Below are 57,671 nucleotides of genomic sequence, written 5' to 3'. Positions count from 1 at the left end.
AATAAATTAAAGTAGAAATTTCTTTCATAGGCATTCTTTAAAAACTAATTTTAGTTAGAACGCCCCTCCCATATTAATATTGTGTTAACAAAAGTTAAACTTTTGTAAGTATCAAATTCTTCTTTTCAATGAGTTTTCGCATGTTAATTAAAGCGTATCTCATTCTTCCCAAAGCCGTATTTATACTCACATCCGTCTGCTCTGCTATTTCTTTGAAACTGAGTCCCATATAATGACGCATATAAATTACTTGTTGCTGATCATCAGGTAATTCATTAATCAGTTCTTTTACCTCAAATAAAATCTGATCATTTACCAACTGATCCTCAATGGTTGCTTCGGAAAACTTCTGTGAGTTGAAAATATCAACTTCTGTACTGTCGTTAGACACCGTTCCTTTCAGCTTTTCTTTTCTGAAATGATCGATAATCAGGTTGTGCGAAATTCGCAACACCCAGGAAACGAACTTCCCGTTTTCTATATATTTCCCTCTTTTCAGTGAACGAATTACTTTTATAAACGTTTCCTGAAAAATATCTTCAGCCAATTCCTGATTTTTCACAATAAGCAGAATATATGAAAATACCCTGTTCTTGTGACGACGTATTAAAATTTCCAGTGAATTTTGATCGCCCTGAATAAATTGTTGAACAAGCTCATTGTCGTTCAAAGTGTTTGTCATGAACATTACCTTCTATTTAATTGTAAACAAAAAGTAAAGTTTTTCTATAGGCGATTCTTTTTAATGATGTGAAACAATTTATTTAATTTTGTCCGTTTCAAAAATGCTACTTTTAAACGAAAAATACAAGTTTTTTTACAAAATAATAGTTTCTGAACATAAATATGTCAAATAGTAAGACTCAAAAATATATTGAAATCCAGCACGCAAGAGTACATAATTTAAAAAATGTCAGTCTGAAGATTCCGCTTAAGAAATTCATTGTGGTTACCGGTGTTTCCGGCTCAGGCAAGTCTTCCTTGGCTTTTGATACTCTTTTTGCGGAAGGACAGCGAAGATATGTCGAAAGCCTCTCTTCATACGCCAGGCAATTTCTTGGAAGGATTAATAAACCTGAAGTCGATTTTATAAAAGGAATCCCCCCTGCAATTGCAATCGAACAAAAGGTTAATACCCGAAATCCACGTTCAACGGTTGGAACCTCAACCGAGATTTACGACTATTTGAAACTCCTTTTTGCCAGAGTCGGAAAAACGATTTCGCCGGTTTCAGGCAAGGAAGTATCACGCCAAAATGTAACCGACGTTGTCGATTTTGTCCTTTCATTTCCTTCTGATACACGGCTCGTAATTGCCTCTCCCTTAAAACCCAAAAACGGCAGGACAATTGAAGAAGAGGCAGAACTTTTAATGCAGCAGGGATTTTCAAGACTTGAAATAAACGATGAAATAAAGCGGATAGACGAGATCTTAAAATCAGGTACGGAATCGTTTTGTAAGGGGAACTGCAACATTGTTATCGACCGAATCGTGGTAAAAAACGATGACGACACCCAAAGTAGAATAGCCGATTCAGTACAAACCGCTTTTTATGAAGGGCATGGTGAATGTATCGTAAAAATTTTCTTAAATGGGAAAACGGTTTCACAATCATTTTCCAACCTGTTTGAAGCTGATGGGATTGAATTTGAAGAACCAACGGTACACATGTTTAGTTTTAACAACCCAGTGGGTGCCTGCCCAACATGTGAGGGTTACGGAAAGGTTATTGGAATAGACGAAGATTTGGTTATTCCCAACAAGTCGCTTTCAGTATACCAGGATGCCATAGCCTGCTGGAAGGGAGAAAAGATGAGCGAATGGAAACAACAACTAATTTACAGTGCCGAAAAATTTGATTTCCCGATACATAAACCATTTTACGAACTAAGCGAAGCACAAAAATTTTTACTCTGGACCGGAAACAGCCATTTTGAAGGACTAAACCAGTTCTTCAAATACCTTGAGGAAAAAAGCTACAAAATTCAGTATCGAGTGATGCTTTCCCGCTATCGGGGAAAGACAACCTGCCCGGAATGTAAAGGAAGTCGTTTAAAAAAAGAAGCAGGTTACGTTAAGGTGGGTAAAAAGTCACTACAGGAATTGGTGCTTTTACCAGTTTCAGAGTTAAAAATATTTTTCAATCAACTAAAATTAAATAAACACGAAACAGAAATAGCAAAACGAATCCTGATTGAAATAAACAACAGGCTTGAATTTTTATGTGATGTAGGTCTTGGTTATCTCACATTAAACCGCTTGTCATCCACACTTTCAGGAGGAGAATCGCAACGTATCAATCTTGCTACGTCATTGGGGAGTAGCCTGGTCGGTTCGTTGTATATTCTGGACGAACCAAGCATCGGACTTCACCCACGCGATACCGACCGTTTAATAAAAGTTTTACGCCGTTTGCAAAAAATAGGAAATACCGTTTTTGTGGTTGAGCACGATGAAGAGATTATCCGCGCGGCTGATGAAATTATTGATATTGGCCCATTTGCCGGACAACACGGAGGTGAAGTTGTTTTCCAGGGAAATCATTCCGAATTGCAGTCAAAACCGGAGAGTTTAACCACTAAATATTTAACAGGGAAAGAAAAAATAGAAATTCCGAAACAACGCAGAAAATGGACCAACTCCATAGAAGTTATCGGTGCCCGGGAAAATAACCTGAAAAATGTACGTGTAAAATTTCCTTTAAATACCTTGTCGGTTGTAACAGGAGTCAGTGGTTCGGGAAAATCGTCACTGGTTTCCAAAATACTATTTCCTGCGCTTACAAAAATTATGGGAGGATATGGTGAGCGAACCGGTCATCACGATGCAATCCTCGGCGACTACAAGATGTTGGATGCTATTGAATTTATCGACCAAAATCCCATTGGAAAATCATCTCGCTCGAATCCGGTTACCTATTTAAAAGCCTACGATGAGATCAGAAAATTATTTGCAACACAACAAGCGGCTAAGATACAGGGATTAAAACCTTCTCACTTTTCGTTTAATGTTGATGGCGGACGCTGTGATGAATGCCAGGGGGAAGGAACAATCAAAGTTGAAATGCAGTTTCTGGCCGATGTTTTTCTTTTGTGTGAAAGTTGTGGAGGCAAACGTTTTAAAGAAGATATCCTGGATGTTCAATACAAAAACAACAACATTGACGATATTCTAAATATGACTGTAAACCAATCAATCGAACTTTTCTCAAAAGGAAAATCATCGACAGAGAAAAAAATTGCAAAACGTTTGCAACCCTTGCAGGATGTTGGATTGGGTTACATAAAACTTGGCCAGTCGTCAAGTACGCTTTCAGGGGGCGAGAGTCAACGTGTAAAACTAGCCTCTTTTTTGGCTAAAGAAAAAGATTCACCCACGCTTTTTATTTTTGATGAACCTACCACAGGGTTGCACTTCCATGATATCAGGAAATTACTTGATTCTTTTAATGCACTCATTTCACGCGGACACTCAATAATTATCATCGAGCATAATTTAGAAATAATTAAGTCGGCTGACTGGATAATAGATTTGGGCCCTGAAGGAGGCGATAAAGGCGGAAACCTAATTTTTGAAGGGACACCTGAACAATTGATAAAAAAGGAAGAGTCATATACCGGAAATGCATTGGCAGAAAAACTTGAATAAAAAAGAATGCCATTCCTTTTTTGAGGAATGGCATTAAGCTACTAACTTATTTTATTTAAACCATCGAGTTTTCAACCACAATTGGTTTGATAACTGACTTCTGAGCAATATTATCTGCGATGGGACATCTGACAGCCACATCATTTAAAAATGCTTCCTTTTCTTCCTTTGTCATGTCGGCATCAATATGAACAAAACTTCTGATTTCTGTAAAACCAGCTCTGCCTTCTGTTGTTTTTCCCAAAAGAAAATCTTTATCAATATCCCCTTCTACTTCCACTTCAATTCCACGAAGGTTGATTCTGCGTTGGGTTGCTATAATTCTTCCTATCGCACAAATACATGCGGGCAAACTCGATAAGAATATTTCCAATGGGTTGGGTCCTTCATCGTTGCCACCCGCCATTTTGGGCTGATCGATTACAAATGGGTGTGAACAATTAACCTGGGTGCTAAAACCTGCCCCCATAGAAGCACTTACTTTTATTTTTGAAATAGCCATATTTTGTTATTTTAAATGTTATAAATTATCTCATAATATTAATAAAACAAGGAATTACAAATCATGACTTTTCCACAATAAAGAACATAATTTCATAATAATTTAATTTAAAAAATTAAATTATGATCTATTTTTTATGGAAACTATTCTGAAGACATGTGTTATAAAAATCACTAGGGGAACGAATAATAAAACCGTAGTGAATAAAACCCAAACATAAAAATTCCGCATATCGTTAAAAACCCACGACCAATTTCCGGCAAGGATACGGGAAAACACGCCCCACAAAAGACTCATCAAAACAAAAACCGCGGAAATAGTCTTGTGCTTTTTATCTGACTTTGTTTTTGATTCTGCTGGAAGAACCAGGTAAACAAACAAAACAAAAGTTATAATAATCAACCACGACACAAGACTTCCCGATGGAAAATCTAAGTTTTGTGATAAATTTATTCCAAGTAGTTCCGGCTGAAAAAACAAAACATACAAACAGCTTCCCAAAACGGTAAGCAATAAAACAACCCTAAGCAACTTCATATTTTGTAACTTCCTGAATATTTAGCCTTCTCCATTCTCGTGACAAAAGAAAAAATACGACAATTGCCGACAAGGTATCTGCCAGGGGATACGACAACCAAACTCCATTAATTTCCCAAAAACCGGGTAAAATGAATAAAAAAGGAATCAATAAAATAACCTGACGAAATAAAGTTGCAAACATCGAAATCTTTGCTTTACCAATTGCCTGAAAAAAATGTGAAGCCACTACCTGAAAACCGACAAGCGGAAAAGCCAGGGTAACAAATCGTAATCCTTTTGTGGCAATAGTATATAATATCTGACTATCGTTATTAAAAAGCTTTACAATTATTCCGGGAACCGACTGAACAAGCAAAAAAGCAAAAACAGCTACAACTGTTGCAGAAACAACTGAAATACGAAGAGCTTGTTTTACGCGATCGATAGATTTTGCACCATAGTTAAATCCAATTATTGGTTGCGAAGCCATGTTAACAGCAACCATTGCCATAACGACCAAGGAAATTACCGAATTAATGATTCCCATGGCACCAACAGCTAGATCTCCTCCAAATAAAATCAGTTTCTTGTTTAAAAGTCCCTGAACGACGCTATTTGCAATTTGCATTGCAAAAGGTGCCATCCCAATTGCAACGATTTCCCCGGCAATTTTCTTGTTAATCTTAATATTTCTCCAGTGAAGTCTCACGAGCGAACGCTTTCCCCTGAAATGAAGTAGAACCCACATCATAAGTGCAAACATTGAAATATTTGTTGCATGTGCAGCACCTTTTACTCCCATATCAAACCAAAAAATAAAAACAGGATCGAGAATGATATTTAAACCCGCACTTAAAATCATAGAAATCATTGCAATACGGGCGTTCCCTTCTGAACGGATAATATTATTCAGTGAAAAACCAATAACCATAAAGGGAATTCCAACAATAATGATATCCAGATAATCATTTGCATACTGAAAAGTTTCTTTTGTAGAACCAAACGATTCGAGGATAGGAACCTTCAACACATAAATAAGAATCATAATAATTACTGAAACAATTATCATCAGCGCAAAGCCGGTACCTAAAGTTTTTTCTGCAGTGTCAAAATCTTTTTTCCCTAGATTTATAGAAACAAAAACCCCCGAGCCAATACCAATCAACATCCCAAACGCCATCATAATAAGCATGACAGGAAAAATAACTGAAATACCAGATAATGCTTCAGCACTAACTCCCTGTCCTATAAAAATACGGTCGACTATATTATAAAGAGCATTAACAAATACCCCAACAAAAGCTGGAATGAAATATTTCAGCATTAACCGGCCAATATTTGCGCTACTTAATTCTTCTATATTTTTCATGAGCCGCAAAGTTAAATATTTCGAAGCAACATTTAGTTTACGAAGTTGTTTTACGCTTTTATATGTGTAATTTTGAGAACTGTAAAACAAAGAAACAATGAATCAGGAAAAGTTAAATAAAAACATTCAGACCGAACTTTTTTCGACAAACCAGGCGACGGTTATTACAGCCATTCAAAAAATTAGTGTTCAGGGAAATAAATTGTATATTCCTGTATTACTTGACCTGCTGCTTTCCAACAGGGAAGAGGAAATCGAAAAAGAGATTACAAAACTCCTGGGAAATGTGAAGGCAAAAACAACTGTACCTATTTTTATTGAGGCACTGGAGAATGAAAAATATATTCCAATAAAAAAAACGATCCTTACAGCCTGTTGGCAAAATGGCCTCGACTATCACGATTATTTGCCGGTTTTTGTAAATATTGTCATCAATGATAACTGGGAGAACGCTTTTGAAGCTTTTACCGTTGTTGATAATCTGGAATATCTTCCGAGTGAGGAAATAATTAAAAAGACAAAGCGAATAATTGCAAGTGCACTAAAAACAGCTGACACACAAAAAGCATATTTCCTAAATGAAATTCTGGCTAAAATTGCTTAAGTTTCGCTTTCTTTAGGGTGTGAAACAAATTGTATTAAGATTTATATGCTCCTCCGTTTTAGTAGCAATATTAAGCCATATTTCGTTGGGGCAAGATCCGGAGTTTTCACAATTTTTTGCCAATCCGTTACATGTTAACCCAGCGTTTGCAGGAACCACTGAACTTCCGCGTGCAGTAGTTAGTTACCGGAACCAATGGCCACAAAAAGGAGCCACCTATACAACTTATTCCATTTCCTACGATCAAATTTCAACAAAATTCAATTCAGGTATCGGGTTTCAGCTGTTTCACGACAGAGAACTAAACAACGTCGTGAATACGAGTTCTGCATCATTTTCATATTCTTATCATTTAAAAATTAATCAGTGGAGTTTTGTAACTATGGGATTGCAGGCGGGATTGGTTTTAAAACGGTTTAATGTCGAGAACCTCATTTTCTCATCAAATATCGATCAATTAAGCGGTGAAATAACGGGAGCTGTTCCGGTCTATTCAGACGAAAAAAAGATTTACCCTGATTTTGCTATGGGCGCAGTTGGACAACACAATAAAATTTTCTGGGGAGCCAGCGCATTTCATATCAACCAGCCGAATGAATCGATTCTGGAAGGAGATCAAAAAGGAAAAATCCCAATAAAATACACGGTTCACGCAGGAATGAGAACAAAAAAGCATCATAACGGCTTGCTTTCACGCGAATTTACCTTCTCTCCTAACCTTATGTACCAACAACAGGGAACATTCAAACAGGTTAACCTTGGAATTTACCTGATTGAAAAATCCTTTCTTTTGGGAGGATGGGTAAGAAACAATTTTGACAAACGTCCGGATTCTATAATAGCATTGGCGGGTTTTGCAAGAGACAAATTTCAATTTGGATATAGTTTTGACTACACTCTTTCAAAACTTTCTGACTACAGTTTTGGCTCACATGAAATATCACTCACTTTCTTTTTGGGAAGACTGGATGGAATACCTGTCAAAAACAAACTTTTGATTCCAATGATTTGATAAAAATAAAAAAAGGAAAAGTCCGGATAAATACCGGACTTTTCCTTTAATCAAACGTAGTCAAACTCTTCTTTCACCTGCAAGCCCTTCACTTAAATGACGCTTCTTTTTCTTTCATTTTTGCCATTTGCCACGGAACTACAAACTGATGATTTCCTGGTTTGTTGTAACTCCCTTCAATTGAAGAAAATTGCGGATTATAGCGAAATATTGGCTTGCCTTCAAATCCAATAGTATGTTCTTTTTTTGCATCCATAACATTTCTTAATACGTAAACCGTTACAAATTTGTTATGCTTCCTTTTATTCTTTTTTGAAAAAATAGTGGTTTTTAACAATTTATAAGTAATTCACCATTAAAAAGAAACAATGAAGAAAGACAGGATTAAACCCTGAAGTGAAATTTTAAAACAACAAAGTCACGGTGCCCCGTTGTTTATGATTTTCACCCTTAAAATCTTTATATTGAATAACCCAGGAATAAATTCCGGCAGGAGCAAAATTTCCGTTTTTCATTTTGCCGTCCCAACCCAAATTTTGACTATTTGACTCAAAGATATTTTCTCCCCACCGATTAAAAATCAAAAGTTGATAGGCTTCGTCTGTTATTCCTTCCGAATGAATTCTGAATTCTCTGTCTTCTTCCAAAGTTGCATTTGGAGAAAAAGCATTTGGCGGATATACTTTATCGAAAGCTACAGAAACTTGATGAACAGTTGTATCAACACACCCCAAATCATTCGTAGCCGTTAATTTCACATCGTAAAATCCCATTGCATCGTAACGATGCTCCGGACTCTCCTCAACAGAATTTACTGACAGGTCGTCAAAATCCCACTCGTACATGCTTGCCCCATTGCTTTGATTTTCAAACTGAATAACCGGATAACTAATAAGTGCAGAATTTGGCACAGCATTAAATTTAGCAATAGGCTCTGGAAAAACATTTACTTTTTCAGGCAAAATAAAAGTATCAATACATCCTGTTAATCCAGATCGTGCAATTGAATGAATCTGAAATTCACTTTCTGATTGCTTAAACACATGAGCAACCGCTTCGCCGGAACTGTGCTCTCCATCACCAAAATCCCAGGAATAATCCAATTCATCAACCCGGTCAAATACTTCTGCAGAAAAATTAACGTCCAAAGGCGGACATCCTTCTTTCGTGTCCATTTCTGCATAAAAAACAGGTTTTCGTTTAAATGTCTTTCGCGTCGAGTCGGTTGAACAATTGTATTCAGAAATCACCTGCAAGCCAATATCAACTGTCGGTGCCGAGCTTCTCCTAAATTCCAGGGGACCTCTTGAATTTCCCGGATGATGAATAATTTCATCGGTGTAAAAATCAGATAAATCCCATAAAAAGGTTGCGTTATCAGAAGCTGAACCCTGGTAATTTACCACGGCAAATTCGCTGTAACACTCTTCATCTGAAAAATTAAAATCAATGGTTGGAATCGGATGAACCTTTACCAAATTCTGAACCAACCCGGCATTTTCACATCCTTCTGAGGAGACAATCTTTAGCGAAATATCAAAATCATAGTCAGTAATTCCATCATTCTGAAAAATATGTACAGGTTTTTCGCTGGCCGAATTCGATCCGTCGCCAAATTCCCAGTAAAACCGTTCAACGGGTTCAGTTGCCAAATAATCAAACCGGACAGATAAAGGTGTACATCCCTCGTTTGTTTCCGGCCAAAAATCCAATACAGGTTTAACTGTTACAGGTATTTCCAAGGAATCAATACATCCCTGTTCATCAATTGTAAGTCCAACCGAACGATTAAAAGTACCGTACCCAAGCGGAACTTCAACTGTATTTTCATTAATACCTGAAAAAAAAAGAGTATCGTTTGAATACCAGTCAAAAACGGCATCTTCAAATGTTACACCACTAAATTCGAGTTGCACATTGTATCCCGCACATGTTGTTTCATCCAGTTGAAATTGTGCCGAGGGCTGGTTATGAAATTCAATATTTAAAGTATCGGTAAACTCACACCCGAACGCATCCACAATTTCCATTTCAAAACGATAAGCTCCAAACTTATCGACCTGAATGGTTGGCAAAAGAGTCGATTCATCCGCAATCTGCACATCCGCCTGCAAAGCCTTTAAAACCGTAGTTGCGGTACCACTTTCAAACGATAAATTTAATCTCTGCTGTTTTGAACCACAAACCAGGGTATCAACTGTTTTATAATTCAATTCTGGTCGTTTACTAAACTCCACTTTTGTTTCTGCATCAAGCTTACATCCGAATTCGTTGGTTAGAATAACTGAGTAATCTCCTTCATCTTCCACAGAAATGGTTGGAGTTATTTCACCGTTTTGCCATAAATAAGACCGGTGTTCTCCTGGATTTAAGGAAATTAAACTTCCTTCGCAAATGATATTTACCGGATCCAATTTTGAAACGGGAGCAGGATTAACCTGAATTTTAAATTCGGCGTCGGAAACACAGCCGTTTAATTCTCCGGTTACTTTGTAAGTTATATCTTGTGTTGGTGAAACTATAGGATTATAAGCATTCGCATTACTGATGTTTTGATTTGGTAACCAGGTATATTTATAACTATTGGAACCAGGCAATTCGATATCATTCAAACGGACATTCTCTCCCAAACAAACCTCGTAATCTTTTTTGTCGGAAAAAGCAATCTTTTCAATTTCTACTATCGAAGTCGCAGACAATTGCAAATCCGGATCACCAAGCAGTCCTCCAAATTCTACAATATATCCCTGAGGACGATAATATTGAGAATTTACTCCATCACCATTTAAACGCAAGTCATTCCACGATTTTATTCTTTTTGATGGATTCTGATTCATATGCCCGTAATCTTCGCCAACTCCGTCATTGGTGTCTCCATGGGCATTATTAGGTTCGTTCTCAGACCAATAAGAAAAAAGGCCGTTAACCGAGTAACCATTTTGATATGTTCCTTGCCAGAACTGAGTTCCCTCTTCAGGCCCCGTCACCCACCTCCATACTCCTTCCACTTCTTCATCGGTTGCGCCAATCCATCCGATACCATCAATTTTTGTCCATATAAAATCATTTTCCACGGAAGAAGTAATGGTAGCAAGATACCCCCGCAAACCGTTGTAAGTGGTTTTTGCAGCAGCATCACGAGCTTCGGTCCATGTTATATCCTGCTTTTTGACAAACCTGTAAAAATGTTTTGTGGCAGGTAGATAGTCTGCATCTTTTAATGTAACAGAAATATATCTGTCACCTAAACTCGGGACTGATGCAATATTCTTATAATAGACTTCACTTACAGCCTGTTCATACTCTTGGGCAGTGCCAATGCCTGTGATTTCAAGGTAGCCGTAGTAGGAATCCCAGTTGATGTTAAAACTTTTATTCCCCCTGTAGACCAAAATGTCTTCATTGCGCTTGTAATTGGAAACTGAAATCCGAATCCCCTCATTTGCCTGATCAAAACCATCTCCTTCAATTCGAACTAAAGGAGCGGCTTTTACTGAATCGGAACAAAAATTTGTACGGTTATTTTCCGAACCGTAGTAGATTTTTAAGTTAAATTTTACCGTATCGGTTTGGGCGAAGGTTTTTATTACAGTGATTATTAAAAGAAAAGCCAGCCCAAATTTTGTCATTATCAGTTCCGGTTCGAAAAGTATTTCATAAACTGCGAGCGTTCATACACTAACGGATCGGAAATGTTTTTATAAGAAAGTCGTCCCCTGAAATCATCGATTTTTTTGAAATTCCATTTTTTCATAAAGTCAGTGATTTCTTCGAGCATTCTGGGAACCACATCACTACCGTTGATATAAAGTGTAGAGCAAAGTTGCGCAACTCGTGCCCCTGCAAGTAATTGCTTCAAAACCGCTTTGCCGTCGTGAATTCCTGTTGAAGCAGCAATCTCAAGCTTTGGAAGAATAGAGGAAACCAGACCAACCCAGCGCAAACTTCGTCGGATATCATGCGGAAAACTGAAGACTTCCGATGATGTAAGTTCCAATTTTTCAAGGTCAATATCAGGTTCATAAAAACGATTGAACATAACAATCGAGTCAGCTCCGTGGGCCATAAGCTTATCGGCCATGCCCACTATATTACTATGGTGAACACCAAATTTTACAGCCACGGGAACTGAAACCTGCATTTTTACTTTTTTTAATACATCGAGATACAATTGCTCGGCCATTCCCGGACGTTCGGTCCTGTCGGTGGGAACATAAAAAATATTCAACTCAAGCGCATCAGCTCCTGCATCCTGAAAGTCTTTGGCAAATGTAATCCACTCTTCAGCCGACACACAATTGATACTGGCAATTACCGGTATTTCAACTGCCTCTTTTGCAGCCTTAAGCAGTTCCAGATGTTTTGTTACGGTATTACTTCTAAGGTATCCTTTGATGTAGTCTTCGGCTTCCGGATAAGCGGTATTTTGCGAATCTTTTAGCAACAAACTGGTTACCTCGTTATTGATTTGTTCTTCAAAAATCGATTTTAGAACCACCGCGCCAATTCCTGCGGTTTCCATTTCTCTAATTTTTTCAACTGAACTCGTCAAACCTGAACTCGCTGCCACCAAAGGATTTCTCAACTTTAATCCCAGATATGTTGTTTCTAAATTTGCCATCGATCTTGATTTTATTTTTATTTAAAGTCTGTACTGTAGTTCTAATAATTACGGGCACCAAAAATCTTACTTCCAATTCGCACCATTGTACTCCCCTCTTTTACCGCTAACAAATAATCGTCAGACATTCCCATTGAAATCTCGCAAAAATCTTTGGAATCGGAAAAGTATTCATTTTTTAGCGTATTAAAAATATTTTTTAGCATTCTAAACTCTTTTGCTACCTGTTCTTCGTTTTCCGTATAGGTTGCCATCCCCATAACACCTTTTATTTGAATATTCTCAAACGCCCTGTATTGCTTTGAGCTTAACAATTCCTTTGCCTCCTCAACAGAAAGACCAAATTTGGTTTCTTCCTCTGCTATATGAAATTGTAACAAGCACGAAATTATTCTTTTGTTCCTTGCTCCCTGTTTATTTATCTCCTTTAAGAGTTTTACCGAATCCACACCATGAATTAAATAAACAAACGGAGCAATATATTTTACTTTGTTCCTCTGCAGATGGCCAATAAAATGCCACTCAATATCTTTGGGCAATTCTTCATACTTTTTAGTTAAATCCTGAACCTTATTTTCACCAAAAATTCTATGCCCCGAATGATAAACAACTAAAATATCCTCGTTGGGTTTTGTTTTCGACACCGCCACAAGTTTAACTTCTTCAGGCAAAGTTTGTTTTATTTCAGAAATCTTCTTTGCTATATCCATCTGCTTTTATTTTTTATCAAAAATAAAAATTATGAATGGTTTAGCCACTGAATTTTGACACCATTTTCAGGGAACAAAATTTTATACCTTTGTTACAAATCATGAAAAAAAAGGGCGACATAAAAAATCAGATGAATCGAATGGGAAAAGATGGAGAACCATTTGTTTTTCTCATTGATTTTGAAATGAAAAAAGCGGTTGTAACTGCTTTATCAGAATCATCAGAAAAAATATGGTTTAAAATTCCCGGTTATTCAAACATACCCTTTTCAACAAGTGAAAAGAGTCTGCTAAAATGGAAAACCAAACCGGTGACATTTGAGAAATACAAATCAGGATTTGATTTGATAAAACAACATATTTTCAGTGGCGACACCTATTTACTCAACTATACTCAACCAGCGGAAATTGAAACCAACCTGACATTGGATGACATTTTTTATTTAAGTTCTGCGAAATACAAAATCCTGTTAAAAAATCAATTTGTTTGCTTTTCTCCGGAGACATTTATAAAAATAGAAAATGGAAAAGTTTTTTCTTTTCCAATGAAAGGAACGATTGATGCAGAAATTGAAAATTCCGAAAAAAAAATTCTGGAAGATACCAAAGAGAAAGCAGAACATAATACGATTGTCGATCTCATCAGGAACGACTTGAGCCTTATTGCCGAAAATGTCTCAGTTGATAAATTCCGTTATCTTGAACTGATAAAAACCAATCAAAAAAATCTCTGGCAGGTTAGTTCCCAGATCTCAGGAGACCTTCCCAAAGACTATTGTGAAAATATTGGAAACATTATTTTTTCTCAATTGCCGGCAGGTTCTGTTTCCGGAGCACCAAAGAAAAAAACGGTGGAAATTATAAAAAATGCCGAAAAATACGATCGTGGTTATTACACCGGGGTGTTTGGTTATTTTGATGGCAAAAATCTGGATTCCTGCGTTCTGATTCGCTTTATTGAAAATATAAACCAACAGTTATTTTACAAAAGCGGCGGGGGGATTACTTTTATGAGCGAATTGGAAAATGAATATGAAGAATTACTAAAAAAAATCTATGTCCCCATTGTTTGAAACCATAAAATGTAAGAACGGAAAATTATTTCACCTTAAATGGCACAATGCAAGAATGAACAGTGCCAGAAAAGAAGCATTTCATATTTCTGAAGAAATTAATTTATCAAGCTACATAAAAATTCCTGAACACTGCAAAATCGGGCTTTTCCGTTGCAGGGTAACTTATTCTGAACAGATTGAAAAAATTGAATTTTTACCTCATCGTTACAGAAAAATTGAGAGCCTGAAGTTGATTGAAGACAACAAGGTAGATTATCATTTAAAATATGCAAACCGAAGCGCACTTCAGGAATTATTTGAAAAAAGAAAAGATTGCGACGATATTCTTATTGTCAGTAAAGGATATATTACCGACAGTTTTACAGCAAACGTCATATTTTTCGATGGCAAAAAATGGTGGACACCAAACACTCCTTTGCTAAAAGGAACCCAACGCGAACGACTGTTATACAAAAAACAAATTGAGGTATGCAAAATCTCACCTGAAGATCTCAACAAATACACAAAAGTCGGGCTAATAAACGCCTTACAAGACTTTGAAAATATGCCGGTAATAAAAAGGAAGAACATAAAATCTTAACACATCAACAATTTATATTTAATTTAAATTCAATGTTCAAGCTCCCTCCATTATTGGCGATCAGCATTTAACTGACTAAAATTCAGCCATTATTACCTCCCATTCCAGTAAGTTATCAAATGGTTTCATTCGCAAAGTTTAATACTTTTACCCCGTGATAAGATGGACGCAAAATTTTTACTAAATGGGACACAAAACAACTTTAAATTATCTACAAAAAATCCGGGATGTAATTCCTTCCCAACGGTTTCAGGATATTGCGGAGGAGCTTTTTTCTGCTTCGAGTGATGAACTGGAAGCCTTTTGGAATATTATTTATGCTGGCTACTCTGTTGAATTTGCTTTATCTAATTATACTCATTTGTACGATTATGTTAAAACAAAAAATATTGAGTATGCAGATGCATTAAAAATTGTTTATACATTTTACCCCGGATTAGACGCTGGTATTTTCATAAAACATCCGGAATGGTTTGAGTTAAATTAATTAATTTTAGTAGAGAGGAACAAAAAAGCCTTGCTGTATTTATTGCAAGGCTTTTTTGTTTAGGTATTGTTTTGTTATTTAAACTCAAATTTTGGACAATCTTTACCGGTTGATCCGTTTTCGGTTGTTACTTCCCAGGTATTTCCGGAATTTAGCAACTCATCCACATTTTTAATCTTTCTGGTTTGCTGAACAGTTTTAATCTGCGCAGCCATTTCAACATCATAAACCGGTGCAGATACACTCCTGATAACACCAAATGCTACCGGAAAATCAGGTAACTGCATATTAATTAAGGCCATGTGTATAGTCGGATCAGGCTCATTCGCGTCATGCACAAGCACATCGTCTGTTGTCACTCCATTCTCTCCAACTTTCGCCACTTTCAACTTTCCTTTTTCGAAAATAATTCCCTTTTCATTTTCCTCACCAAAAAGCATGGGTTTTCCATGTTCAAGGATCAGTTGCCGGTCGGCCCGGTGATTCGGATCTGTAATTGCATTGTGAATTCCGTTATTAAAAATAACACAATTCTGAAGTACTTCAACTACCGAGGTACCTTTATGTTTTGCTGCACCGTCAAAAACTTCCTGGCTCAGTTTGATATTACTATCAATAGAGCGCGCAAAGAATGTTCCTCTTGCTCCAATTACCAGCTGTCCCGGCACAAATGGATCTTCAACAGTTCCAAAAGGAGATGTTTTTGTTTTAACTCCACGATCTGACGTTGGAGAATATTGTCCTTTTGTTAAACCATAAATTCTGTTATTAAAAAGAACAAGATTTAGATCCATATTTCTGCGGATCAAATGGATAAAATGATTTCCCCCGATTGCCATTGCATCGCCATCGCCTGTTATTACCCAAACGCTTAAATCCGGATTTGCAGCTTTTACACCGGAGGCAACAGCAGCAGCACGCCCGTGAATGGTATGAAATCCGAATGTACTCATATAATAGGGAAACCTGGAAGAACATCCAATACCAGAAATAACAGCAAATTTTTCACGTGGGATTCCCATTCCGGCCATAGTCCGTTGAACAGCATTCATAATTGCATAGTCACCACACCCCGGACACCAGCGAACTTCATTTTCGCTTTTAAAATCTTTTATGGTATATTTTAAATCAGTCATTTTTAATCCTCCAGTAATTTGTAAACGCTCTGTTTCAATTCATTCACAGTAAATGGCAAGCCTTTTACCTTATTGTATTGGTGATATTCAAATTGTGGCATTTTGTCCCGCAGATAGGAAGCAAACTGCCCAAGATTTAACTCACATACAATAATTTTTTTGAACTTACTGAATACATCAGCTGTATTTTTGGGAAGTGGTTTGATATAATTAAAATGAGCAAGGCTCACATTTTTACCTTCTTTTCTGAGTTCGCGAACTGTACTTATCATGTGCCCGTATGTTCCGCCCCAGGCAACAACCAAAACGTCTCCTTCATCGTCACCACATGTTTCCAAATCCGGAACCATGTCTACCACTCTCTCAACTTTCTCTTCGCGAATCTCAGTGTTTTTTTGATGGTTATCCGGATCATGGCTTACAGTACCTGTCTCATTCTTTTCCAGACCACCAATTCGATGCTCAAAACCGGCCATCCCCGGGAAAGCCCATTCTCGGGCCAGGTTTTCAGAATCACGTTTATAGGCCTGGAAACTCCCGGCGTCTTTTGCAACCCGTGGAGTAATCGACGGAAGTTCCGACATTTTTGGAATTCTCCATGGTTCACTTCCATTCCCCAAAAATCCATCAGTTAAAAGCAGTACCGGAACCATTCTTTCCAATGCAATTTTTGCTGCTTTAAAAGCATACCAGAAACAATCGGAAGGGGTACTTGCAGCCAATACAACAACCGGACTTTCACCATTTCGTCCGTACAAAGCCTGCATTAAATCTGATTGTTCTGTTTTGGTTGGAAGTCCGGTTGAAGGACCACCTCTTTGAACATTAACAATTACCAGCGGAAGCTCGGCCATAACTGCCAAACCTATGGCTTCCGATTTTAATGCAAGCCCCGGACCGGATGTAGTGGTCACGGCCAGGTCGCCGGCAAAAGAAGCTCCTATCGCCGATGTTATACCCGCAATTTCATCTTCCGCCTGAAATGTTTTTACACCTAAATCTTTTCTTTCCGAAAGTGCCGATAAAATATCAGTAGCCGGAGTAATCGGATAAGAGCCTAAAAATAGTTCCAAACCTGATTTCTCAGCGGCAGCAAGCAATCCCCAGGCTGTAGCATGATTTCCATTAATATTTCGGTATGTCCCTTTTTCAATATTTGCAGGATTTACCAAATAACTCGGAGTCATATGCTGCATGTTCATTCCGTAGTTGTAACCGTCATGCAACACCTTAACGTTTGACTCAACCACAACTGGTTTCTTTGCAAATTTATTTTTGATAAACTCTTCGATATAATCAAGTGGGCGATTAAACATCCAGCAAACCAAACCAAGCGCAAACATATTTTTACTTCGTAAAACACTTTTATTATCCAGACCAAAATCTTTTAGTCCTTCTTTGGTTAAGCTCGAAATTGGAACCGGAATTTTAAAATAATCATCAAGGTTGCATTCAGCAAATGGATCATCAGTTTTGAAATTCGCCTTATTTAGATTTTTCTCATTAAAAGCATCGGAGTCATAAATTATGGTACCACCGGGCTTCATAAATTTTGCATTTGCCTTAACTGCTGCCGGGTTCATCGCGATCAAAACATGAGCATAATCACCCGGAGTATTAATTTGTTTTTGTCCGAATTGTACCTGAAAACCTGATACCCCTCCAACCGTTCCCTGTGGAGCTCTGATCTCGGATGGATAGTCGGGAAAAGTCGAAATATCGTTTCCCAACAAAGCTGTGGCATCCGAAAACAACGTACCTGTAAGCTGCATTCCGTCACCTGAATCACCTGAAAATCGTATGGCGACTTCATCCAACTCAATTACTTTTGCATCCTTCATTTAATTATTCTTTATACATTAAAAACTTCAATTCAAAAGAAAAACGACCCCAAAATTAAAAGATTATAATTCCAGAATCGAATCCATAAATTTTTTATCACTAATTACGACAAACAAAAATAACCATTATTTAACAAGTTTGTAATGACATATTCAATTATTTAAAGGTTTTAATATATTTGAAACCAATTTAAAATTATTATAGATAGTGGCACTATTAAAGACTCTAAACGGCAAAACACCAGCAATTGGGAATGGTTGTTTTTTAGCAGAGACGGCGACAATTATCGGAGACGTTTCATTGGGAGATAATTGTAGTATTTGGTTTAATGCAGTACTGCGTGGGGATGTTCATTATATTAAAATAGGAAACAATACCAATGTACAGGACAACGCAGTGATACATGCTACATATAAAAAGTCACCAACCAATATCGGGAATAACGTAACCATTGCCCATGGAGCTATTGTTCATGGATGTACAATAAAAGATAACGTTATGATTGGTATGAATTCGGTAATTTTAGATAATGCAGTTGTTGAAAGTAATACGATTATAGCTGCAGGATCCGTTGTTACAAAGGGCACTGTTGTTGAATCAGGTAGTGTTTACGCCGGAATTCCCGCTAAAAAAATAAAAGAAATCAGTGAAGATTTGCTTGAGGGAGAAATTAACCGCATAGCAAATTCTTACGGAATGTATGCCAGTTGGTACAAATAAATTCTCAGTAATATATAATAACACCCAAATCTTTTAAAATAAAACAGATCAAACAATGCATCTTTTTAAAAAAATTAAAAACTTTTTTGACAAATATTTTATTTTATCAAAAAGATTTCCTTCTTTCGTATAAGAAATTGCAAAGCGCCATTTACGTGATAAAATAAAAAGATTATGAGCAAAAAAACAACCGTCTCTGCTGGAAAGAAGCATTCGTACCTTTTCCCTTTGATCATTGTAGGGATTATGTTTTTTGCCATTGTATTTGCTCTGGGAATCAACAGTTATCTGGTTCCGCTACAAAACAAAGCCCTTCATATTAGTGCTGCAACTGCTCTTGCCGGTTCCTTTTTGGTTGTATTTACACCGGCAGCCATCTCCATTTGTTTTATCTTTTTGATGGCACTGGGTTGTTCTTTAATGTGGCCTGCATTGTGGCAGCTGGCAATGGCCGACCTCGGTAAATTCACCAAAGCAGGTTCTTCGTTATTGGTAACCGCTATTGCTGGTGGTGCTGTTGTTCCAACACTTTATGGATTCCTGAAAGATGCTGTAGGAGCGCAAAATGGATACAGGACTGCTGTTCCATGCTTCCTTTTTATTTTCTACAATGCCATAAGCGGACATAAAATCAGAACATCTAATTAATAAAAAAACAATTTATGAAACCTACCTTATTGATACTTGCAGCAGGAATGGGAAGCCGTTTTGGTGGACTAAAACAGGTAGAACCTGTGGGACCAAACGGCGAAGCAATTATTGATTATTCGATTTACGACGCTATAAAAGCTGGATTTGGCAAAGTTGTTTTTATTATTCGCGAAAGTTTTGCTGATGCTTTTAAAGAAAAATTTGATAAAAAACTGCAGGGAAAAATTCAGGTGGAATATGTTTACCAGGAACTCGACAACCTTCCAAAAGGATTTACTTTGCCCGAAGGACGTGAAAAGCCCTGGGGAACTGCACATGCCATTCTGGTTGCCAGAGACGCAGTAAAAGAACCATTTTGTGCGCTGAATGCCGACGATTTTTATGGCTACAATGCATACAAAGTAATGGCCGATTACCTTTCTGAATCAAAAAAAGAATCAGAATATTCAATGGTAGGATATCGTTTAAAAAATACTTTATCTGATTTCGGAACAGTATCACGTGGAATTTGTGATGTTGATGGAGAAAAAAACCTCCAAAAGATTGTAGAAACAACTAAAATTCTAAAAAAAGGAAAAGAGATTGTTTCCATAGAAGAAGGGGGTATCGAAAACCAATTAACAGGAAATGAAATAGTTTCGATGAATAACTGGGGGTTTAAACCTGCCCTATTTAACATTCTGGAAGAAAAATTTATCGATTTCCTGAAAACCGAAATTCACAAACCAAAATCAGAGATGTACATTCCGTCGGTAGTTTTTGAATTGATTCAGGAAAAAAAGGTTGAAGTACAAGTTTTAGAAGCAAATTCACCCTGGTTTGGAGTAACATACAAAGAAGACAAACCTTTTGTAGTTGAAAAAATCAGGGAATTAATTAACAAAGGTGAATATCCCGAAAAATTATTTTAGTCATGTCATATCCTCTTTTTGAAATCGCCTCACAATTTAGTATCAACGGAACTGTTGAGAACATTGAACCCTTTGGCAACGGGCACATTAACGATACGTTTAGAATAAGTATTAAAGAAACAGGACTGTCGGATTATATTCTTCAGCGTAAGAATCATTATGTTTTTAAAGACATTGCCGGAATGATGGAAAACATCATCAGGGTAACCGACCATATTCGTAAAAAATTGGAATTGCGGGGAGTTGGAGAAACCGATAAAAAAGTCATCACACATATTCAGACTAAAACTGGAGAATACTTTTCAAAGGATGTTGAAGGAAATTACTGGGCGGTATTTCTTTTTGTAGAGGGCAGTCAGAGTGTTGAAAAGATAGAAAATCCGGAACATGCGTTTCTTGCCGGAAAAGGCTTTGGGCACTTTCAGCAACAACTTGCTGATCTTCCCGGAAAACCTTTAAACGAAACAATTGTAGATTTTCATAACATTGAATTTCGGTACCGGAATTTCAGAAAAGCTCTGGAGGTTAATTTTCAGAACCGAATTTCACTTACTCAAAAAGAAATTGATTTTGTTCTTGAACATGAAGAGGAAATGCACACATTAATCCGTGCACACAGGAACAATGAAATTCCTTCGCGAATAACACACAACGATACCAAAATAAACAATATTCTGTTTGACAGAGATGGTCAGATTCTTTGTGTTATTGACCTGGATACAGTGATGCCCGGATTGGTTCACTTCGACTTTGGAGATGCAATCAGAACCGCCGCCTGCACAACAGAAGAAGATGAAACCGACTTAGACAAAATTACTCTAGATCTGGAAATTTACAGATCGTTTGCCCGTGGTTTTCTTGAGGAAACAAAATCATTCTTAACCAAAAAAGAAATTGAACTTCTGCCTCACTCAGCCAAATTTATGACTTTTATTATGGGGCTTCGCTTTTTAACTGATTACCTGGACGGTGATGTTTATTATAAAATTAAACACGCTGATCATAACATCGAACGCGCCCGTGCTCAATTCCGGCTGGTTTCTGAAATTTCAAGAAAAGAAAATGAAATGAAAACAATCATCAGGGAGATAGTTTAAAACCCTGATTTTTTCTTACAAATGAACAGTGTGAGCCGACACTTCTTTTTCGAGAAACAAGGCTGCTTTTTCTTCAAAATTCTTAGCTACCTCTGTAGTTTGAAATTCGATTGTCGCATTTTTAGATATTTTTGAATCAATTTCCGGATGACGTACCAGGTAATCAACCAACTTTTCAGCGACAATTTCACCTTGTTCAAGAATACGAACTCCTTTGGGAACATATTTTTGAATAGAATTAATAAGCAAGGGATAATGTGTACAACCTAAAATCAATGTGTCAATTTCTTTGTCTTTAACGAAAATATTTTCAATATTCTTTTTAATAAAGTACTCCGCTCCTTCCGTCTCGATTTCGTTATTTTCCACAATGGGCACCCACATAGGACAAGCTTCCTGAACTGTTGATTTTACTCTTCCTTCTGACCATTTTTGCAATTCGATAGGGTAGGATTCGGAGGTAACTGTACCAACGGTTCCCAAAACCCCAACATGACCGTTCTTTGTAATCTCGGCTACTTTTTCAACACTGGGTCTGATAACCCCCAAAACTCTTCTTTCCGGTGCAATCTTTGGTAAATTGAGTTGCTGAATATTCCGAAGTGCTTTTGCTGAAGCGGTATTACACGCTATAATAATTAAGTGGCAATTTTGAGAGAATAAATACTTTACGGCTTCCAGGGTATATTCGTAAACCACCTTAAAAGATCGTGTTCCATAGGGATTACGAGCATTGTCTCCTAAATACAGAAAATCGTATTCGGGCAAAGTCTTTACGATTTCTTTTAAGACTGTTAATCCACCGTAACCGGAATCAAAAATACCAATCGGAGTTCGCTTCATTCAATTTATTTCAGTTATCTTTCTATTACAAGATTATAGGCATCATCGTAATATTTACCAAGATTCGACCAATCGAAATGAAGCGACGCTTCTTCGCACCGATACCTAAGGGCAATTCGCTCCCGACGTGACATCTGCACAAAAGCAAACAATTTGTTGGCAAGGTCTTCGGCAACTTCATAAAAATCACGGCCTCTGCGGTTTATTATATATAAACCTTTTGCGTCATTGTCGGATACTTCTTTTACAACGTAATCGCCAAATCCGGCCATATCGCTTGTTATCGAAGGCAATCCGCTCGCCAGACATTCAAGCGGGGTGTATCCCCAAGGTTCGTACATACTCGGGAAAATTCCCAAATGACATCCGCGAACAAACTGGTTATAATCCATTTTAAACAAAGGATTTGAAGTGGAGATAAAATCGGGATGATAAACCACTTTAACTTTATCGTGTCGGTTGTTAACCAGATTGGCAGTACGAAGAAAGTTCAATATTTCATCTTTTGCATCATCGATTAACGTGTGGGTAACAATTTTAGGTAGCTGATGTGTTTTCCAACTTTGAACATTCCTTCTTAATTTCAAGCGAAGATAGTCATCAACCAGCGCACTTAAATCAGGGAACTGGTATGGTCCATCCGACGAAGTAATCTTTGTATACAACTGTTTACCCACCTGTTGTTTTATTTCTTCGCAAACCCCACGAACGTCTTCTATTTGCGCTTTGGAATGCAAAACGTCAGGATTAAAAGTGTAAAATGGTCGTTTTGTTATAAAAAACGAAACAACTGTCATGTCTGAATTCGCCTGTTGCATTTTCCAGTTTAACCTGGCAAGGGCTTCCAAAGTCAAATCATATCCTTTGTTGTGGTATTCATATCTTCCTGAAGTAAAGAAATACAAGGTTTTATCCAGATCGAAGGAGTAGCTTTGGAAAAAATGCCCCATTACAAAATCGTGAATCTGCTCTTTTACCTGAACATGTTGGTTTTGAATTTGATGCAACGCTTCAAAACGTCTTATATTTAATCCGTTAGGCAAAATCATATCAGGAGTTCGCCCCAGCAAGTGGATACATTCCTTTCCGGTTACCTCACTTACTGTGGTAAAAACATGCGCACCATGAGCTGAAGCTCTTTCAATTTCTGCAATGGATTTAACATTAAATTTTGTTGCTTCCGCCTCCCAGTTGTAAAATGGCAAGTGATCATAAAACCGATGGTCATTCATTGCCAAATATCTCCCCAGAAGCGTTGCATGCGTAGTGAAAACAATTTTAATATTTAGATTTTCTTTTCTAATTCCGGGGATAGGCAGCCCCGCCATCCATTCGTGGAAGTGTGTAATTACCGGCCCCTCACAAAATTTGGTTGAACACAGATAATGAAAAAACTCTTTTACCTGGTAACCAAATGCAGCAACTTTGTCAAGAAGTTCATCGTTACCCGGCATCGATATATGAAAATCCTGCCACAAAAAATGTTTTATCTCGCCCAGTTTGTCGTAAACCGAATACGGGTTAAACAAAACTACATTAGGTCTTCCTGAAACAATCCATTGTCCATAGTAAACGTCAAAACCCCGCTCCTGCATTTTCAAAACGGCTTTACCTATTGGTGTGGAAAAATCGGTTGCAGGATCGAAATGAGCTGCCGCCTGTTCAGCAAAGTAAGGCCCTACTAAAAAGTAGTTGTCTTTTCCCCATTTTTGGATAACAGACGGAACCTTTGAACGAATAACTGTATAAATTCCTCCAACCTGATTGCATACCTCCCAGGCTATTTCAAAAAGCATTGTCTTTTCAGGAACATTCAGCACAACATTTTCATTTATCCCTTTGTCGTCAGAGTTCATAAGATCTTTAATTAGAATTCAGATTGACTAAATATAATTCTAAATCCGTTTCAATCCAATAATACAGGAATGTTTTCTTAAACAAAAAAAGCCACTTGTCTATACTGACAAATGGCTTTTCTTATTAAGTATCTTCTACTTATTCAATTCCTAGTTTTTTCTTTACCAATGGCAGCACATCAATGCTTTGATTCGATTTGTATATAACCGCATTAATATCAAAAACATAAATCATACCCTGTTCCTTTGCTACTTCCTCGACTGCAGTCTGGGCTTTTTTATATATGGGCTGGAGAACTTCGGCTTGCTTTTGCTGAATTTGTTGTTGTGCAGTAGCACGATAATTTTCGATTCTTTGTTGCAAATCCTGAATTTCAGTTATTTTCGCATTTCTTTTTACTTCAGAAGCTTCTTCTCCCAACTGTTCAAATTCGGTATATTTTTGCTGTAATTCGGTCTGCATCCCACCAAAAATTTCTTCTATATCGGCCTGAAAACCAGTCATTTCAGTTTGAGCTGTTTTACTTTCAGGCATTACCTGAACCAAAGCCTGCAAATCAATATGTCCGAATTTAAGTGTTTGCGCATTAATAGATGCTGTTGTACCCATCAACAGAATAACAGCAAAGAGTTTTAATAAATTTCTCATAGTCAATGTAGTATTAAATTTTTGGTCACAAATATAATTATTAATTATTTATATCCGAGTTTTTGCAAAACTTGATCACTGAGGTCGTACCGAGGATTTGTATAAAACAATGTCGTACCACCTGCCTTATCAAAAATCGTTGCATAACTTCCTTCATTCGCAATTTCCTGGACGGCATTGAAAATGTCATCCTGAATTGGTTTTACAAGCCCCTGGCGCTTTTTAAACAAATCGCCATTGGGTCCAAAATACTTTGCCTGAAGCTGTTTGTAATCTTTTTCTTTTGTTATGATTACGTCTTCGCGTTTGCGTTTCATATCTTCAGAAAGCAAAACACTCTCTGCCTGATAATCCTGATACATTTGTTCTATCTCGGCATGCATCGATTCCAATTCTTTTTGGTACTGAGACGACAATTGGTCGAGTTGTTCCTGAGCCGCTGTAAAAGCCGGAATATTTTCGAGTATATATTCAGAATCGATAAATGCGTATTTCTGAGCAGAAGATATTCCTGCTACCATTAAAATTACAGCAAATGTTAAAACTACTTTTTTCATGGCATTCTTAATTTAATTAACTGAAATTTCATATATCATATTTTGTGCCAAATCATTAACCACTAGAATTGCTGCCCGATAACAAAATGGAACTGGCTTCCGTTCTCTCCGGTTACACCTGGCACATCATCAAATCCATATCCCCAGTCAATCCCCATCAATCCGAACATCGGAAGGTAAATACGTACACCTACACCTGCCGACCGGTAAAGTTTAAACGGATTATAATTCTGGAAACTTGTATTTGCGTTACCTCCTTCGAGGAAGGTTAAAGCATAAATCTGAGCATTCGGCTTTAAAGTAATCGGGTAGCGCATTTCCATTGTAAATTTAGAATACATTTTGGAACCATTACTCGGGCTTAAACTATAATCTTTATAACCACGTAAGGAAACATAATCAGTCCCGTAAATGTTGTATCCCGACATACCAGAACCACCCACAATAAATCCTTCAAATGGCGACGGGATATTTTTATTATAATACCCCAGAAATCCCATCTCAAACGCTGTACGCAAAATTAACTTACTGTCTTTTGATAACGGGTTATACATCTGTCCTTTAAACAACCACTTGTGGTATTCAATCCACTTATATTTTTCTTCGTTACTAATATCATCAGAACTATAATCTTTACCTGACAATACACTAAACGGAGGTGTTAATTTTAATGACAATGAAAAATTAGAACCATTACGGGGATAAATCGGAGCATCAACAGAATTTCGGCCAAATACAGTTTTAAAACTCAGGTTGTTAAATGTTCCGTTTACATCTCCATTTTCATCCGCTAAGAAATAGAAGTAACTTCCCATATTCTGCAACCTGTAATGCTCCATCGACACTTCGTGATAAACCGTAAAATAATCATCAGGCCACGATAATCTGTATCCATATCCTAAGGCTAAGGCTGTAGTCTCCCAGATCTGATCATCAGAACTGTCACCATCATCTTCTGATTCGTAGTTATACTGATAACCATAATTTCCATAAGGCGAATAGCCATACCCACCATAGCCGTATGGAGAGTATCCATAACCGCCATATGGAGAATAACCGCCATACCCGTATGGAGAATAACCTCCGTATCCATATGGAGAATAACCGCCATACCCGTATGGAGAATAACCTCCGTATGAATTATAATTATTATAATATTTATTTGCGCTATAATTAATTCTGGAATGAGATAATGAAAGAGAGAATGAATTTGGTTTTTTACCTCCCAGCCATGGCTCAATAAACGATAAACTAATTGTTCGGTAATAGCGCCCACTGGTTTGGTAACGAAGACTTAATGTCTGCCCGTCGCCTGTAGGCAATGGTCTCCATGCTTCGCGGTTAAAAATATTACGAACGGAAAAATTAGCAAATTTTAAACCTACCGAGCCAACAAACATTCCTGCTCCCCAACCACCTGAAAGTTCGATTTGGTCGTTGGCTTTTTCCTGTAACTGATATTCAATATCTACTGTTCCTTCTTCCGGGTGTGGTCGGACATCGGGATTAATGGTTTCCGGATCAAAGTGCCCCAGTTGTGCCAATTCCCTGTATGATCGCATTAACAATGTTTTACTAAACAAATCCCCGGGATAAGTACGCAACTCACGGCGAGCTACATGCTCATGGGTTTTTGTATTTCCGGTAATAAGGACTTTGTTTATGGTAGCTTGTTTCCCTTCATAAATCCTCATTTCATAATCGATAGAATCATTCTCAATATTAACCTCAACCGGATCCAGGTTAAAAAACAGGTATCCTTTATCCAGGTACAAATTGTTTAATCCCTCGTCGTTATCAAACAAGCGCTTATCCAAAATCTTCTGATTAAATACATCGCCTTTTTTTATCCCGAGGGCGGCACTTAAATAGTCAGACGGATAGATCGTGTTCCCCACCCATCTGATGTCACCAAAGTAATATTTATCTCCTTCCTCAACATCCATATCAATATCGACCCTGGGTTTATCTCTTTTCCCCACTTCTACCTGCTTGACCGTATCGTCAACGATTACAGCATCGCGATAGCCTTTTTCGTTGTATTTATCAATCAGGGCAATTTTATCTTTTCTGTACTCTTCCCTGAGAAACTTTTTGGTGCGGAAAAAATTTCGCAAACTCCGTTCGTTGGTCTTTTTCATTGCCCGCTCCAATACTACATCGGTCAAAGCCTCATTGCCTTCAATTTCTATATTATTGACCTTTACCTTTTCCTTCTTATCGATATATATATCAAGAATAATACTGTTATTTTGCGTAGTATCATCTCTTTGAACAATATTGACCTCGGTATTCAAAAAGCCTTTCTCTGTAAAAATACCCTTAATGGTTCGCTCGGCACTATTCACCTGATGGTCAGTAACCTGACTCCCCTTTAAAAGGAGAACCTTTTCAGTTATATCATCTTTTTCCGACTTTGAAACTCCGTAAAAATTCACATCTGCGAGTCGTGGTCTTTCCTGCAGGTAGATATCAAGCCAAATCTGGTTATCTACAACTTTTGTAGCTGATATCTGAACGTCTGAAAACAACCCTTGCTGCCACAATTTTTTGATCGCAGTGGTAATTGTCTCTCCCGGCACTTCTATTTCGTCTCCAACTGATAGTCCCGATAATTGCACCAAAACTGTTTTATCCAGATACCGAATTCCTGAAACCTTAATCTCAGCAATGGTGTATTGTTTTGGGCTGGAATAATAAATTGAGAAATTGGTACTGTCGGCTACCTGTGCATACACGTTAGGCAGAGTAAAAAGCATTAAAAACAGTACGATTACAAATGGCTTTCGCATTCTAAACATATATTAATTAGCTATTTAACTGTTCACTTATTTTTCCAAATCTTCTCTCTCTGTTCTGGTAATTATAAATGGCTTCATATAAATCTTCCTCCCCGAAATCGGGCCATAATTTATTTGTAAAATACAATTCAGTATAAACAATTTGCCAAAGTAAAAAATTACTGATTCGTTGCTCGCCACTTGTGCGAATTAAAAGCTCAGGATCAGGATAATCTGCCGTCGCAAGATATTTTCGGAACAGTTTTTCATTAATATCTTCCGGAATTACTTTTCCGTCTTTGGAATCTTGTACAATATTTTTAACTGCTTCAAGAATTTCCCAGTGAGAACTGTAACTTAACGCAAGGATCAATCTTAACCCCGTGTTTGATCCCAGCATATCAATACAATTGTTTAGTTTTTTTCGAACCTTTTTTGGCATTTTAGAAATATCTCCAATAACACCAAGGCTTACATTGTTCTTCATTAATGATTCAGTTTCTGCTTCAACGGTTTGAACCAAGAGTGTCATTAATGCATCAACTTCATACTTCGGGCGTTCCCAGTTTTCGGTAGAAAAGGCATACAAAGTGAGAAATTTTATCCCGATCTGCCCCGCAGCTTCAACGGTGATACGGACGGACTCAACACCTTTTTCGTGGCCAAAAATCCGGGATATTCCCTGTTTTTTTGCCCACCGGCCATTTCCATCCATGATAATTGCAACATGTTTCGGAATATTGTTTCTATTTAACCTATCTCTGAACGATCCCATTATCTGTAAATCTTATCGTACGCAGGGCATGCTTCTTTCCCCAAATATATTTTGTATGTTAAATGAACCCCCAGATACCCCGACCAGTCGTTATTATGTAAAAAATCACTATACACTGTTTCCTTACCCTCATTATTTATAAAAGCGAGCGGGTCGTCAAGATTATCCAGTTTATCAACAAAATGTTTTCTCATTAAATATTCTATTCCAATTCCTAATCGTTCTCCTAAATGTGTTTTTACTCCCATTCCGAAAGGCAGTGACAATGCCACTGTCGATTCATTAATTACCGTCATCCCTTTATTGTGGTTCTGATTGAATGCGTAAATCAACGCAGGATCCACTTCGTAAGGAAAATACATTACGCCAATTCCACCTAGAATATATGGAGAAAATGGCGTTTTTTTATCCCCAACCCTGTATTTCAGAAAATTAATCTCAGCCTGTAAAGAGATATCCTGCACACCTTTTTTAAACTCCCACGGTGTTTCTTCTATTGAACCTTCTGCTCCGATATTGCCCGTTAAAAACATAGCACGCAGGCCAACTCTTGGGTTGAAATTATATCTAAAAAATGCTCCAAAATTTGGTTTGAACGATTGAAATGGAGTAACATCTTTTACATCTCCAATGTAGGTTGATGTTCCACCCCAAATCCCTATGTCAGCTGTTTTTTGTGCAAAACCTGAAACAGCCATCAAAACTGTTGCTGCAATTCCCAATACTATCTTTTTCATTTGGTCTACGTAATTGTTTGTTATTACAATAGTTTCAGGCATAAACAAAATTCAAAATATTCATAAAAAAGCAGGAATAAAACCGGACAAAATTGTATGTTTCCAGACATAAAAATCAATCAAAAAAACACAAGAACCGAGCCCCGAAAACCCCTCGCAACCAATTGAATATCAATGAACTAAAGCTGAATTCCTTTTGCACTCTACAGCTTTCAAGAGGTACAAAAGTAATATAATTCTAAAAATAACATACCTGAATGTTATTATAAAACCCAAAGAAAGATTAAAAATTGTTAAGCTTGAAAATTTTAATTGCGTTTATCAACCCCCCACATAAGCTTGTTTCGCAATGTTTTAAAGAAAGTCAGTTCGGGAAGTTGTAATGTTTTAAGTTTAAAATCTGCCTTCTTTACCGTAATTGTTGTTGAAAATTCTACAGGTACCGATCTAAAATCGAGAGATGTAAGATAATTGGTTCCTCTTCCATCCACTTTTAACCTTATATTGTAGTTGTCGGGAACTACCAGCGGACGAATTGTTAGGTTATGCGGGGCCAGTGGTGTTATTACAAAATTTTCGGAATCGGGTGTAAGAATAGGACCTCCAACACTTAAAGAATAAGCTGTTGAGCCTGTGGGTGTTGCGACAATCAGTCCGTCTGCCCAATAATTGTTTAACAACTCCTTATCTAGATAGGCAGAAATATTAATCATAGATGAAGTGTCGGTTTTTAAAACAGTTACTTCATTTAGTGCGAAGTTAAAATCCAGATTTTCACGTCCCTGAAATTCAACCTGAAGCATAGAACGTTCAACAACCGAAAAGTTGCGATTGAATATTTCGGTTAATGCGTCGTTCATCTGTTCATGGGAAATATCCGCCAAATATCCTAAACGCCCGCTGTTTACTCCAACCACCGGGATATCGAAATTCCGAATATTTACCACCGAATGTAAGAATGTTCCGTCGCCTCCAACGCTAAATATAAACTCGTTGGTTTCATCAAAATCGATATATGAATGAAAAAAAGAGTTGTAATATGGCGTAACATTAATTTCTTCAACTAAAAATGAATAAAAGGGCTTATACAATTGAACCTCAATCTTATTTGTTTTTAAAAAAGTAAAGAATTCGCGGATAACAGATACAAACTCATCAGAAACCGAAGTACCATAAACAGCAACTTTCATTTGCATTGAATCATTTAAATGTTCATAAATTTCATGAATTGGTCAAAACGATCTTTATATAAATCATTTAACATGGTGTGGTCGAGGTAAACCGCCTTAACATTATAATCATATCTCATAAATGCCTGAATCAACGGCGACAAATCTTCTTTATCGAGTTTCAGGATGACGTCGAGATTGGAAGTTCCCGGTTCCCGATTCAGAAACATACTTAAAATTTTAACATCATTGCTCTCAACAATCTGACTTATATGAGCCAAAGAGTAATCGTTTATATTCATTTCGAGAGTAATAACCCCGCCTATCTCCTGCAATGAAAATAAACGGGCAAATCTTCTGGCTAAATCGTACAATGTTATTGCACCCAAATAATAATGTTCAGTATCGAGAACAGCAATTACACTTAACTTGAGTTTGTACATTAAAATAGCCACTTCAAAAATGTGTTGTTCTTTGTGAACATGACTCGTATTCAGCTTCTCTATTTCCATTTCGATTGGTTTATCGATCAAATCCAAATCGTAAATCATTTTATCTGAAACCAATCCTACATAGGTTGAATTGTTAACCACAGGAATATGCGAAACCCTGTATACATCCATACAACTCAATGCTTTTTGTCCTTTTTCAGAACTAGCTATGGAAGGCACTACATCCGATATTAAACTCTCTGCCAGCAATTCTTTACTTTTTTAATTTAACGTTTCAAATTGAAAATTGTAACTTGCGTCGTTAATATTTCTATTTAAAATGACAAGACTTAGTGTAAATATAAACAAAATAGCAACACTACGAAACTCCCGGGGAGGAGCGGTACCCAGTGTAAAAGACGCCACCATAAACTGCCAAAAATTTGGTGCACAAGGAATTACAATTCATCCCCGTCCAGACGAAAGACACATTACACGCAAAGACGTATATGAAATAAAACCTCTAATAACCACAGAGTTTAACATAGAAGGTTACCCCAGTAAAGATTTTCTGAAAATGGTTATGGAAGTCCGGGCCGATCAGGTTACTTTGGTTCCTGACACACATTACCAGCTAACCAGCGACCACGGATGGGATACATGGAAAAATCTGGGTTTTCTGAAAGATGTTATTTCGGAATTAAAAGAAAACGGTATAAGGACTTCCATTTTTGTGGATGCAAATCCGTCGATGATTGAAGGTGCCGCGGAAACAAAAACCGACAGAATAGAATTGTATACCGAACCTTATGCATCGTTATACCCCATCAACCGAAGTAAAGCAATTGAACCGTTTGTTGAGGCTGCGAAAGTTGCCGATTCGCTGGAGATAGACGTAAATGCGGGACACGATCTAAATCTTGAAAATCTGAATTACATGTTCAAACATATTCCAAATCTCAAAGAAGTTTCTATCGGACATGCGTTGATTGCAGATGCACTCTATCTTGGACTTGAAACTACCATTCAGAAATACCTGGAATGTTTGAAATAAAATTATCCCAAACAATTTTAAAAGTTTGAAGTTGATTAACAAAAGAACTTATATCGTATAAAAAGCATCACTGTTTTATGGACTTATTTTATCGGAAAAAAGGAAAGGGAGCGCCTTTGGTCATTATTCACGGTTTGTACGGCTCATCCGACAACTGGTTAAATATTGGAAAAAGACTGGCTGAAAGATACACCGTTTATCTGATAGACCAGCGCAATCATGGCCGTTCTCCGTTTTCCGACGAACATACTTTTGATTCCATGAAAGAAGATTTAAATCTGTTTTTTGAAAAACACGGTATCGAAAAAGCAACACTTCTGGGTCACAGTATGGGAGGAAAAACAGCCATGTGGTTTGCAGCCGACTATCCTGAAAAAATAGAAAAATTAGTAATTGCAGATATTGCTCCAAAAGACTACATGCAGTTAAAAGAAGATAGTCAGTTTTATCTCCATCAGAATATTTTACTGGCTATGCAAGACATCGATTTTAATGAAATAGAAATAAGAAACGATGTAGAGGAGCGACTGGCAGAGAAAATCGATGACCAAAGAATCAGGCAATTCCTGCTAAAAAATGTTGCGAAAGATAAAAAAACCAAACGTTACAAGTGGCGAATTAATGTTGAAGTTTTGTATGAAAACCTAGATGAAATTGTCAGTGGTGTTAATAAAAATTGGCTCGAAGACAGGATTCCAATAACCAGTTACCCTGTCATTTTTATTCGCGGAATGAAATCGAGATATATTTTGCCTGAAGATGAAAAACTCATCAAGGAAATTTATCCGGAAGCAACCATCGTTGATATTTCTGATGCAGGGCACTGGCTTCATGCCGAGCAACCTGAAAAATTTATGAAAGCCGTGATGTTGTGTTGTTAAAACAATTGGGATATACTGCAAAACAAAAAAACTTCACCGGTTATAAATTTTGGTAATCGCTTTCAAAAATTCAAATTGTCTGCTTTTTAACTGTTTCCACCGAAAGCGCCAGCCCCAGTTTCCACTGGCTGTTCCGGGAGTATTCATTCTCGCTTTCGCTGCCAGTTGCAATATATCCTGAAAAGGAACAATTGCTGTGTTGGCTGTCGAAGCCCATGTCATTTCAATTATATTTTTCACTGCTTCTTTGCCGGTTCCTCCCAAATACAATTTCACCAGCTTTTTTTCCTTTCCTTTTAAAGCTTTTAACCAGCCCAATGTCGTATTGTTGTCGTGTGTTCCGGTGTACACTACAAAATTTTGAGTATAGTTGTGTGGAAGATATTCGTTTGTGGCGTCTGAGCGGAAAGCAAACTGCAGAACTTTCATTCCGGGTAATCCAAAATCAAGCCGCATTTTTTCCACTTCAGCTGTAATAAGCCCCAAATCCTCAGCTATCAGCGGCAAATGGCCAATCTGGTCATTAAACTTTGACAGCATTTCGTAACCTTTGGCAGGGAGCCACTTGCCATTTCTTGCCGTTTTTTCGCTTGCCGGTACCGCCCAAAATGATTCCAACCCTCTAAAATGATCTATCCGGATTTCATCAAATAAATTCAGGTTAAAATGCAAACGGGCCATCCACCAATCATAATCACGTTCTTGTATACGTTTCCAGTCAAAAACCGGATTTCCCCACAACTGTCCGTCTTCGCTAAAATAATCGGGAGGAACGCCTCCAACTTGTTTGGGCCTTAATTTTTTATCCAAAATAAATATATCAGTATTTGTCCAAACATCAGAACTATCAGTTGAAACATATAAGGGCATATCGCCAATTATTTTGACACCTTTTGAATTTGCATACTTTTTTAATACAAACCATTGTCTGAAAAACTGAAATTGTACAAACTTCCAAAAATTTACATCAGATTCAAGCTTTGTCTGGAACTTATGAATCCCCACAGGTGTTCTGAATTTTAATTCATCAGGCCAGGTAGTCCATTGTTCATCCTTAAAATGGCTTCTGGCCGACATAAAAAGAGCAAAATCCTTTAGCCACCAACTGTGTTCCTTTAAAAAAGTCTGATATTCACTGTGAAACTCGCCATAATTATTTGTCTGAAATTTCCGGAATGCTTTATACAAAAGTGGCAATTTCCATTTCTCAATATTTGCGAAGTCCACTTCACCGGAATTAAAACGGGGACTGTTTTTAACATCGTTTTTATCCAGCAGACCTTCATCTGCTAACTTCTTTGAATCAATCAAAAAAATATTTCCCGCAAAAGCCGAATAACACTGATAAGGTGAATTCCCATACCCCACTGGTCCGAGGGGTAAAATCTGCCATATCTTCTGACCGGCTTCCGCCAATAAATCAACAAAACGAAATGCGTCTTCTCCAAAAGTTCCAATTCCTTCACTGCCGGGTAACGATGTCACATGCAGCAAAATTCCACTTCTACGCTCCCCCATTTTTATATTTATTTCTAAATTCGTTCAAATGATCGGCGGTTTCTCTGACAATGCGCTGGACGGCAAGTCCATGGTTTAAATCCGGAATAAAAGTCGGCTCATCATCGCCGGTAAAAAAGCAATAGTGAGCATGAACCATGGAACGAAGCCACCCCGGCGGAACATGCCCGGAAGGAAAACTGGTTACCGGTTTGTAATTGCTGCCCACCATTTGTTTTACCCACTGATTAGTTCCTTCTTCATAATATTCATAGTATTCCGATTGCTTTGAAGAATATTTTAATGCTCCTTTTTCAGCATAAATTTCAAGATGCACCAAATCGCCGGTCCCGGAACTAATACGGCTTGCCGACATATTTCCTACAGCTCCGGTTTCAGGTTCTACCATTGAAAGTGAACTAAATAAATCAGACCCTGACGGAACATCGTCAAAATTTCCTCCTTGCAAAGCACCGGTAATCTGAAGCTCTTCCCCCATAAAAGCCATCAATAAACTAATACCGTGCGACCCCAGATCGGCCATGGCACCACCATCGGGCGCCGGTGTTAAACGGGTTACACGCTTTTCGCGGTACGACGATTGCAAATAATCACCATGATAATATTTTAAATCGAAATGGATAGGTTTCCCCAACTTTCCCGATTTCCAGAATTTTAGGGCTTCGCGTACCGACGAAGTTTGCAAGTATTGAAACCCTACCTGGATTTTTACTTTCCCGCCAAACTCATTCAAAAGTTGTTTCATTTCCTCTTCTTCCTGCACTGAAGAACAAACCGGCTTCTCGAGATAAATATATTTTACATTTGGCATTTGCAGTGCCTGCTGAAAGTGTTCAAAATGAACCTTGTTTGGGCCTAAAATAAAAACTGCATCTATATTTTTATTTGTAGCGAATTCCGCTACCGACTCAGCTTTTGAAAAACCAAACTTTTGAGCAAAATTTTCCCGGCTTTCTTTGCGCACCGACGCCACCGATTCAAATATTAATTTAGGAACTTCACTATAATAATATTTTAATGCCTGGATGGAATAGGCGTGCGCTCTTGCTATTCCACCGGCTCCCAGAAATCCAATATGTATTTTTTGCATAAAACCTATTTTCAAATTTTTTCCAAAAATAATGATTTGAAATCATTCCACTTCAAATATCAATTACTCTTGAAAAATGTTTAGTTTTAAATGAAATAAAAAGATACGGCAAATTCAGCTAACCAATGAAAAAAAATGCATTCATATCAATTTTATCTTTTTTGTTCATGTCTTTGTTTGTATGGAATTGCTCAATTAAAGAAACAAAATGGAAAGGACAAGCTCCGATACAAAGGGTAAACACGGAAACACGCCCTGTTCAATATCAACTTAAAAAAACATTTAACCTGGGAGCCGGAATTTTTTGTTCCAATAATTTCGAGGGAGCACGACTAAACGGAGCTGTACTCACCCATGATACTTTGCTTACAGTTTTAGTCACTCCTGAAAACACACCGATAAACAGCAGTCCGTGGTATGCATTTAAAATATGGTCGGAGACACCAAAAAATGTAAGGCTAAAGATCACTTACAACGAAGGAGTAAGTCACAGGTACTACCCCAAAGTAAGCAACAATGGAAAGAACTGGAAGAAGATTGATTCGACTTTGTATTTTTTGGATTCTGTTTCTCTGGCAAAAGAAGAAAGCCCAAAGTTTTGCGAAATGAATCTTTCGCTGAGTTCTGACACTTTGTGGATTGCTGCGCAGGAACTAATAACTTCAAAACAAATCAACAGTTGGGCGATGAAGCTGGCGGAAAAGCCCTTTGTTTCAATGTTTGAAATCGGCAAAAGTTTTGAAGGCAGGCCAATCAATGCAATGCAAATCGGGAACCGGGAAAATAAAAAATTGATCATGGTTTTATCGCGGCAACACCCGCCGGAAGTTACCGGCTGGCTGGCAATGAAATGGTTTGTGGAAACACTTTGTTCTGAAACGAAAGTTGCAGAAGAATTCAGAAATGAATATACCACATTTGTTGTTCCATTAGCAAATCCGGATGGTGTTGATAACGGAAACTGGCGTCATGGCTCAGGTGGAATTGATTTAAACCGCGACTGGGAGAGTTTTAACCAACCCGAAACGCAGGCTATTCGTGACTTTATGAAAACCACGGTGAGCAAGGGTGGAACGTTTTACTTTGGAGTTGATTTTCACTCCACATTTGAAGACATTTATTATACCGTTCCGCCTGAACAAAAAGGAAATATGCCCGGACTGGTTCCCGATTTAATAACAGCCGTTGGTGACGAAATTCCCGGATATGAGCCCAACATCCGTCCCAGCGATATCAATGAACCCAAAATAAATTCAACAAAATATTTCTTTTATGAATTTGGAGCAGAAGCAGTAACCTACGAGATTGGCGATGATACTCCAAGAGAACTAATTCAGAAAAAGGGAAAGACTACTGCTCTCAATCTAATCCGACTAATGCTGAAAGAATAGTTTTGTTCAGAAATTAACAAAATAAAAGTTATTGACACTCAGCAAAATTCGCTTTAATCACCCAACGAAATAATGCAAAAAGCCGGTAACAAAAAGAACAAAAGTTAATTTTTTTTGCCAAAGTTTTTTGGTCCCGATTATCCGCATGAATTCAAATCATAAGGCATTAAACCAAATACCCACTACGATTTTTTAAAGTAAACTTATTATTAATATTTTTGGGCAAATCATATTACAAGCATATTTATAATATACTTTTGTAAATAGTAAATCTGTTAGTAGAAAATATCTTTAAAATGGGGGTTGTAAGCGTATACTTTCTTGTCCTTTGTATTTCCTGCTGACAAAAAAAGTTTTAATAACTAACCGAATCCGGATTTTTATCTGGAATTATGTTGAATAAAGTTATGAATATATTTTTAACCGGTGGGCTCGGATTTGCGGGTCAATATCTCGTTTATGGCCTTTTAAAAAAGGGATATAACGTTATACTACTAGGTAGATCTAAAGATGGAAATTCCCTTGAAGGACGAAAATCAGTATTAATAAAAAATAACCAACTAGTCAATCCCGAATTTCAAATTGATAAAAAGCTATTCAGGAACTTAACACTACTGGAAGGAGATCTGTCTCAACAAAATTTTGGACTTTCAAAAAAAGACAACGAGATTTTAGAAAATACTCAAATAGATGAAATTTATAATGCTGCAGCAATTTTACGATATGAAAGTAAACATCGCGCTTTGTGCCAGCAGATTAATGTTGAAGGAACGCGCATGCTGCTTGATTTAGCGGTAGAGAAAAAAAGTCGGTATATTCAAATATCAACTGCATTTATTACCGGTAGTAAAAATGGAAATGAAACACTGGTAGAAGAAAAATTTTATAATTCCAATAGTTTCCCAAACGTTTATATCGAAAGCAAAGCGCAAGCAGAGGAGCTCGTAAAAAAGTGTGGAGAAGAAAACAACATCGATTATTTGATTTTTAGACTCCCCGGATTGCTTGGCGATTCCAAAACAGGATTCTCAAATTCAATTTTTGGATTTTATGAATATATGGGAGCTTTGGCAGCTCTTCAGTCAAGAGTAAAAAAAGATGAAAAAGTCATTCGCTTTTGTGCTCCTCCCACAGGTGCCGCAAATATTCTTCCTACAGATATAGCAGCACAGTGTATTTTAACAATTTGCGAAAGAAAAGATTTTCCCAATCCTATCTTTAACATTACTGACAGTCATCCCTTAAGCCCCTCCTATTTAGCTGAAACGTTAGGAAAACTTTATAAACTACCTATGCAACCAATTGAAAAGAGGGAACAGTTAACCGACGAAACCAGAATTGAAAAATTATTTTCTCGTTTAACCCGCCAAAACGCTGTTCTTGTTAATCATTGTTACAATTTCGATAGTAAAAACGCCGAGAAATATTTAGGACACGAAGTTTCTTACAACTGGGACAAATCAATCCAATATTTTGCATTGGTAAAAAAAGGATATGAGAACTATGTTCTGAATAAATAAAAACCATCTCAATTCAATGAAATGGTAATCTATTTTTAGTTTCGTGATTGAATAAACATTACTTCAACCACTTATCCAGCCAGTTAAAAAATACGCGCTGCCATAAAATTCCGTTTTGAGGTTGGAGCACCCAATGGTTTTCTTCCGGAAAATAAAGAAACTCAGCTGGCACATCCCTCAAAACAGCAGCATTAAATGCAGCCATTCCCTGTCCGGTTGGCACCCTGAAATCTTTTTCGCCCTGGACAATTAATATTGGCGTATCCCAGTTTTGCACATATTTATGTGGTGAAAAAGAGTACGAACGCTGTGCAGCGGCATTGGATTTATCCCAAAAGGGGCCACCGAGATCCCAGTTTACAAACCACATCTCCTCGGTAGTTGTATACATCTGTTCGAAGTTAAAAATACCATCGTGCGCAATAAATGCTTTAAATCGTCCGTCGTGATGCCCTGCAAGAAACATAACTGAAAACCCGCCATAACTGGCTCCAACTGCACCCAGCCTGGTTTCATCTACAAAAGGTTCTTTCGCCATTTCGTCAATTGCAGTGAGAAGATCTTTTATGTTTTGGCCACCATAATCTTTTGAAATCTGCTCATTCCACTCCTGTCCAAATCCGGGCAATCCACGGCGGTTGGGTGCAACAATTATATAATCATTGGCGGCCATCATCTGGAAATTCCAGCGATAGGACCAAAACTGACTTACCGTACCCTGCGGCCCGCCCTGGTTATACAAAAGTGTGGGATATTTTTTATTAGGATCAAAATGGGGAGGATAAATTACCCAAACCAACATTTGCTTCCCGTCGGTAGTTTCCAGCCAGCGTTCTTCTACTTTTCCCATTGTCAACTGATCGAGTAGTCCTTTATTTACCGAAGTCAGTGCTTCATCTTGCCCGGAAACCGGATCTACAAGATATAATTCAGCCGGCTGTGACATGGAGACTTTTTGTGCGACCAGCTTTTCGCCTGTTGGCAAAACAGTTTGATAATTGTGAACGCCGTCGGTTAAACGAACAATTGAACCATCTACCAAATCGAGCCTGTAAATTTCATCGGTAGCGTGAATATCGCTGATAAAAAAGATTGATTTACTGTCGCTGCTCCATACCAGACCATTTGAATTTTGGTCAAAACTTTCAGAAAAATCTGTTTTTTCACCATTTTCCAAGTCGGCTACAAACAAACGCAATTTGTCCGACTCATAGCCGTCGCGCGCCATACTTTCCCAGGCCACATATTTTCCATTGGGAGAAAAAACGGGGTTCTGGTCATACCCCATCATTCCTGAAGTAAAATTTATTGTTTTGCCCGTTTCCAAACTGTAAAAATAAATATCAGAATTGGTGGAAACAGAATAGGCTTTCCCCTCTTTCTTTTTGCAGGTGTATGCCAGTGTTTTACTATCAACACTCCATGCAATCTGCTCTGTTCCACCAAAAGGTTTCATGGGCGAATCATATTTTTCCCCTTCCATAATGTCCTTCCCTTTTGAAATATTCTCTGAATAATCGGCAATAAAAATGTGATTGTAAGTATAATCGTGCCAGGTATCCCAGTGGCGATACATAATGTTATTTTCAAGCCGGGCATCTGCTTTTGGCAGATCCGGAAAAAGGTCGTGAATGTCTTCGTCGAGTTTTACATTTTTTACATAAAATATTTTCGACTGATCGGGAGAATAGCCAAAGCCCGAAATTCCACCATCGACATGTGTAATTTGTTTGGCTCCGCTTCCGTCCGGCTTTATTTCCCATAGCTGAATCTCTCCCGACTGAGAAGAAAGATAGCCAATTTTTTTCCCATCGGGCCGCCATGCTGCCGACGACTCGTTGACTCCGGTGTTAGTGATATTTTTAGCCTCGCCTCCGGCAACCGGAACGGTATAAATATCACGGTACGATTTATTTTCTTCAATATTATAATAGGTAACCGTGTACAATACTGTTTTACGGTCGGGGGAAACCTGTGCCCCTCCTACTCTGCCAAACGACCAAAGCACTTCGGGTGTCATTTTGTCTGATGAAAGCGTGGGAGTTTCCGGCAAATAATTTTCTGATGAATTTTTCATTTCTTCTTTTTGTGTGCAACTCCAAAATATTGCAATAAGCAAAACAAAACTTAATTTCTTCATTTTATAAATGCTTTAAATTGAATTTTATTCAAAATAAGTAAAATGAATTTTCATCTGAAACGATTTTCCATTAAAACAAAAAAAGGTGCCTTTTCAGACACCTTTTACGATTTGCAAAACCTCATAGAACTAATCGCTGTTTTCGCCGTAGTGATAAACACCATCGTAGTCAAATTCTCCATTATTATAGTCAGTTCCTGTCACCCTGAATTGAACCGAATCCAGCCCGGAAATTTCAAGTTCTCCCAGGTTGAATGAGACAAATGCTTTATAAGGAATACTTTCATCGTCTCCATTGTTATTGTGTCTTAACTCCAACTCAACAGGCTGACTATCGCTTGTTAACTCGCCGGGGTGTTTTACCAGGTTTATAAAATGAACCTTACTGCTTCCCCAGTATTTCAGTTCAAAATTTAACAAGCTGTCAGTCATCCAAACATCAATCACGTTAATAGGATCGTTACCGATACTGTCGTTATTTTCCTCGGTAACGTCGAGAATTCCCTTCATCAAAATTTTCTTTACTGAATTAAGTTTTATATAATATTCAGTAGCTTCTTCTCCTTCACCTGAATTGTCATCCAAAATTGTGTAATTCACTAAAACTCTGTCCCCGTCTTCCACGTAATGAAATACATTAAAACTAGAGGTTACAGGTATCAGCAAATCATCATTATCCATAACAATTCTATACCCGTTGGCATTTGATTCCGTTTCCTGAAAAATGCCAAAGCCAACCCACATGTCTGACAATGAATAATAATCATCATCTTCCAAACATCCTGTTACCAAAAATATAGATGCAATTAACATTGCAAATACAGTTCTCTTCATAGTTCATTAAATTTTAATTGTTTCACGTGCTTAAGACTAAAAAGGCAAGACTAAGGTTGCGTCAATCAAAAAATATGACATTTTTTTTATCTTCATCTGCCAAAATAGGTTTCAATTTTAGATTGGCACAACAATTGCTAACTACGTTTTTATATATATAAATATTTAGATATATTTGAAAAATGAAAAAAATTGAATCTTTAAACAACTTAAAAGAGGTACTGCAACCGAACGAAAACGTTTGGTTATTGTTATATAAAAAAGACTCATCTCAAAGCGATTGTGCATTTGAGAACTATCAAAAAGCTGCACCAAAAGCAGATAAAATTGTTCTTTGTTATGCTGATGTAAATGAAGTTCGTGATATTCATCCGGAATATAAAATCACCAGTGTTCCCTCACTGTTGAACTTTGAAAAAGGAACATTAAAAAATGTGGTAAAAGGATGTCATCAACCGGAACAATTTAACGCCATTTTTGAAAAAGTTGCTTTTGTGTTGGCTGGAAACGGTGAAGGGAAACCGCAAAAAAATGTAACAGTTTATACCACTCCAACCTGCACATGGTGTAATACCATAAAAAGACATTTACAGGAAAACGGAATCAGATACCGCGAAGTTGATGTTTCGAAAGACCAGAAAGCAGCGGAAGAAATGGTCAGGAGAAGCGGACAGCAGGGAGTTCCGCAAACCGATATTAACGGAGAAATAATTGTTGGGTTCGACAGAAACAGAATAAACACTTTATTAGGAATAAATTAAAATCACAATAACATGAAAAAATTGGTATTCATACTGGCGGTTGCAGTTATATCGTTGCAAAGCTGCAATGCAAGCCAGGCAAAAAATAAAAGCAACGAAAAAGCGGAAGCACCAACAGAATCAGTAAGTGCTAAGGCAAGTGACGAAGGTGGCTCGGTAAAACTCACAAAAGAAAAATTTTTAAGTGAAGTGTGGGATTACCAAAACTCACCACAGGAATGGAATTTTAAAGGTGATAAACCTGCGCTTATCGACTTCTATGCCGACTGGTGTGGCCCGTGTAAAATCGCATCGCCAATTCTGGAAGAAATTTCAAAAGAGTATGCCGGAAAAATCACAGTGTATAAAATCGACACACAGGTAGAAAGAGAACTCGCAGGTGTTTTCGGGATTAGCGGAATACCGGCGTTTCTGTATATTCCAAAAGATGGGAAACCTGTGATGACTTCAGGGATAGCCCGTTCGAAAGAGGATACAAAACAAATGTTCAAAGATAATATTGACAAAATTTTGTTAACTTCAAATTAGTTTATTATTAACTATTAATTTTAAAGAATGGTAAAAATGAAAGAATTACAGCCTATTAACCAAAATGTTCTGCTGGAACTGACAGAAGACAACTCAGAACAAACAACCGCTTCTGGGATTATTATTCCCGATTCTGCAAAAGAAAAGCAGGAAGTTGCTAAAGTTGTTGCAATAAGTAACATCGAAAATGCAGAAATAGCGCCAGGTGACGAGGTTCTTTACAAAAGATTTGCAGGAACAGAAATCGACTTCGACGGTAAAAAATACCTGTTGTTGCCGTACTCTGAAATTCTGTCGAAAGTTGTAGAAACCGAATCAATTTAAGCTGTTCTTCAGGATTTTATCATTCTGCCAAAATTTTTCAAAATCGACATAAAGAGCTGGAGGTTAATTAACTTCCAGCTTTTTTATTTCGGTTGTATTTAAAAACTCAACGGTCTTATTAATTCCCTGGTACATTAACACATCGTGATTAACAAAAGCTACCATTTTCCGATATTCCGTTAAAAATTTCTCAAGAAAAGGCGACGTGTGCACCGGCTTTCTAAAATCCATGGCCTGCGCGGCGTTGTACAGTTCTATCGCTAAAATTTTTTCAGTATTCAACACAACTTTTAGTGCTTTAGTTGCCGCATTTCCTCCCATACTTACATGGTCTTCCTGTTCGTTGGAAGAAGGGATAGAATCAACAGAAGCCGGCGTAGCATATTGTTTATTCTGACTGACAATGGAAGCCGCTGCATATTGTGGAATCATAAAACCGGAATTCAATCCGGGTTTTGCCACCAAAAACTCAGGTAGTCCCCGCTCGCCTGAAATTAAACGATAAGTTCGTCGCTCCGAAATACTTCCCAACTCGCTCAGTGCAATAGCAAGAAAATCAAGTGCCAAAGCCAGTGGTTCACCATGAAAATTTCCACCGGAAACAATTTGGTCTTCGTCAGGAAAAACCGTCGGATTATCAGTCACCGAATTTATTTCAGTTTCAAAAACTCCGGCAACATAATTTACTGCATCTTTCACTGCTCCATGAACCTGCGGTATACAACGGAAAGAATAGGGGTCCTGAATGTGTTCTTTTTCTTTCAACTGCATCTCGCTTCTTTCCAAAATCATTCTGAAATTTGCTGCCGTTGTTGCTTGTCCTTTGTGTGGGCGGATTCGCTGAATATTTTCGCCAAAAGGTTCAATCAAACCGTCAAAAGCATCCAGTGAAAGTGCTCCAATTATGTCACCCTGATCGATAATCCGAAAGGTTTTCAGCAAAGTATAAACACCGTGAGCACTCATAAACTGAGTTCCATTCAAAAGTGCCAATCCTTCTTTTGCTTCCAGTTTTACAGGCTTCCACTCCATTCTCTTCAGCACTGATTTTGAAGCAACTTTTTGGCCTTCAAAATATACCTCTCCTAAGCCAAGCAAAGGTAAAAACAACATTGCCAACGGAGCCAAATCGCCACTGGCTCCCAGTGAACCTTGTTCGCAAACTACCGGTAATATATTGTTGTTAAACAAATCGATAATTCGCTGAACAGTTTTTAATTGTACTGCTGAATTTCCTTTTGATAGTGCATGTGCTTTTAACAGCAGCATCAATTTTACAACCTCAGCCGGGACTTCAGGCCCAACATTACAGGCGTGCGAAATCACCAGATTTTCCTGCAATTTACTTAATTCGTCTTTCGAAATTTCTATATCACACAAAGCTCCAAAACCAGTGTTTATTCCGTACAACGGCTTTTCAGACTCTTCTAATTTTTTATCGAGATAATTTTTACTTGTTATAATGAGTTGCTTTGACTTTTCTGAAAGTTCGAGTTTAATGTTATTTTCAAGAATTTCCTGAATTTGTTCAAAAGTGAGATTTTCGGGTGTTATTTGAAATGTATGATTTGCCATGACAAAATTTAAAAATTTGTAAAAAGAAAAAGTTGATTTTAAAAGTCCAACTGTGAGGATAGTAAACAACATCCTTCTACTTCGCTCAGGATGACGACACAGTTAGCGCAGCCAAACAATCAGGGAAACCTGATGTCTCCCCCGGCACTTTTTACAAATCTGAATTTTAAGATCATCGCCTCAATTTTGAAGCAATTTCGTAGAAGTAGAATGATTAGGAAAGGATTTTTATCAGTTCTTCGGCGGTCACACTTTTTTGCTCGCCGCTCTCCATATTTTTCAAAGTAAATTTTCCCTCGTTCATTTCTGATTCGCCAGCCAAAACCACATAGGGAATATCCTTTTTATTGGCATAATTCATCTGCTTTTTCATTTTGGCATTTTCAGGAAATATCTCGGCATTTATATTGTTTTTCCGAAGCTGAGCCAAAACCGGCAAACAGTACGCTTCTTCTTTTTCACCAAAATTTACAAACATTACTTTTGTTGTTTCCAACGATTCCTGAGGGAAAAGATCGAGTTGAGTAAGCACATCAAAAATACGCTCGGCACCAAACGAAACACCAACTCCGGAAACATCGGGCAGGCCAAAAATCCCGGTTAAGTCATCGTATCTCCCTCCACCGCAGATACTTCCAATGGCAACATCTTTGGCTTTTACTTCGAAAATTGCACCGGTGTAATAGTTTAAGCCACGGGCAAGCGTTAAATCCAACTCCACCTCTGTTTGCAAATCAAGTCTTTCAACATAGCCAAATAATGTTTTAATTTCCTCCACTCCCTTTATTCCAATTTCTGAAGCAGCCAGAACATTTTCGAGTTGAGTAATTTTTTCAGCAGAACTTCCTTCCAAAGCTAAAATAGGTTGCAATTTTTGAATCGCCTCATCGGAAACTCCTTTTTCTGAAAGCTCCTGATTTACTTTTTCCAGGCCAATTTTTTCCAGTTTATCGATGGCAACGGTAATATCAACAATCCGTTCATTTTCACCAATAATTTCAGCAATTCCTGCTAAAATTTTCCGGTTATTAATTTTTACAACAGTATTAATTTTCAGCTGAGCAAAAACATCGTCGATGATTTGCACCAACTCCATTTCATTGAGCAAACTGTTACTGCCAATTACATCCACATCGCATTGGTAAAATTCGCGATAACGTCCTTTTTGCGGACGATCGGCACGCCAAACCGGCTGAATCTGGTAACGTTTAAACGGGAAAGTAATATCGTTTCGGTATTGCACCACAAAGCGCGCAAACGGAACAGTTAAGTCGTAACGTAATCCTTTTTCTGAAATTTCCGAAGTCAGTTTAACTGAATCTTTTTCAGCGTAAACCTCATTAGAAACTTTTGACACAAAATCTCCCGAATTCAAAATCTTGAATAAGAGTTTATCACCTTCTTCCCCGTATTTTCCCATCAACGTGGAAAGATTTTCCATTGCCGGTGTTTCAATCGACTGAAAACCGTACAACCGAAAAACATCTTTTATGGTATCGAAAATATAATTTCGTTTCACCATTTCAATTGGTGAAAAATCGCGCGTTCCCTTGGGAATAGAAGGTTTTTGTGCCATCCTTTTCAATTTTAAGGGGACAAAAGTAAGGAAAATGTAAACGATTTACGAATTTCGGAAAATGAAAAACCAGATGAAATTACATCAGTTCTAACTCCTTTATCAATTTATCAAGATATTCAGCGCAGCCTGCTTCACCTTCCTTAGGCGCCCATGAAGCAAAATTTTTATCATCGGCCTGAACATACGGCCCATCTTTAATTTCGTAAACAACAGTACCTGATTCCAGCGAAACGACAGTATGCCAAACTTTCGGAGGCACTTCCACTCCGTAAATTCCGGTTGAATGATGCAAAATTACTTGTTCCGTGATTTCACCTAAGTCATTAAAAAAAATCATAGTAAGTTTTCCCTTTAACAGGAGAAAAACTTCGCGTTTATCCGGATTTTCGTGTTTGTGCGGCTGCACGTATGTACCCGGCTCAAATGCATTGAGCATCCTGTTAATTGGGTCGTCGTATGTAAAATGAAAATTATAATTCGCGCGCTTTCGTTCTCTTTTTTGTGCTTCGCCGATTACATCGGCAAGTAACTTTTTATCAATCTTTTGAATCTCCGGATTTTTTTTCAAAATAATCAGTTAAAAAATTTAAATGTCAGCGGGTATTTGTAATGTTGTCCGTTATTCGCCGCAACGGTTCCCATAATCACTAAAATTAACCAGGCAATTCCAAATCCAACCAAAAGTAAGATTCCAATTCCAACAATTATAAACAAAACTGAAACAATAAGAATCAGTGTCCATGTAATCTGAAAATTAAGAACCTCTTTTCCGGTTTCATTTACAAATTCGTATTCGTCTTTTTTTATCAGATAAATAATCAGAGGCCCAATTACGTTTCCTAACGGAATTCCGATTAATGTTGCCAGCGCTGCCAGGTGAACAAACATTCCCCATTGTTTCTCATTCGGATCGGTAACTATTCGTTCCATAATTTTAAGGTTTTATTCATCTAAATTAAACATTTTTTGTTTTTTCGCAGAACGAATTTTTTCAAAATTGCCAATATGGAAGACAAAAAGAAAGACGGGCGTTACAACAGAATATACAAACAGCTAAGCGAGCTTGTTTTAAAAAGCAACAACACTTCGGCAAGAATGGCTACCGTTATTGCAGTACTACACCATAAAATGGATACTTTTTTTTGGACCGGTTTTTATTTACTGGTGGACGGCCAAATGACTGTAAATATGTATCAGGGACCTGTGGCCTGCCAGGTTCTCGAAAAAGATAAAGGTGTTTGCTGGGCCGCCTTCAACAAAAAAGAAACGGTAATCGTAAAAGATGTACATCAATTTCCCGGGCACATTGCCTGCGACTCGCGCTCAAAATCTGAGATTGTTGTTCCTCTAAAAAACAAAAAGGGAGAGATCAGCGGAGTTCTTGATGTTGACAGCAACGAACTGGCTTCGTTTAACGAAACCGATGCCAAATGGCTGGAAAAAATAGTAGCGTTAATTTACCAATAAATTCCATTTCAAATCGCCGGGTTCATCATCTTAATACAAAATCAAAATATACTATGGATCTACTTTTCACGGACAGAAATTCCTACGGCCCATACTTCCTGAAAAAATAATAAATCGAAACTTTTAACGAAATGTTAATTTGAATTTGTAATCATTTCTATTAATTATCGAACAAACATATTACTTTTGATATGATATTAAAGGACCAAAACGCAAAATATGGGATTAGATAAAAACTATTCCGACGAAAAGAAGCAAATTACGAAGATAGTAGTTATTGAAGATAATGAGAATTTTGTAAAATATTTATATAGTTTTTTTAAATTTCGCTCCCAGCACAAAATAATTCATCATTTTTTTAATTGCAAAGATGCAATGAACTCGGAAAGTTTGGGATTGGCAAAAATCCTGTTGCTGGACATCAAGCTTCCGCAAGAAAGTGGGTTGGAGGCTTTGCCATCCATCCTGAAAGAATACCCCAATCTCAAGGTAATAGTTTTAACATCGTTTAAAGATGACGAGATGCTTTTTGAAGCGCTTCAAAAAGGTGCGGTTGGTTACATTTTAAAAACAGATTGTTTTGAACATTTGGAAAACGCGATTGAACAGGCAAAACTTGGAGGAATGCTTTTTTCGCCATCAATGGCACAAAAAATTCTAAACCATTTCAAACCAAAACCTGTGGAAAAAAATAATTTGACCCGCAGAGAAAATGAGGTGCTCCAATTATTAAAAGCAGGATTTACAAAAAAAGAAATGGCAGCAAAATTAAACATAAGTTACAATACAGTAGATACCCATGTAAAAAACATTTACAAAAAATTAAATGTAAACTCAAACATTAGAGCGGCAAACAAGAACAATTAACATAATTATTGCACCAAATTAAAAAATCACGTTTTTACGTTATTTTATTAAACATTTCATATGAATACTTTTGCTTTTCCTTAGACCAAGACTAATGAAAAATGAAATTATTCTCAAAAATTAAAAAGGACATTTATTCTTCAAAAGCCAAAAAGATTCAGGAAGAAATTGACTTAATAAAACAAAGGAAAAATTCCGACACATGCGAATTACTTTGTTCTAAATTATTTCATTTTTCGAAACTGGATGTAAAAGCGCCACTAGATTTAAGAAATTGTTTTCTGGAAAATGCCAAATTAAATAATATAATACTCTCACGAATTTGTTTTTGGAGTTCAAATTTAAAAAAAGCAAATTTCACCAATGCGTATTTGTATCAGGTTGATTTTTGGAAAGCAGATCTGTCAGAAACAAATTTCGCCAATGCCGAATTAAAAAGTTGTGTATTGGCTCAAACAAATCTCCAAAATTCGATATTGACAGGAGCAAATTTGAAAAATGCTCGTATGGAAAATGCGAACTTAACAAATGCAGATTTTACTGAGGCCAATTTAAAATGGGCTAGAATTGATCTTTACCAGCTTAAATCGGTAAAAAGTTTAAAAAATACAATAATGCCCGACGGAACAGAATTCTCTTCTTCTTGGCAAAAATTAATAGAAAGCTCTGAAATACCTGAAACTCAGAATTACATTTAAATCCGGGAAGCGAATTAACAGACTACAACCAGCTCCACTTCCAGATTTTATTTTAGTACAATAACAAAACTCTGTTATTTTGAATAATTATAAATATTCAAAAAGTAACAAACATCTCCGGCAAAAAACATCAATTTCAATTTGAAGATTTTATTTTTAAAAAATTTTTAAATTGAAACTATAAACCAGTAAAAAATGACAAACCAAAGTAGTGCCATTAAATTTTATAGTGGCGAACAGATTCCGGTGGAGCTCCACAAAGTAAGAATCGTACAAAAGCTATTCTTGAAACCTATTGAAGAAAGAAAAGCAGCCGTTGAGGAAGCCGGATTTAATACATTCCTGTTAAATACAAAAGATATCTTCCTTGATATGCTTACCGACTCCGGAACCAACGCGATGAGTGACAATCAGGTGTCTTCTATGTTGCAGGCTGACGATGCCTATGCTGGCTCGCAAAGTTTCTACCGTATGGAAGAAGCTGCCCGCGAGGTTTTTGGAAAACACTATGTTTTACCGGTTCACCAGGGACGCGCTGCCGAAAATATTGTATCGCAGGTTTTTATAAAAAAGGGCGAAGTAATTCCTATGAACTATCACTTTACCACAACCAAAGAGCACATGGAACTTAACGGAGGTAAAGTATTGGAAATATATAAAGATGACGCACTTGATATTAAAAGTACAAAGCCATTTAAAGGAAATATAGACATTGATAAATTAAAAGCTGTTTTTGAAAAATACGGTAAAGATAAAGTAGCTTTTGTAAGAATGGAAGCATCGACAAACCTGATTGGCGGGCAACCGTTTTCCATGCAAAATATGCGCGATGTAAAAGCCGTTTGTGAACAGAATGATACGATGATGGTGCTCGACGCCAGTTTAATTGGTGAAAATGCATACTTTATTAAACAACGCGAAGAAGAATTTAAAAATGCCGAAATAAAAGATATCCTGCTGGAGATGTGCGGATACGCCGACTTGGTGTACTTCTCGAGCCGTAAAGTAAGTTCAACACGTGGTGGTGGAATTTTAACAAACAGTAAAGACCTGTATTTAAAAATGCGTGATTTGCTGGTACTGTACGAAGGATTCCTCACATACGGCGGTATGTCGGTTCGCGAAATTGAAGCCATGGCAGTGGGCTTAAAAGAAACCTGCGACGACACAGTTATAAGCCAGTCGCCATCTTTTATCAAATATGCTGTTGACAACCTCGACAAAGCAGGTATCCCGGTAATTACACCAGCCGGAGCACTGGGTTGCCATATCGATGCGATGGGATTTTTACCCCATGTTCCTCAACAGGAGTATCCTGCCGGTGCCTTAGCTACTGCATTATACATTATCTCAGGAATTCGCGGGATGGAAAGGGGAACTATTTCAAGTGTACGCGACGAAAATGGAGATGATGTTCTCGCTGATGTTGAATTGCTTCGTTTGGCATTCCCACGGCGGGTATTTACACTTTCACAAACCATGTTTGTAGTTGACCGTGTAAAATGGCTTTTTGACAATCGTGAATTGGTGGGCGGTTTACAATGGATTGAAGAGCCGCCTTTACTGCGTTTCTTTATGGGACGATTAGAAGCCATAGGTGACTGGCCTGAAAAATTAATGGCAAAATTCAAAGAAGATTTTGGAGATTCTTTGTAGAAAGCTGGAAGAAATTCAACCAAAAACCATTTATTATAATATCAAGGGGGAATCAGAAATGGTTCCCTTTTTTCGTAAAAAAATATCATTTATTTTTATCATCATTTTATCGTTCAATTTAAAACTAAACATCAAGTTATGGTCGACTGGAATAAAGTCAGAGAAGAGTTCCCTGTTTGTAAAAAATATATCTATCTGAATCCGGCAGGTGGTTCTCCGGTTTCAAAAAGTGCTGCCACTGAAGGGAAACGCTTCTATGATGAAATGCTTGAATTTGGTGATACATACTGGGACAACTGGCTGGAAAGAACAGAAAAGATAAGGAGTAACCTTGCTGGTTTTATCGGCGCAGAAAAAGCAGAAATCGGATTTACCACCAACACTTCACATGGAATGAACCTTGTAGCTCAATTCCTAAAAAATAAAGGAACCGTTCTTACCATGCGTGACGAATTTCCGTCGACTACTTTTCCCTGGTTGAATCAGAAGGCTGAAATAAAATTTGTTGAACCGGTTGAAAATACTTTTCCGCTAAATGAAATTGAAAAAGCAATTACACCAGATGTCAAAATCCTTATAACAAGCTACGTCCAGTATAAAACCGGTTTTCGACAGGATTTAGAAGCATTAGGGAAACTTTGTAAAAGAAAAAACCTCATTTTTGTAGTAAATGCAACGCAAGCTTTGGGAATCTTCCCGGTTGATGTAAAAAAATGCAATATTGATTTTCTGATGTTTACCGGGTTAAAATGGGCAACTGCAGGTTACGGAATCGGAGGTTTATATATCAATAATAAATGGTTAAAAAAAGAGGATTTCCCGTTTGCCGGCTGGAGAAGTGTAAAAGAGCCGGAAAAAATGAACAATACTGACCTCGATTTAAAAAACGAAGCATCGGTAATCGAATCAGGGTGCCCGCATTTCCCGAACATTTTTGCTTTGGGAGGAGCGCTTGAGATGTTCAAAAAAATTGGTGCTGAAAATGTTGTTAACCGGGTATTGTTTCTTAATCATTTTCTGGAAGATAAACTCACAAAAATGGGTATCGGGGTTATCTACCAAAAGGAAGATAGACACCGATCCGGAATATTAATTGCACGAATTCCAAACGCAAAAAAGATAGTAGAAGAACTATTCAAAAAAAATATTATCGTTTCAGCGCGAGGCGAAGGAGTTCGGATTTCAACAAGTATTTTCAACAACGAAGAGGATATTGAAACCTTAATCCGCGAATTAAAAACACTTTTGAACTAACTTTTCAAAATCTCCGGAACAGCATTAAGAACAAAAGATTAAAACAAAAACAGACAATCTATTTATTAGGAGAAAAATTATTAGTATATTTTATAGCAAAATCAAAAATTACTAATCAATGGATTTTCCGCTATTTCATCTCGATTTTATGGGGAACCGTTTACTGGTTGCCATAATTGCCATTTTACATGTTGTAATCAACCACTCACTGGCTGTGGGATTTGCCCCGCTGGTTACATTTCTGGAATTCAGGGGATATCAGAAAAAACAAGTAAGTCCTGAAGAGGGAGCAGCCTGGGACGAAACCGCAAGAAAGCTGCTTTTCACCGCTTTTATAATCACAACAACAGTAGGCGCATTAACCGGTGTTGGAATTTGGTTTGCTGCATCACTTGCCAACCCGGCATCGCTTGGCAGTTTAATCCGGGTATTCTATTTTGCCTGGTTTACTGAGTGGATCATTTTTGTACTGGAAGTCGTATTTATTATGATCTATTTTCTTACCTGGAAACGATCCAATGAAAATCCAAAACGAAAAAGAAAACATATTTTATTTGGGCTTTGGCTGAGTATTTTTTCGTGGCTTACCATGGCTATTATTGTTGCTATTCTCGGTTTTATGATGGATCCGGGAAGTTGGATAAATCATAAAACATTATTTAGTGGTTTTACCAACCCAATATATTTCCCGCAACTTATTTTCCGCACCCCGATTGCGATGATGATGGCAGGTTGTATTGCTCTTCTGATAACTGCTTACATCCTGAAAAGAGGCAATCCATATCGTCCCGGCCTGCTTAAACACATTTCATTCTGGATTTTGCTTTGGACCCCTGTTGCGGCTGCAGGAGCTTTTATTTATTACTGGTTTATTCCCAGATCAATGATTGGAAATCTGCCTGTTGCACTTGGAACCCAACAATTTCAGGACTGGTACGATTCACTTTTAACGGTAATGATTGTGGTGGTTTCCATTGGTTTTGCAGTAAGTATTCTCGGAACATTTGCACCCAGGCGCTTGCCTAAACACCTTTTATTTATTCCTGTAGTTGCCTCCATCCTGTTTTTAGGAACCTTTGAACGTTTACGCGAATTTATACGAAAACCTTATGTTATTGGCGATTATATGTATGCCAATGGAATATTGGTTGAGGAATATCCCTTATATCAGCAAACCGGATTATTAAAAAATTCGCCTTACTCATCCGTTTCAGAAATAACAGACGCAAACAGGTTAAAAGCCGGAGAAGAAGTTTTTAACCTGGCCTGTACCCGTTGTCACACAACACACGGTGTAAATTCGGTAGTTAACCGTTTTGAAAGAATGTACGGCACAGAAAATCCTTTAAATGTGGAAGCGATGAAAGTTTACATGAAATCGATGCATAATGTGAGGTATTACATGCCGCCATTTCCCGGAAATGACATGGAGCTGGATGCGCTTGCCTGGTATATTCAGCACCAGCAGGCCGAACCAAAACCACTGGAAGGGCCGCAAATTAAAGGCGTAGATGTAAAAGAAATAAAATACTAACCGGATAAAACCAAATCAACCATGATAAATGCTGTAATTACACAAATACCCGTTCCCAAGGATATTCCTCTGCCACTGCCACTGCCCGAATGGATATTGGTAGCTATTTTAATTTTTTCATTTCTTCTGCACATACTTTTTATCAATCTGATGGTAGGTGGAAGTATTCTTACTTTTTGGTATGAATGGAAAGGTTTAAAAAACAAAGACCACGACAAACTGGCCCGCGAAATTGCTGCAACAATTACGGTAAATAAAAGTCTGGCGGTAGTTTTAGGAGTTGCACCTTTACTGTCGATAAACGTTCTTTACACCTTGTATTTCTATTCTTCAAATGCTTTAACCGGAAACATGTGGATATCAATTGTCCCATGGGTTTCTGTCGCGTTTCTGCTGATATACCTTCACAAATATTCCTGGGACAAGCTGGCCGAAAACAAAACCTTGCACCTCAGTATTCTTGCGCTTGGTGTTTTTAGTTTTCTAATGATTCCATTTATATTTTTAACGAACATTAACCTGATGCTTTTTCCGGAAAAATGGGGTGAGGTACAGGGATTTTTTAGTGCCCTTACGCTGCCCAATGTGTTTCCACGATATTTCCATTTTATAACCGCCTGCCTTGCAATAACCGGCGTGTTCCTGGCGGTTTATTTTGGAAGAAAAAGTTACAATACAGAATCGAAGTTCGAACACATAACAAAAGCTGATTTGCAAAAAAGTATGCTGACACTGGCGCTCGCTGCCACGGGGTTTCAGTTTATTTTCGGACCGCTTCTATTTTTAACCTTACCCACAAAAGGAGTAACATGGGGATTATTCTGGGTAATTCTGGCAGGTGTAACAGTAGCTGTTATTATTCTTCTGCAGCTTTGGAAGATGATAAAACAAAATGAAACAATTGGCAGACGTTTTTATCTTATTTTGGGTTTATTCACCATTCTCGTGGCATTTATGGGAACAGGACGACACATGTATCGTGAATCGGCATTAAAAACCCATAAAACGATGATGGCAGAACGGACCGCTGCACACTGGGAAGCCGTAAAAAAGGCACATGAAAATGTTTTAATGCCGTCAGTTCAAACAGGGGAAGGAACAATTAGCCCGGGGGAAGCGCTTTTTAAAAACAACTGTGCTGTTTGCCATGCTGCAAATACGCGTTTGGTAGGGCCATCGATGGCGGAAGCTGCTCCCGTATACGACGGAAACATCGAAGGACTAAAACAGTGGATAAAAAAGCCCGGAAGAAAAAGGATGGATTACCCTGCAATGACAGGTTTTCCTAATCTAAGCGAACAGCAACTTACCGATATTTCAAATTTTGTTTTACAAAAAGATTGGAATTAGCCGACAAATACCAATCATTGGTGTAAATATGGAGTATCCAAAGTTGAGTCCTTCAAAATTTCGACATAACTACCTCCCGCAACTAAAATACATTTCTGTTAAAATGCCATAATTGTTCAAATTTAAGCAACGGGGACCTATAAATTTTGCTTTGTCAATAGATATAAAAAAGATGGGGACTATCGGCGTAAAGTTCCAACCGAAAATTTAAAAAAGCAGTGAAGTTTCACATTCACGCATCTAAATCTGAGACGGGGACCAACCAACTGGATAAAGCACGATTACCTAAACAGATTTAACGCAGCAAAAAAGACAAAACTTTCAGTTCTAAAAAATGTTATAACTTCGTTGTTCGATAAATCGGAATTATTATATGAAAATCAGTCCGCGTATTCAATTCTTAATAAAAAATGGATTAAAAGGTTTGGCCTGGATGGCACTGCTTCTGGCAGCTTATTTTTTATTTAAAAAACTGGTTTTATCAAATGCTTCCGATGAATGGATTCAGCAATTTTATGCCCGGCCTGAAATAATTTATCTAATTTACTCGGCTTCCGAATTTTTCTTTGGTGTGATTCCTCCTGAAATTTTTATGATTTGGGCTTTTAACAAAGCTGATACTCTTCACTATGTTTTAAATGTCGGTTTTTTTGCTGTGGTCTCCTATATAATGGGATATGTCACTTTTTTAATCGGACAATTCTTTTTCAAAAAAACAACCTTTCGTTTTATCCGAAAAAAATTCTTTAGTCAACAATGGCCACTCATCCACAAATATGGCCTGTTCCTGATAATTGTTGCTGCGCTTACTCCCCTCCCCTGGTCGGCTGTTAGCTTATTGATTGGTTCCGCAGGATACCCATCAAAAAGGTACCTGAAATATGCTTTGTTCCGATTCCTGCGTTTTGCCCTCTACGGATATATTATTTTTCAAAGCCATCAGATCTGATTGCAATCAAAAACATCCTTAAAGCTAATTTGTTATCTTAAGAATAACGCTCAATAGTTAATTGACGAAAACAAACAGATTTCTGTCGATAAAAAAGCAAGTATTGTTTCATTTTAGGGCTACTCAGAACAATTTGCTTTTCAGCAGAAAAAGTATTCACACTTTCTGAAATGAATTTAGCTTTATGAAAACAAGATTAGTCATACTGATATTACTCTTATTTACAACGGAAATTATGGCAGAAAATATAGAAAAAGCTACGCTTGGCGGAGGATGCTTTTGGTGTACAGAAGCAGTGTATTTGCAACTAAACGGAGTTGTTGAAGTAAAACCGGGGTACAGTGGAGGACACGTCAAAAATCCTTCATACAAAGAAGTTTGTACCGGAAGAACAGGACACGCTGAAGTTGTTCAGCTCACCTACAACCCTGAAAAAGTAAGCTTTTCAGAAATTCTCGAAGTGTTTTTTATGACCCATGACCCAACTACACTTAACCGACAGGGAAATGATGTGGGAACGCAGTATCGCTCAGCCATTTTTTATCACAACCAGCAACAAAAGGAAATTGCAGAGGAGATTATTCAGGAATTTGAAAAAGAAAAAGTTTACGACTCCCCTATTGTTACAGAAGTTACTCCGTTTGAAAAATTTTATATTGCAGAAGATTATCACATCAACTATTTTGAAAGAAACAAAAATCAACCGTATTGCCAGTTTGTAGTTGCACCAAAAGTGGAAAAATTTCAAAAAATTTTTAAAGACAAGGTAAAAAAACAAAACTGATGTAAATAATATTTCCTAAATTAGATAACTCAAACAATTTATGATGAAAAAAGTGCTTTTTGTCCTATTTCTGGCAACTTACTCACTTCCTTCGTTTTCTCAAAGCGAATTTTCTCATAATGAAGGAGATACGACTTATACAATGAAACGATATGTTTTTATGTTGCTTGAAAGTGGCGAAACAAAAAGTAAAGATTCAACAGAAGCTGCTCAATTTCAGGAATTACACCTTTCTCATTTAAACAATTTAGCGGAGTCAGGAAAACTTATAGTTGCCGGCCCGTTTGAAGGAGGAGGAGAACACCGCGGACTGTTAATTTTTGATGTCGATACGGTTGATGAAGCTTTAAAACTGGAAGGGGAAGACCCAATGGTAAAAACCGACCGGCTGCGGATGAACGCTTTCTACTGGTGGGGAGCAAAGGGAACAGTAATTAAATAGTAGCTATTTGGAAAAATATACAAACCTTTTTTATTGAAATTATCAAGATCGACCGGTAATTAACAAAACCCGAGTTTAAACAAAAACCCGGGTTTTTGAGCACTATCTCATAAACTGTGTAAATAGGAATACCGGGGGTTGCAACCCCCGGTATTTTTTGTTTAATTTTAAACTTTATGCAGTAATGAAAAAA

At 37.5% G+C, this 57,671-nt stretch carries 54 protein-coding genes (1 of these 54 running past the window's edge); 27 read left to right on the top strand and 27 right to left on the bottom strand.

Annotated elements, in window-relative coordinates; all coding sequences use genetic code 11:
* Both K5G00_RS04915 and K5G00_RS04910 read right to left on the bottom strand, forming a co-directional pair.
* Positions 1–28 carry the 5' portion of a hypothetical protein gene (locus K5G00_RS04915; RefSeq protein WP_238764682.1) on the bottom strand. The gene continues 188 nt to the left of window position 1, outside the view, so 28 of the gene's 216 nt are visible here — the first part of the coding sequence; the start codon lies at positions 26–28; its stop codon lies off the left edge, out of view.
* Between the two features lie 66 nt (positions 29–94).
* A complete protein-coding gene (locus K5G00_RS04910) occupies positions 95–682 on the bottom strand; it encodes an RNA polymerase sigma factor (RefSeq protein WP_238764681.1) in 588 nt (195 codons plus the stop codon).
* A gap of 164 nt (positions 683–846) precedes the next feature.
* On the opposite strand from K5G00_RS04910, the gene uvrA reads away from it, so the two are divergent.
* On the top strand, positions 847–3,648 hold the full coding sequence (gene uvrA, locus K5G00_RS04905) for an excinuclease ABC subunit UvrA (RefSeq protein WP_238764679.1): 2,802 nt from the start codon (positions 847–849) through the stop codon (positions 3,646–3,648).
* Between the two features lie 55 nt (positions 3,649–3,703).
* Here uvrA and K5G00_RS04900 read toward each other — a convergent pair whose 3' ends face one another.
* Both K5G00_RS04900 and K5G00_RS04895 read right to left on the bottom strand, forming a co-directional pair.
* On the bottom strand, positions 3,704–4,150 hold the full coding sequence (locus K5G00_RS04900) for an OsmC family protein (protein WP_238764678.1): 447 nt from the start codon (positions 4,148–4,150) through the stop codon (positions 3,704–3,706).
* 523 nt (positions 4,151–4,673) lie between these two features.
* Positions 4,674–6,038, bottom strand: a complete 1,365-nt coding sequence (locus K5G00_RS04895; protein WP_238764677.1) for an MATE family efflux transporter — start codon at positions 6,036–6,038, stop codon at positions 4,674–4,676.
* 97 nt (positions 6,039–6,135) lie between these two features.
* Here K5G00_RS04895 and K5G00_RS04890 point away from each other — a divergent pair, with 97 nt between their 5' ends.
* Positions 6,136–6,642, top strand: a complete 507-nt coding sequence (locus K5G00_RS04890) for a hypothetical protein (RefSeq protein ID WP_238764676.1) — start codon at positions 6,136–6,138, stop codon at positions 6,640–6,642.
* A 19-nt stretch (positions 6,643–6,661) separates the two neighbouring features.
* Entirely contained in the window at positions 6,662–7,654 is a 993-nt protein-coding gene (locus tag K5G00_RS04885; protein ID WP_317235532.1) for a PorP/SprF family type IX secretion system membrane protein, read from the top strand.
* A gap of 88 nt (positions 7,655–7,742) precedes the next feature.
* On the opposite strand, the gene K5G00_RS04880 is transcribed toward K5G00_RS04885, so the two are convergent.
* The 4 genes from K5G00_RS04880 to K5G00_RS04865 form a co-directional block, all read right to left on the bottom strand.
* Positions 7,743–7,910: a hypothetical protein gene (locus K5G00_RS04880; protein WP_238764674.1), complete on the bottom strand. Its 168-nt coding sequence runs from the start codon at positions 7,908–7,910 to the stop codon at positions 7,743–7,745.
* A gap of 148 nt (positions 7,911–8,058) precedes the next feature.
* Positions 8,059–11,283: a PKD domain-containing protein gene (locus K5G00_RS04875; RefSeq protein ID WP_238764672.1), complete on the bottom strand. Its 3,225-nt coding sequence runs from the start codon at positions 11,281–11,283 to the stop codon at positions 8,059–8,061.
* A gap of 2 nt (positions 11,284–11,285) precedes the next feature.
* Entirely contained in the window at positions 11,286–12,275 is a 990-nt protein-coding gene (locus tag K5G00_RS04870; RefSeq protein WP_238764671.1) for a dihydroorotate dehydrogenase-like protein, read from the bottom strand.
* A 41-nt stretch (positions 12,276–12,316) separates the two neighbouring features.
* The gene (locus K5G00_RS04865; protein WP_238764670.1) at positions 12,317–12,985 is read right to left on the bottom strand and encodes a YggS family pyridoxal phosphate-dependent enzyme; all 669 of its coding nucleotides are present in this window, start codon (positions 12,983–12,985) and stop codon (positions 12,317–12,319) included.
* A gap of 101 nt (positions 12,986–13,086) precedes the next feature.
* On the opposite strand from K5G00_RS04865, the gene K5G00_RS04860 reads away from it, so the two are divergent.
* The 3 genes from K5G00_RS04860 to K5G00_RS04850 all read left to right on the top strand — a co-directional run bounded on the left by K5G00_RS04860 (position 13,087) and on the right by K5G00_RS04850 (position 15,128).
* Complete coding sequence (locus tag K5G00_RS04860; RefSeq protein ID WP_238764669.1) at positions 13,087–14,058, top strand: aminodeoxychorismate synthase component I; 972 nt, start codon at positions 13,087–13,089, stop codon at positions 14,056–14,058.
* Positions 14,042–14,641, top strand: coding sequence for an aminotransferase class IV (locus K5G00_RS04855; protein WP_238764668.1), 600 nt, complete (start codon positions 14,042–14,044; stop codon positions 14,639–14,641). The genes K5G00_RS04860 and K5G00_RS04855 overlap by 17 nt, the downstream gene beginning before the upstream one ends.
* 184 nt (positions 14,642–14,825) lie before the next feature.
* Entirely contained in the window at positions 14,826–15,128 is a 303-nt protein-coding gene (locus K5G00_RS04850; RefSeq protein ID WP_158868648.1) for a hypothetical protein, read from the top strand.
* Positions 15,129–15,202: 74 nt separating this feature from the next.
* Here K5G00_RS04850 and K5G00_RS04845 read toward each other — a convergent pair whose 3' ends face one another.
* Positions 15,203–16,264, bottom strand: a complete 1,062-nt coding sequence (locus K5G00_RS04845) for a 2-oxoacid:ferredoxin oxidoreductase subunit beta (RefSeq protein WP_238764667.1) — start codon at positions 16,262–16,264, stop codon at positions 15,203–15,205.
* A gap of 2 nt (positions 16,265–16,266) precedes the next feature.
* Entirely contained in the window at positions 16,267–18,105 is a 1,839-nt protein-coding gene (locus tag K5G00_RS04840) for a 2-oxoacid:acceptor oxidoreductase subunit alpha (protein ID WP_238764666.1), read from the bottom strand.
* Positions 18,106–18,313: 208 nt separating this feature from the next.
* On the opposite strand from K5G00_RS04840, the gene K5G00_RS04835 reads away from it, so the two are divergent.
* The 4 genes from K5G00_RS04835 (at position 18,314) to K5G00_RS04820 (ending at position 21,485) form a co-directional block, all read left to right on the top strand.
* Positions 18,314–18,826 (top strand): gamma carbonic anhydrase family protein, encoded by a 513-nt coding sequence (locus K5G00_RS04835; RefSeq protein WP_238764664.1) that lies wholly within the window; start codon positions 18,314–18,316, stop codon positions 18,824–18,826.
* Positions 18,827–19,000: 174 nt separating this feature from the next.
* Complete coding sequence (locus K5G00_RS04830; protein ID WP_238764663.1) at positions 19,001–19,474, top strand: MFS transporter; 474 nt, start codon at positions 19,001–19,003, stop codon at positions 19,472–19,474.
* 14 nt (positions 19,475–19,488) lie between these two features.
* Entirely contained in the window at positions 19,489–20,388 is a 900-nt protein-coding gene (locus tag K5G00_RS04825; protein WP_238764662.1) for a nucleotidyltransferase family protein, read from the top strand.
* A gap of 2 nt (positions 20,389–20,390) precedes the next feature.
* Positions 20,391–21,485, top strand: coding sequence for a phosphotransferase enzyme family protein (locus K5G00_RS04820; protein WP_238764661.1), 1,095 nt, complete (start codon positions 20,391–20,393; stop codon positions 21,483–21,485).
* Between the two features lie 15 nt (positions 21,486–21,500).
* Here the strand turns inward: K5G00_RS04820 and murI are convergent, their stop codons facing one another.
* The 9 genes from murI to K5G00_RS04775 form a co-directional block, all read right to left on the bottom strand.
* The gene (murI, locus tag K5G00_RS04815) at positions 21,501–22,328 is read right to left on the bottom strand and encodes a glutamate racemase (protein ID WP_238764660.1); all 828 of its coding nucleotides are present in this window, start codon (positions 22,326–22,328) and stop codon (positions 21,501–21,503) included.
* 14 nt (positions 22,329–22,342) lie between these two features.
* The gene (locus K5G00_RS04810) at positions 22,343–24,184 is read right to left on the bottom strand and encodes a glycosyltransferase (RefSeq protein WP_238764659.1); all 1,842 of its coding nucleotides are present in this window, start codon (positions 24,182–24,184) and stop codon (positions 22,343–22,345) included.
* 139 nt (positions 24,185–24,323) lie between these two features.
* Positions 24,324–24,833: an OmpH family outer membrane protein gene (locus tag K5G00_RS04805; RefSeq protein WP_238764658.1), complete on the bottom strand. Its 510-nt coding sequence runs from the start codon at positions 24,831–24,833 to the stop codon at positions 24,324–24,326.
* A gap of 44 nt (positions 24,834–24,877) precedes the next feature.
* Positions 24,878–25,390: an OmpH family outer membrane protein gene (locus K5G00_RS04800; protein WP_238764656.1), complete on the bottom strand. Its 513-nt coding sequence runs from the start codon at positions 25,388–25,390 to the stop codon at positions 24,878–24,880.
* Between the two features lie 62 nt (positions 25,391–25,452).
* On the bottom strand, positions 25,453–28,182 hold the full coding sequence (locus K5G00_RS04795) for a BamA/OMP85 family outer membrane protein (protein WP_238764655.1): 2,730 nt from the start codon (positions 28,180–28,182) through the stop codon (positions 25,453–25,455).
* 16 nt (positions 28,183–28,198) lie between these two features.
* Entirely contained in the window at positions 28,199–28,945 is a 747-nt protein-coding gene (locus K5G00_RS04790; RefSeq protein ID WP_238764653.1) for an isoprenyl transferase, read from the bottom strand.
* A complete protein-coding gene (porG, locus tag K5G00_RS04785; protein WP_238764651.1) occupies positions 28,945–29,682 on the bottom strand; it encodes a type IX secretion system protein PorG in 738 nt (245 codons plus the stop codon). The genes K5G00_RS04790 and porG overlap by 1 nt, the downstream gene beginning before the upstream one ends.
* A 308-nt stretch (positions 29,683–29,990) precedes the next feature.
* Positions 29,991–30,872 (bottom strand): NAD kinase, encoded by an 882-nt coding sequence (locus tag K5G00_RS04780; protein WP_238764649.1) that lies wholly within the window; start codon positions 30,870–30,872, stop codon positions 29,991–29,993.
* A gap of 14 nt (positions 30,873–30,886) precedes the next feature.
* Positions 30,887–31,552, bottom strand: a complete 666-nt coding sequence (locus K5G00_RS04775) for a CBS domain-containing protein (protein ID WP_238764648.1) — start codon at positions 31,550–31,552, stop codon at positions 30,887–30,889.
* Positions 31,553–31,622: 70 nt separating this feature from the next.
* Here K5G00_RS04775 and K5G00_RS04770 point away from each other — a divergent pair, with 70 nt between their 5' ends.
* Entirely contained in the window at positions 31,623–32,336 is a 714-nt protein-coding gene (locus K5G00_RS04770) for a pyridoxine 5'-phosphate synthase (protein ID WP_238764647.1), read from the top strand.
* A gap of 77 nt (positions 32,337–32,413) precedes the next feature.
* Entirely contained in the window at positions 32,414–33,217 is an 804-nt protein-coding gene (locus K5G00_RS04765; RefSeq protein ID WP_238764646.1) for an alpha/beta fold hydrolase, read from the top strand.
* 33 nt (positions 33,218–33,250) lie between these two features.
* On the opposite strand, the gene malQ is transcribed toward K5G00_RS04765, so the two are convergent.
* Together malQ and K5G00_RS04755 are read right to left on the bottom strand one after the other, a co-directional pair.
* Positions 33,251–34,735 (bottom strand): 4-alpha-glucanotransferase, encoded by a 1,485-nt coding sequence (malQ, locus tag K5G00_RS04760; protein WP_238764645.1) that lies wholly within the window; start codon positions 34,733–34,735, stop codon positions 33,251–33,253.
* Positions 34,722–35,825, bottom strand: a complete 1,104-nt coding sequence (locus tag K5G00_RS04755; protein WP_238764644.1) for a Gfo/Idh/MocA family protein — start codon at positions 35,823–35,825, stop codon at positions 34,722–34,724. The genes malQ and K5G00_RS04755 overlap by 14 nt, the downstream gene beginning before the upstream one ends.
* Before the next feature lie 125 nt (positions 35,826–35,950).
* Here K5G00_RS04755 and K5G00_RS04750 point away from each other — a divergent pair, with 125 nt between their 5' ends.
* A complete protein-coding gene (locus tag K5G00_RS04750; protein WP_238764643.1) occupies positions 35,951–37,216 on the top strand; it encodes a M14 family metallopeptidase in 1,266 nt (421 codons plus the stop codon).
* A 407-nt stretch (positions 37,217–37,623) separates the two neighbouring features.
* Positions 37,624–38,736 (top strand): SDR family oxidoreductase, encoded by a 1,113-nt coding sequence (locus K5G00_RS04745; protein ID WP_238764642.1) that lies wholly within the window; start codon positions 37,624–37,626, stop codon positions 38,734–38,736.
* 58 nt (positions 38,737–38,794) lie between these two features.
* Here the strand turns inward: K5G00_RS04745 and K5G00_RS04740 are convergent, their stop codons facing one another.
* Complete coding sequence (locus K5G00_RS04740; protein ID WP_238764640.1) at positions 38,795–40,876, bottom strand: S9 family peptidase; 2,082 nt, start codon at positions 40,874–40,876, stop codon at positions 38,795–38,797.
* Positions 40,877–41,005: 129 nt separating this feature from the next.
* Positions 41,006–41,710 carry a NigD1/NigD2 family lipoprotein gene (locus K5G00_RS04735; protein WP_238764638.1) on the bottom strand — a complete coding sequence of 235 codons (705 nt, stop codon included), beginning with the start codon at positions 41,708–41,710 and terminating at the stop codon, positions 41,006–41,008.
* Between the two features lie 182 nt (positions 41,711–41,892).
* On the opposite strand from K5G00_RS04735, the gene K5G00_RS04730 reads away from it, so the two are divergent.
* The 3 genes from K5G00_RS04730 to K5G00_RS04720 are packed head-to-tail and all read left to right on the top strand — an operon-like array spanning position 41,893 to position 43,323.
* The gene (locus K5G00_RS04730) at positions 41,893–42,471 is read left to right on the top strand and encodes a thioredoxin family protein (protein ID WP_238764637.1); all 579 of its coding nucleotides are present in this window, start codon (positions 41,893–41,895) and stop codon (positions 42,469–42,471) included.
* 12 nt (positions 42,472–42,483) lie between these two features.
* On the top strand, positions 42,484–42,999 hold the full coding sequence (locus K5G00_RS04725; protein WP_238764636.1) for a thioredoxin domain-containing protein: 516 nt from the start codon (positions 42,484–42,486) through the stop codon (positions 42,997–42,999).
* Positions 43,000–43,035: 36 nt separating this feature from the next.
* Positions 43,036–43,323 (top strand): co-chaperone GroES, encoded by a 288-nt coding sequence (locus K5G00_RS04720; protein WP_158868621.1) that lies wholly within the window; start codon positions 43,036–43,038, stop codon positions 43,321–43,323.
* Between the two features lie 63 nt (positions 43,324–43,386).
* Here K5G00_RS04720 and hutH read toward each other — a convergent pair whose 3' ends face one another.
* The 4 genes from hutH to K5G00_RS04700 all read right to left on the bottom strand — a co-directional run bounded on the left by hutH (position 43,387) and on the right by K5G00_RS04700 (position 47,407).
* Positions 43,387–44,898, bottom strand: coding sequence for a histidine ammonia-lyase (gene hutH / locus K5G00_RS04715; protein WP_238764635.1), 1,512 nt, complete (start codon positions 44,896–44,898; stop codon positions 43,387–43,389).
* A 214-nt stretch (positions 44,899–45,112) separates the two neighbouring features.
* Entirely contained in the window at positions 45,113–46,474 is a 1,362-nt protein-coding gene (gene hisS / locus K5G00_RS04710; protein ID WP_238764634.1) for a histidine--tRNA ligase, read from the bottom strand.
* 79 nt (positions 46,475–46,553) lie between these two features.
* Positions 46,554–47,045, bottom strand: a complete 492-nt coding sequence (locus tag K5G00_RS04705; RefSeq protein ID WP_238764633.1) for a WbuC family cupin fold metalloprotein — start codon at positions 47,043–47,045, stop codon at positions 46,554–46,556.
* Between the two features lie 5 nt (positions 47,046–47,050).
* Positions 47,051–47,407, bottom strand: coding sequence for a DUF4870 domain-containing protein (locus K5G00_RS04700; RefSeq protein ID WP_238764632.1), 357 nt, complete (start codon positions 47,405–47,407; stop codon positions 47,051–47,053).
* Between the two features lie 75 nt (positions 47,408–47,482).
* Between K5G00_RS04700 and K5G00_RS04695 the strand changes: the two genes are divergently transcribed.
* From K5G00_RS04695 to K5G00_RS04650, 10 genes are all read left to right on the top strand, one after another.
* Entirely contained in the window at positions 47,483–47,944 is a 462-nt protein-coding gene (locus tag K5G00_RS04695; protein WP_238764630.1) for a GAF domain-containing protein, read from the top strand.
* Between the two features lie 219 nt (positions 47,945–48,163).
* Positions 48,164–48,811: a LuxR C-terminal-related transcriptional regulator gene (locus tag K5G00_RS04690; protein ID WP_238764629.1), complete on the top strand. Its 648-nt coding sequence runs from the start codon at positions 48,164–48,166 to the stop codon at positions 48,809–48,811.
* Between the two features lie 101 nt (positions 48,812–48,912).
* Positions 48,913–49,509, top strand: a complete 597-nt coding sequence (locus K5G00_RS04685; protein ID WP_238764627.1) for a pentapeptide repeat-containing protein — start codon at positions 48,913–48,915, stop codon at positions 49,507–49,509.
* Positions 49,510–49,704: 195 nt separating this feature from the next.
* Complete coding sequence (locus K5G00_RS04680) at positions 49,705–51,165, top strand: tryptophanase (RefSeq protein WP_238764625.1); 1,461 nt, start codon at positions 49,705–49,707, stop codon at positions 51,163–51,165.
* 138 nt (positions 51,166–51,303) lie between these two features.
* Entirely contained in the window at positions 51,304–52,419 is a 1,116-nt protein-coding gene (locus K5G00_RS04675; RefSeq protein WP_238764623.1) for an aminotransferase class V-fold PLP-dependent enzyme, read from the top strand.
* 118 nt (positions 52,420–52,537) lie between these two features.
* The gene (locus tag K5G00_RS04670) at positions 52,538–53,953 is read left to right on the top strand and encodes a c-type cytochrome (RefSeq protein WP_238764622.1); all 1,416 of its coding nucleotides are present in this window, start codon (positions 52,538–52,540) and stop codon (positions 53,951–53,953) included.
* Positions 53,954–53,974: 21 nt separating this feature from the next.
* Complete coding sequence (locus tag K5G00_RS04665) at positions 53,975–55,303, top strand: c-type cytochrome (protein WP_238764621.1); 1,329 nt, start codon at positions 53,975–53,977, stop codon at positions 55,301–55,303.
* 373 nt (positions 55,304–55,676) lie between these two features.
* On the top strand, positions 55,677–56,252 hold the full coding sequence (locus K5G00_RS04660; protein WP_238764620.1) for a hypothetical protein: 576 nt from the start codon (positions 55,677–55,679) through the stop codon (positions 56,250–56,252).
* Positions 56,253–56,436: 184 nt separating this feature from the next.
* Positions 56,437–57,036, top strand: a complete 600-nt coding sequence (gene msrA / locus K5G00_RS04655) for a peptide-methionine (S)-S-oxide reductase MsrA (RefSeq protein WP_238764619.1) — start codon at positions 56,437–56,439, stop codon at positions 57,034–57,036.
* A 40-nt stretch (positions 57,037–57,076) separates the two neighbouring features.
* A complete protein-coding gene (locus K5G00_RS04650; RefSeq protein WP_238764618.1) occupies positions 57,077–57,478 on the top strand; it encodes a YciI family protein in 402 nt (133 codons plus the stop codon).
* Positions 57,479–57,671 lie beyond the last annotated feature (193 nt).

The organism is Maribellus maritimus (assembly GCF_022267315.1).
Classification (GTDB): Bacteria; Bacteroidota; Bacteroidia; order Bacteroidales; family Prolixibacteraceae; genus Draconibacterium; species Draconibacterium maritimum.
This window is presented reverse-complemented; position numbering and strand designations above follow the sequence as displayed.

Coding starts and splice junctions, on each gene's coding strand:
- K5G00_RS04840 (WP_238764666.1), bottom strand. CDS start 18,105: ATGAAGGATGCAAAAGTAATTGAGTTGGATGAAGTCGCCATACGATTT.
- K5G00_RS04820 (WP_238764661.1), top strand. CDS start 20,391: ATGTCATATCCTCTTTTTGAAATCGCCTCACAATTTAGTATCAACGGA.
- K5G00_RS04855 (WP_238764668.1), top strand. CDS start 14,042: ATGTCCCCATTGTTTGAAACCATAAAATGTAAGAACGGAAAATTATTT.
- K5G00_RS04860 (WP_238764669.1), top strand. CDS start 13,087: ATGAAAAAAAAGGGCGACATAAAAAATCAGATGAATCGAATGGGAAAA.
- K5G00_RS04745 (WP_238764642.1), top strand. CDS start 37,624: ATGAATATATTTTTAACCGGTGGGCTCGGATTTGCGGGTCAATATCTC.
- K5G00_RS04890 (WP_238764676.1), top strand. CDS start 6,136: ATGAATCAGGAAAAGTTAAATAAAAACATTCAGACCGAACTTTTTTCG.
- K5G00_RS04900 (WP_238764678.1), bottom strand. CDS start 4,150: ATGGCTATTTCAAAAATAAAAGTAAGTGCTTCTATGGGGGCAGGTTTT.
- K5G00_RS04845 (WP_238764667.1), bottom strand. CDS start 16,264: ATGACTGATTTAAAATATACCATAAAAGATTTTAAAAGCGAAAATGAA.
- K5G00_RS04695 (WP_238764630.1), top strand. CDS start 47,483: ATGGAAGACAAAAAGAAAGACGGGCGTTACAACAGAATATACAAACAG.
- K5G00_RS04725 (WP_238764636.1), top strand. CDS start 42,484: ATGAAAAAATTGGTATTCATACTGGCGGTTGCAGTTATATCGTTGCAA.
- K5G00_RS04740 (WP_238764640.1), bottom strand. CDS start 40,876: ATGAAGAAATTAAGTTTTGTTTTGCTTATTGCAATATTTTGGAGTTGC.
- porG (WP_238764651.1), bottom strand. CDS start 29,682: ATGAAAAAGATAGTATTGGGAATTGCAGCAACAGTTTTGATGGCTGTT.
- K5G00_RS04850 (WP_158868648.1), top strand. CDS start 14,826: ATGGGACACAAAACAACTTTAAATTATCTACAAAAAATCCGGGATGTA.
- K5G00_RS04770 (WP_238764647.1), top strand. CDS start 31,623: ATGACAAGACTTAGTGTAAATATAAACAAAATAGCAACACTACGAAAC.
- K5G00_RS04865 (WP_238764670.1), bottom strand. CDS start 12,985: ATGGATATAGCAAAGAAGATTTCTGAAATAAAACAAACTTTGCCTGAA.
- K5G00_RS04765 (WP_238764646.1), top strand. CDS start 32,414: ATGGACTTATTTTATCGGAAAAAAGGAAAGGGAGCGCCTTTGGTCATT.
- K5G00_RS04880 (WP_238764674.1), bottom strand. CDS start 7,910: ATGGATGCAAAAAAAGAACATACTATTGGATTTGAAGGCAAGCCAATA.
- K5G00_RS04675 (WP_238764623.1), top strand. CDS start 51,304: ATGGTCGACTGGAATAAAGTCAGAGAAGAGTTCCCTGTTTGTAAAAAA.
- K5G00_RS04810 (WP_238764659.1), bottom strand. CDS start 24,184: ATGAACTCTGACGACAAAGGGATAAATGAAAATGTTGTGCTGAATGTT.
- hutH (WP_238764635.1), bottom strand. CDS start 44,898: ATGGCAAATCATACATTTCAAATAACACCCGAAAATCTCACTTTTGAA.
- msrA (WP_238764619.1), top strand. CDS start 56,437: ATGAAAACAAGATTAGTCATACTGATATTACTCTTATTTACAACGGAA.
- K5G00_RS04680 (WP_238764625.1), top strand. CDS start 49,705: ATGACAAACCAAAGTAGTGCCATTAAATTTTATAGTGGCGAACAGATT.
- K5G00_RS04825 (WP_238764662.1), top strand. CDS start 19,489: ATGAAACCTACCTTATTGATACTTGCAGCAGGAATGGGAAGCCGTTTT.
- K5G00_RS04780 (WP_238764649.1), bottom strand. CDS start 30,872: ATGAAAGTTGCTGTTTATGGTACTTCGGTTTCTGATGAGTTTGTATCT.
- hisS (WP_238764634.1), bottom strand. CDS start 46,474: ATGGCACAAAAACCTTCTATTCCCAAGGGAACGCGCGATTTTTCACCA.
- K5G00_RS04750 (WP_238764643.1), top strand. CDS start 35,951: ATGAAAAAAAATGCATTCATATCAATTTTATCTTTTTTGTTCATGTCT.
- K5G00_RS04910 (WP_238764681.1), bottom strand. CDS start 682: ATGACAAACACTTTGAACGACAATGAGCTTGTTCAACAATTTATTCAG.
- K5G00_RS04755 (WP_238764644.1), bottom strand. CDS start 35,825: ATGCAAAAAATACATATTGGATTTCTGGGAGCCGGTGGAATAGCAAGA.
- K5G00_RS04870 (WP_238764671.1), bottom strand. CDS start 12,275: ATGGCAAATTTAGAAACAACATATCTGGGATTAAAGTTGAGAAATCCT.
- K5G00_RS04700 (WP_238764632.1), bottom strand. CDS start 47,407: ATGGAACGAATAGTTACCGATCCGAATGAGAAACAATGGGGAATGTTT.
- murI (WP_238764660.1), bottom strand. CDS start 22,328: ATGAAGCGAACTCCGATTGGTATTTTTGATTCCGGTTACGGTGGATTA.
- K5G00_RS04730 (WP_238764637.1), top strand. CDS start 41,893: ATGAAAAAAATTGAATCTTTAAACAACTTAAAAGAGGTACTGCAACCG.
- K5G00_RS04800 (WP_238764656.1), bottom strand. CDS start 25,390: ATGAAAAAAGTAGTTTTAACATTTGCTGTAATTTTAATGGTAGCAGGA.
- K5G00_RS04790 (WP_238764653.1), bottom strand. CDS start 28,945: ATGGGATCGTTCAGAGATAGGTTAAATAGAAACAATATTCCGAAACAT.
- K5G00_RS04895 (WP_238764677.1), bottom strand. CDS start 6,038: ATGAAAAATATAGAAGAATTAAGTAGCGCAAATATTGGCCGGTTAATG.
- K5G00_RS04690 (WP_238764629.1), top strand. CDS start 48,164: ATGGGATTAGATAAAAACTATTCCGACGAAAAGAAGCAAATTACGAAG.
- K5G00_RS04650 (WP_238764618.1), top strand. CDS start 57,077: ATGATGAAAAAAGTGCTTTTTGTCCTATTTCTGGCAACTTACTCACTT.
- K5G00_RS04665 (WP_238764621.1), top strand. CDS start 53,975: ATGATAAATGCTGTAATTACACAAATACCCGTTCCCAAGGATATTCCT.
- K5G00_RS04720 (WP_158868621.1), top strand. CDS start 43,036: ATGAAAGAATTACAGCCTATTAACCAAAATGTTCTGCTGGAACTGACA.
- K5G00_RS04805 (WP_238764658.1), bottom strand. CDS start 24,833: ATGAGAAATTTATTAAAACTCTTTGCTGTTATTCTGTTGATGGGTACA.
- K5G00_RS04685 (WP_238764627.1), top strand. CDS start 48,913: ATGAAATTATTCTCAAAAATTAAAAAGGACATTTATTCTTCAAAAGCC.
- K5G00_RS04660 (WP_238764620.1), top strand. CDS start 55,677: ATGAAAATCAGTCCGCGTATTCAATTCTTAATAAAAAATGGATTAAAA.
- malQ (WP_238764645.1), bottom strand. CDS start 34,735: ATGGGGGAGCGTAGAAGTGGAATTTTGCTGCATGTGACATCGTTACCC.
- K5G00_RS04830 (WP_238764663.1), top strand. CDS start 19,001: ATGAGCAAAAAAACAACCGTCTCTGCTGGAAAGAAGCATTCGTACCTT.
- K5G00_RS04875 (WP_238764672.1), bottom strand. CDS start 11,283: ATGACAAAATTTGGGCTGGCTTTTCTTTTAATAATCACTGTAATAAAA.
- uvrA (WP_238764679.1), top strand. CDS start 847: ATGTCAAATAGTAAGACTCAAAAATATATTGAAATCCAGCACGCAAGA.
- K5G00_RS04670 (WP_238764622.1), top strand. CDS start 52,538: ATGGATTTTCCGCTATTTCATCTCGATTTTATGGGGAACCGTTTACTG.
- K5G00_RS04735 (WP_238764638.1), bottom strand. CDS start 41,710: ATGAAGAGAACTGTATTTGCAATGTTAATTGCATCTATATTTTTGGTA.
- K5G00_RS04795 (WP_238764655.1), bottom strand. CDS start 28,182: ATGCGAAAGCCATTTGTAATCGTACTGTTTTTAATGCTTTTTACTCTG.